Source organism: Actinopolyspora sabaoui (assembly GCF_051225635.1).
Classification (GTDB): Bacteria; Actinomycetota; Actinomycetes; order Mycobacteriales; family Pseudonocardiaceae; genus Actinopolyspora.
In genome coordinates, this window is the sequence record NZ_JBMIHH010000016.1 from 1 (window position 1) to 57,671 (window position 57,671).

The 57,671-nt window shown below is 68.2% G+C and carries 47 protein-coding genes and 1 tRNA gene (1 of these 48 running past the window's edge); 4 read left to right on the top strand and 44 right to left on the bottom strand.

Going from position 1 to position 57,671, the window contains the following annotated elements:
• Nucleotides 1-309: 309 nt before the first annotated feature.
• The 8 genes from ACOQFL_RS22235 to ACOQFL_RS22270 all read right to left on the bottom strand — a co-directional run bounded on the left by ACOQFL_RS22235 (nucleotide 310) and on the right by ACOQFL_RS22270 (nucleotide 11,373).
• Entirely contained in the window at nucleotides 310-1,203 is an 894-nt protein-coding gene (locus ACOQFL_RS22235) for a DUF4328 domain-containing protein (RefSeq protein ID WP_435546154.1), read from the bottom strand.
• A 131-nt stretch (nucleotides 1,204-1,334) separates the two neighbouring features.
• Nucleotides 1,335-1,712 (bottom strand): hypothetical protein, encoded by a 378-nt coding sequence (locus ACOQFL_RS22240; protein ID WP_435546155.1) that lies wholly within the window; start codon nucleotides 1,710-1,712, stop codon nucleotides 1,335-1,337.
• Nucleotides 1,709-4,600 carry an AfsR/SARP family transcriptional regulator gene (locus ACOQFL_RS22245; RefSeq protein WP_435546156.1) on the bottom strand — a complete coding sequence of 964 codons (2,892 nt, stop codon included), beginning with the start codon at nucleotides 4,598-4,600 and terminating at the stop codon, nucleotides 1,709-1,711. Before ACOQFL_RS22245 ends, ACOQFL_RS22240 begins: the two co-directional genes overlap by 4 nt.
• 73 nt (nucleotides 4,601-4,673) lie before the next feature.
• Nucleotides 4,674-5,294, bottom strand: a complete 621-nt coding sequence (locus ACOQFL_RS22250; protein ID WP_435546157.1) for a hypothetical protein — start codon at nucleotides 5,292-5,294, stop codon at nucleotides 4,674-4,676.
• Nucleotides 5,295-5,404: 110 nt separating this feature from the next.
• On the bottom strand, nucleotides 5,405-7,990 hold the full coding sequence (locus ACOQFL_RS22255; RefSeq protein WP_435546158.1) for an ATP-dependent Clp protease ATP-binding subunit: 2,586 nt from the start codon (nucleotides 7,988-7,990) through the stop codon (nucleotides 5,405-5,407).
• A 325-nt stretch (nucleotides 7,991-8,315) separates the two neighbouring features.
• On the bottom strand, nucleotides 8,316-9,239 hold the full coding sequence (locus ACOQFL_RS22260; RefSeq protein ID WP_435546159.1) for an ABC transporter ATP-binding protein: 924 nt from the start codon (nucleotides 9,237-9,239) through the stop codon (nucleotides 8,316-8,318).
• Entirely contained in the window at nucleotides 9,236-10,339 is a 1,104-nt protein-coding gene (locus ACOQFL_RS22265; RefSeq protein WP_435546160.1) for a FecCD family ABC transporter permease, read from the bottom strand. Before ACOQFL_RS22265 ends, ACOQFL_RS22260 begins: the two co-directional genes overlap by 4 nt.
• Nucleotides 10,336-11,373 (bottom strand): FecCD family ABC transporter permease, encoded by a 1,038-nt coding sequence (locus ACOQFL_RS22270; protein ID WP_435546223.1) that lies wholly within the window; start codon nucleotides 11,371-11,373, stop codon nucleotides 10,336-10,338. The genes ACOQFL_RS22265 and ACOQFL_RS22270 overlap by 4 nt, the downstream gene beginning before the upstream one ends.
• Before the next feature lie 310 nt (nucleotides 11,374-11,683).
• On the opposite strand from ACOQFL_RS22270, the gene ACOQFL_RS22275 reads away from it, so the two are divergent.
• Nucleotides 11,684-12,676, top strand: a complete 993-nt coding sequence (locus tag ACOQFL_RS22275) for an ABC transporter substrate-binding protein (RefSeq protein WP_435546161.1) — start codon at nucleotides 11,684-11,686, stop codon at nucleotides 12,674-12,676.
• A gap of 442 nt (nucleotides 12,677-13,118) precedes the next feature.
• On the opposite strand, the gene ACOQFL_RS22280 is transcribed toward ACOQFL_RS22275, so the two are convergent.
• The 18 genes from ACOQFL_RS22280 to dacB form a co-directional block, all read right to left on the bottom strand.
• Complete coding sequence (locus tag ACOQFL_RS22280; RefSeq protein ID WP_092628285.1) at nucleotides 13,119-13,481, bottom strand: histone-like nucleoid-structuring protein Lsr2; 363 nt, start codon at nucleotides 13,479-13,481, stop codon at nucleotides 13,119-13,121.
• 246 nt (nucleotides 13,482-13,727) lie between these two features.
• Nucleotides 13,728-15,242: a lysine--tRNA ligase gene (gene lysS / locus ACOQFL_RS22285; protein ID WP_435546162.1), complete on the bottom strand. Its 1,515-nt coding sequence runs from the start codon at nucleotides 15,240-15,242 to the stop codon at nucleotides 13,728-13,730.
• A 207-nt stretch (nucleotides 15,243-15,449) separates the two neighbouring features.
• The gene (locus tag ACOQFL_RS22290; RefSeq protein WP_435546163.1) at nucleotides 15,450-16,277 is read right to left on the bottom strand and encodes a type III pantothenate kinase; all 828 of its coding nucleotides are present in this window, start codon (nucleotides 16,275-16,277) and stop codon (nucleotides 15,450-15,452) included.
• 326 nt (nucleotides 16,278-16,603) lie between these two features.
• Nucleotides 16,604-17,035, bottom strand: a complete 432-nt coding sequence (gene panD / locus ACOQFL_RS22295) for an aspartate 1-decarboxylase (RefSeq protein ID WP_435546164.1) — start codon at nucleotides 17,033-17,035, stop codon at nucleotides 16,604-16,606.
• A 35-nt stretch (nucleotides 17,036-17,070) separates the two neighbouring features.
• Complete coding sequence (panC, locus tag ACOQFL_RS22300) at nucleotides 17,071-18,000, bottom strand: pantoate--beta-alanine ligase (RefSeq protein ID WP_435546165.1); 930 nt, start codon at nucleotides 17,998-18,000, stop codon at nucleotides 17,071-17,073.
• Entirely contained in the window at nucleotides 18,000-18,956 is a 957-nt protein-coding gene (locus tag ACOQFL_RS22305) for a Rossmann-like and DUF2520 domain-containing protein (RefSeq protein ID WP_435546166.1), read from the bottom strand. The genes panC and ACOQFL_RS22305 overlap by 1 nt, the downstream gene beginning before the upstream one ends.
• A 202-nt stretch (nucleotides 18,957-19,158) precedes the next feature.
• A complete protein-coding gene (locus ACOQFL_RS22310) occupies nucleotides 19,159-20,382 on the bottom strand; it encodes a PrsW family intramembrane metalloprotease (protein WP_435546167.1) in 1,224 nt (407 codons plus the stop codon).
• A gap of 70 nt (nucleotides 20,383-20,452) precedes the next feature.
• A complete protein-coding gene (locus ACOQFL_RS22315) occupies nucleotides 20,453-22,231 on the bottom strand; it encodes a DUF6779 domain-containing protein (protein WP_435546168.1) in 1,779 nt (592 codons plus the stop codon).
• A gap of 320 nt (nucleotides 22,232-22,551) precedes the next feature.
• A complete protein-coding gene (locus tag ACOQFL_RS22320) occupies nucleotides 22,552-23,007 on the bottom strand; it encodes a DUF3180 domain-containing protein (RefSeq protein WP_435546169.1) in 456 nt (151 codons plus the stop codon).
• 147 nt (nucleotides 23,008-23,154) lie between these two features.
• Nucleotides 23,155-23,649 carry a 2-amino-4-hydroxy-6-hydroxymethyldihydropteridine diphosphokinase gene (gene folK, locus ACOQFL_RS22325; protein ID WP_435546170.1) on the bottom strand — a complete coding sequence of 165 codons (495 nt, stop codon included), beginning with the start codon at nucleotides 23,647-23,649 and terminating at the stop codon, nucleotides 23,155-23,157.
• Nucleotides 23,646-24,038 carry a dihydroneopterin aldolase gene (gene folB, locus ACOQFL_RS22330; RefSeq protein WP_435546171.1) on the bottom strand — a complete coding sequence of 131 codons (393 nt, stop codon included), beginning with the start codon at nucleotides 24,036-24,038 and terminating at the stop codon, nucleotides 23,646-23,648. Before folB ends, folK begins: the two co-directional genes overlap by 4 nt.
• Nucleotides 24,031-24,879 carry a dihydropteroate synthase gene (folP, locus tag ACOQFL_RS22335; RefSeq protein WP_435546172.1) on the bottom strand — a complete coding sequence of 283 codons (849 nt, stop codon included), beginning with the start codon at nucleotides 24,877-24,879 and terminating at the stop codon, nucleotides 24,031-24,033. The genes folB and folP overlap by 8 nt, the downstream gene beginning before the upstream one ends.
• Nucleotides 24,879-25,502, bottom strand: a complete 624-nt coding sequence (gene folE, locus ACOQFL_RS22340) for a GTP cyclohydrolase I FolE (RefSeq protein ID WP_435546224.1) — start codon at nucleotides 25,500-25,502, stop codon at nucleotides 24,879-24,881. The genes folP and folE overlap by 1 nt, the downstream gene beginning before the upstream one ends.
• A gap of 87 nt (nucleotides 25,503-25,589) precedes the next feature.
• Nucleotides 25,590-28,199 carry an ATP-dependent zinc metalloprotease FtsH gene (gene ftsH, locus ACOQFL_RS22345; protein ID WP_435546173.1) on the bottom strand — a complete coding sequence of 870 codons (2,610 nt, stop codon included), beginning with the start codon at nucleotides 28,197-28,199 and terminating at the stop codon, nucleotides 25,590-25,592.
• Between the two features lie 383 nt (nucleotides 28,200-28,582).
• On the bottom strand, nucleotides 28,583-29,140 hold the full coding sequence (gene hpt, locus ACOQFL_RS22350; RefSeq protein ID WP_435546174.1) for a hypoxanthine phosphoribosyltransferase: 558 nt from the start codon (nucleotides 29,138-29,140) through the stop codon (nucleotides 28,583-28,585).
• A 32-nt stretch (nucleotides 29,141-29,172) separates the two neighbouring features.
• Nucleotides 29,173-30,174 (bottom strand): tRNA lysidine(34) synthetase TilS, encoded by a 1,002-nt coding sequence (gene tilS / locus ACOQFL_RS22355; protein ID WP_435546175.1) that lies wholly within the window; start codon nucleotides 30,172-30,174, stop codon nucleotides 29,173-29,175.
• A 131-nt stretch (nucleotides 30,175-30,305) separates the two neighbouring features.
• Nucleotides 30,306-31,490, bottom strand: a complete 1,185-nt coding sequence (locus tag ACOQFL_RS22360; protein WP_435546176.1) for an Rv3626c family coenzyme F420 biosynthesis-associated protein — start codon at nucleotides 31,488-31,490, stop codon at nucleotides 30,306-30,308.
• A gap of 173 nt (nucleotides 31,491-31,663) precedes the next feature.
• Complete coding sequence (gene dacB / locus ACOQFL_RS22365; RefSeq protein WP_435546177.1) at nucleotides 31,664-34,519, bottom strand: D-alanyl-D-alanine carboxypeptidase/D-alanyl-D-alanine endopeptidase; 2,856 nt, start codon at nucleotides 34,517-34,519, stop codon at nucleotides 31,664-31,666.
• A gap of 462 nt (nucleotides 34,520-34,981) precedes the next feature.
• On the opposite strand from dacB, the gene ACOQFL_RS22370 reads away from it, so the two are divergent.
• The gene (locus ACOQFL_RS22370; RefSeq protein WP_092628268.1) at nucleotides 34,982-35,470 is read left to right on the top strand and encodes an inorganic diphosphatase; all 489 of its coding nucleotides are present in this window, start codon (nucleotides 34,982-34,984) and stop codon (nucleotides 35,468-35,470) included.
• A 293-nt stretch (nucleotides 35,471-35,763) separates the two neighbouring features.
• Here the strand turns inward: ACOQFL_RS22370 and ACOQFL_RS22375 are convergent, their stop codons facing one another.
• The 7 genes from ACOQFL_RS22375 to ACOQFL_RS22405 form a co-directional block, all read right to left on the bottom strand.
• Entirely contained in the window at nucleotides 35,764-36,234 is a 471-nt protein-coding gene (locus ACOQFL_RS22375; protein WP_435546178.1) for a hypothetical protein, read from the bottom strand.
• Nucleotides 36,235-36,515: 281 nt separating this feature from the next.
• Nucleotides 36,516-37,349 carry a DUF4231 domain-containing protein gene (locus ACOQFL_RS22380; protein WP_435546179.1) on the bottom strand — a complete coding sequence of 278 codons (834 nt, stop codon included), beginning with the start codon at nucleotides 37,347-37,349 and terminating at the stop codon, nucleotides 36,516-36,518.
• 892 nt (nucleotides 37,350-38,241) lie between these two features.
• Nucleotides 38,242-38,922 carry a VOC family protein gene (locus tag ACOQFL_RS22385; RefSeq protein WP_435546180.1) on the bottom strand — a complete coding sequence of 227 codons (681 nt, stop codon included), beginning with the start codon at nucleotides 38,920-38,922 and terminating at the stop codon, nucleotides 38,242-38,244.
• A gap of 64 nt (nucleotides 38,923-38,986) precedes the next feature.
• The gene (locus ACOQFL_RS22390) at nucleotides 38,987-39,403 is read right to left on the bottom strand and encodes a PPOX class F420-dependent oxidoreductase (RefSeq protein ID WP_435546181.1); all 417 of its coding nucleotides are present in this window, start codon (nucleotides 39,401-39,403) and stop codon (nucleotides 38,987-38,989) included.
• Between the two features lie 163 nt (nucleotides 39,404-39,566).
• On the bottom strand, nucleotides 39,567-40,031 hold the full coding sequence (locus ACOQFL_RS22395; RefSeq protein ID WP_435546182.1) for an NUDIX domain-containing protein: 465 nt from the start codon (nucleotides 40,029-40,031) through the stop codon (nucleotides 39,567-39,569).
• A 147-nt stretch (nucleotides 40,032-40,178) separates the two neighbouring features.
• The gene (locus tag ACOQFL_RS22400) at nucleotides 40,179-40,574 is read right to left on the bottom strand and encodes a DUF3224 domain-containing protein (protein ID WP_435546183.1); all 396 of its coding nucleotides are present in this window, start codon (nucleotides 40,572-40,574) and stop codon (nucleotides 40,179-40,181) included.
• Nucleotides 40,575-40,743: 169 nt separating this feature from the next.
• Nucleotides 40,744-40,820 (bottom strand) — tRNA-Thr (locus ACOQFL_RS22405).
• 103 nt (nucleotides 40,821-40,923) lie between these two features.
• On the opposite strand from ACOQFL_RS22405, the gene ACOQFL_RS22410 reads away from it, so the two are divergent.
• A complete protein-coding gene (locus ACOQFL_RS22410) occupies nucleotides 40,924-42,474 on the top strand; it encodes a hypothetical protein (RefSeq protein ID WP_435546184.1) in 1,551 nt (516 codons plus the stop codon).
• Nucleotides 42,475-42,484: 10 nt separating this feature from the next.
• Here the strand turns inward: ACOQFL_RS22410 and ACOQFL_RS22415 are convergent, their stop codons facing one another.
• The 4 genes from ACOQFL_RS22415 to ACOQFL_RS22430 all read right to left on the bottom strand — a co-directional run bounded on the left by ACOQFL_RS22415 (nucleotide 42,485) and on the right by ACOQFL_RS22430 (nucleotide 50,428).
• Complete coding sequence (locus ACOQFL_RS22415; protein WP_435546185.1) at nucleotides 42,485-43,750, bottom strand: DNA polymerase III subunit delta'; 1,266 nt, start codon at nucleotides 43,748-43,750, stop codon at nucleotides 42,485-42,487.
• A 21-nt stretch (nucleotides 43,751-43,771) separates the two neighbouring features.
• Nucleotides 43,772-46,903, bottom strand: coding sequence for a type I DNA topoisomerase (gene topA / locus ACOQFL_RS22420; protein ID WP_435546186.1), 3,132 nt, complete (start codon nucleotides 46,901-46,903; stop codon nucleotides 43,772-43,774).
• 185 nt (nucleotides 46,904-47,088) lie between these two features.
• Entirely contained in the window at nucleotides 47,089-47,673 is a 585-nt protein-coding gene (locus ACOQFL_RS22425) for a hypothetical protein (RefSeq protein WP_435546187.1), read from the bottom strand.
• 331 nt (nucleotides 47,674-48,004) lie between these two features.
• The gene (locus ACOQFL_RS22430) at nucleotides 48,005-50,428 is read right to left on the bottom strand and encodes a sodium-translocating pyrophosphatase (RefSeq protein WP_435546188.1); all 2,424 of its coding nucleotides are present in this window, start codon (nucleotides 50,426-50,428) and stop codon (nucleotides 48,005-48,007) included.
• A 424-nt stretch (nucleotides 50,429-50,852) separates the two neighbouring features.
• On the opposite strand from ACOQFL_RS22430, the gene ACOQFL_RS22435 reads away from it, so the two are divergent.
• Nucleotides 50,853-53,216, top strand: a complete 2,364-nt coding sequence (locus tag ACOQFL_RS22435; RefSeq protein WP_435546189.1) for a DEAD/DEAH box helicase — start codon at nucleotides 50,853-50,855, stop codon at nucleotides 53,214-53,216.
• 140 nt (nucleotides 53,217-53,356) lie between these two features.
• On the opposite strand, the gene ACOQFL_RS22440 is transcribed toward ACOQFL_RS22435, so the two are convergent.
• The 7 genes from ACOQFL_RS22440 to ACOQFL_RS22470 all read right to left on the bottom strand — a co-directional run.
• Nucleotides 53,357-53,980, bottom strand: coding sequence for a bifunctional DNA primase/polymerase (locus tag ACOQFL_RS22440; protein ID WP_435546190.1), 624 nt, complete (start codon nucleotides 53,978-53,980; stop codon nucleotides 53,357-53,359).
• 234 nt (nucleotides 53,981-54,214) lie between these two features.
• Complete coding sequence (locus tag ACOQFL_RS22445; protein WP_435546191.1) at nucleotides 54,215-54,625, bottom strand: Rv3654c family TadE-like protein; 411 nt, start codon at nucleotides 54,623-54,625, stop codon at nucleotides 54,215-54,217.
• Nucleotides 54,622-55,002, bottom strand: coding sequence for a TadE family type IV pilus minor pilin (locus ACOQFL_RS22450; protein ID WP_435546192.1), 381 nt, complete (start codon nucleotides 55,000-55,002; stop codon nucleotides 54,622-54,624). Before ACOQFL_RS22450 ends, ACOQFL_RS22445 begins: the two co-directional genes overlap by 4 nt.
• Nucleotides 55,003-55,025: 23 nt before the next feature.
• On the bottom strand, nucleotides 55,026-55,274 hold the full coding sequence (locus ACOQFL_RS22455) for a DUF4244 domain-containing protein (RefSeq protein ID WP_435546193.1): 249 nt from the start codon (nucleotides 55,272-55,274) through the stop codon (nucleotides 55,026-55,028).
• A gap of 233 nt (nucleotides 55,275-55,507) precedes the next feature.
• Nucleotides 55,508-56,347 carry a type II secretion system F family protein gene (locus ACOQFL_RS22460; RefSeq protein ID WP_435546194.1) on the bottom strand — a complete coding sequence of 280 codons (840 nt, stop codon included), beginning with the start codon at nucleotides 56,345-56,347 and terminating at the stop codon, nucleotides 55,508-55,510.
• Nucleotides 56,344-57,216, bottom strand: coding sequence for a type II secretion system F family protein (locus tag ACOQFL_RS22465; protein WP_435546195.1), 873 nt, complete (start codon nucleotides 57,214-57,216; stop codon nucleotides 56,344-56,346). The genes ACOQFL_RS22460 and ACOQFL_RS22465 overlap by 4 nt, the downstream gene beginning before the upstream one ends.
• Nucleotides 57,210-57,671: the final stretch of a TadA family conjugal transfer-associated ATPase gene (locus ACOQFL_RS22470; RefSeq protein ID WP_435546196.1), read on the bottom strand. The gene runs 768 nt beyond the window's last position; the window shows 462 of its 1,230 coding nt (coding positions 769-1,230); the start codon falls outside the window, past its right edge — the gene reads right to left on this strand; it ends in the stop codon at nucleotides 57,210-57,212. Before ACOQFL_RS22470 ends, ACOQFL_RS22465 begins: the two co-directional genes overlap by 7 nt.

A 57,671-nucleotide genomic window follows, 5' to 3' on the forward strand; every position in this document is an offset into this window, starting at 1 on the left:
ACAACGCAACCCCGACCAGCAAGCACCGGGCACCACATGCAGTTCTTCAAACAACCAGCCACCACCACGAACCGAAACCAGAAACCACCCGACAAACCAGAACCCAGTCCCGACTCACCGTTTCCCGCGATTCCCAGCCCGGCCCCGCCGTGCTGACAACAACCACTCTAAACCCCCACCACACCACCCCACACACCCACCCCCCGTTAATTCACGAAATCCCAGGACAACCCCGGTAAATACCCCGAAAACCATTCGGATAACCGCCGTACGTCCGTAGTTCACCGGGGCCGTCCCCCATGGGCCTCCCTAGTGGGGAGCGACCACACCCACCGAATCGGACTGTCCACGACGACCTTCACGCGGTTCGTGCTGCCAGTTGGTGATTCGGCGGACGACGAATACAGCCAGTATCGCCGCGACCACTTGTACGGGTGCCACGAGAAACCCTGCCAACGCCAGATCCTGATAGAACGCGAGCGCTTCCCGGCCGTTGAGGTCGAGCGGATTTCCACTCACCCCGATGTGTGCGTAAGTGATAACACGTGCGTGGCGGTCCGTGCAGAGCATCGCGAGATAGCACAACCACCAGGCCCAGAGCAGCCCGCCCTTGTAATCGACACTCGCCGCCATACCGCCCCGCTCGTGGCCGGGACGACTCGCTCGCCAGATGTCGGTGAGGATCTGCTTCGGGAACCAGAAATTGACGACCGGGACGATCCAACCGAGGATCAACCAGGGTTTCTTCCGCCGGTGTATCCCGGGATCCAGTACTTCGGCGTTGCCGCGCACCCGGAACAACCAGACCAGAAAGAGCACCATCGTCGGCAGCAGCACGAGTGCGCTGAACACCCCGACAACCAGCTCCAGGCCCTCCATCGGCAGGAACTCCATGTTCCAGTAGGAGCGCGACCGCTCGATCGCCTCGCTGTACACCACGAACAGTCGGAGCTGCACGAGAAAGTACAGCGTTTGGAGCACGGCGAAGCACAGCAGCAGCACGATGGTGGCGATCCCCAGGCCCCGCGTCGGCCGCAGGGCCCCCCGTGCGTCGATCGGTGGGGCCGCCCCGGCTGTACCGGGTTCGACAGGCGGCACGGTCCCGAGGTCACGCAACTGCTCGGCGGGCAGTGCCCTGCCACCGCACACCGCGCAGTACTCCTGGTCAGCAGGAACGTGCCCACCACACACGGCACAGTTCACTCGTCACTTCCAATCTCGCCGAACGACAAAAGCGGCGCGGACACTACCGGCGCTACCACTCGGCGAGCACACGAATTTCGAAACCTTGGAGTGCCGGTGTCCGGATCGTGATCGCCCCGTGACGGTGCCGCTCACCGACCGAGCACGCGCCGGAGTTCCGCTCTGGCAGCGGGACCCGAGGAGTCGAGACGGCTCGCGTAGAGCCCGTCGAATTCCTCGGTTCCCAGTTCCGCGCGCAACCGAGCGCACATCTCACGCACGTCGGGATCGCCCCTGTCCAACACTCCCTGCAGTGCCGCCGCGACGCCGAGCAGTCGCGCTGCTTCTCGTGGAGCTTCCTCGGCGAGTACCAACCGGGCCAGCTGCTCGCACAGCACCGCGCTCATCGGTCTGTCCGCCACGGTCCGTTCGGAATCCAGGGCTTCCCCCAACAGTTCACGAGCACTCGCCGGGTCGCCCTCGTCCAGCGACAACCGAACCCGGAACGAGAGCAACAGATCGCGCATCATCGGCTGCGGGGTGATCCGAGTGCCACGAGATCCGCCTCGGCGTCCCGTACCAGCCGGTGAGCCGATTCGATCTCGCCCTCGGCACGGGCCAGCTCCATCCACCCGTAGATGACGGTGACGCGGTGGCTGGAGGGAGTGGTGCCCGCCAGTCGGGAAGCCTCGTCCAGTTCGGCCCGCGCTCCGGAGAGGTCTCCCATCCGAACTCGGTGCATCCCGACGCGTGCCAGCTGTGGCACCAGTTCGGCGGGGGAACGCAACTCGCGCAGCACGCGCACTGATTCAGTCAGTCGCTCGACAGCGCTTTCGTGATCTCCCCGCAGCGAGTGGAAATCGGCCGTGCTGCCGATGGCCTGGGCCATCCCCCACCGATCACCGATCGTCTGGAAAGCGGCCACGGCACGTTCGGCGTGCTCCTCCCCCTCGCTCGTCTCACCACGGCGCCCGGCCAACATCGCTCGTGTGTAGTGGGCCGCGGCATTGGGCCAGGGATCGGGGTGTTCTGCCGCGCGCCGCAACGATTCCGCCATTTCGTCCAGCCGCTCCGTCAGCAACCAGACCATCGGTTCCAGCAGTCCGAGATAGACGTACCTCGACATCGCGCCCGTGTCGCGCAGTTTCTCCACCGCCGCGCCCAGCCGTTCCGACCAACCGTAGGAGTCCTCGTAGAGCCTGCTCACCAACTCCACCACCGCGCGGCTCTCCGCCGGGGCCGGTCCGGAGAGCGCGGCCACGCCACGCATCCGCTCGGTGAGTTCGGTGTGGCGCATGCTCATCGACCAGTACCAGTTGAGCGCGGCGGCGAGCCTGATGCCGACATCGGCGTCGGAGTTCGCCAACGCCCAGTGCAACGCTCGCGTGGTGTTGTCGTGCTCGACATCCAGGCATGCCAACCACGTCAGTTGTTCCCGGGAGTGGATGCGTGGGGCCGCCGCCTCCGCGAAGGCCAGAAAGTGCTCGGCGTGACGGCGCCCCAGGGTCTCGGCCTCGTCGGCCACAGCCAGCTGCTCGGAGCAGAAGACCCGCACGGTTTCCAACATCCGGTAGCGCATCACCGTGCCCTGCTCCACGGCCTCCACTAGGGACTTGTCCACCAGATCGGCGAGCAGCTCGTCCGTGTCCACGGCGACCGATTCGGTGTCGGAACACACTTCGGAAACGGATTCGGGACGCGCGGAGCCCACGAAAACCGACATCCTGCGCGCCAGTATCCGCTCGGGTTCGGTCAGCAGCTCCCAGCTCCACTCCACCACCGCTCGCAACGTGCGGTGGCGGGACATGGCGGCCCGGTTTCCCCTGCTGAGCAGTCGGAACCGGTCGTCCAGCCGTTCCGCGAGCATGCGGGGACTCATGGAGCGGACCCGGGCGGCGGCCAGTTCGATGGCCAGTGGCATACCGTCGAGTTCACGGCAGATCTCCATCACGTCCGCCGTGTTGGACACGGTGAGCTCGAAGTCGTGTCGCGCGGCGGTGGCACGCTGCACGAACAGCCGGACGGCGGGGCTGGCAGCGGCCGCCTCGACGTTGTCGGGGACTTCCAACGGCCCCACGGGAAGTAGTTTCTCGCCCGGCAGTGCGAGCGGTTCCTTGCTGGTGGTCAGCATCCGCAGTTCAGGGGCGAGGGTGAGCAGCCGCTCGGTCAGCTCTGCGGCTCTCGTGACGAGGTGTTCGCAGTTGTCCAGGATCAACAAGGTCGGTTCGGAGCCGAGCGCCTCCACCAGTCTGGAGAGCGGATCGGCCGGGTGACCGTGATTCAGTCGTGGTGCCTGTCGGACTCCCATGCCCGTCGACACCGCCGTGGCGAGCTCCTGGTCGTCGCGCACCGACGCGAGTTCCACGAACAGCACGCGAAGATCGGCGATCCGGGAAGCACCCTCGACCGAAAGCCTGGTCTTTCCGGAGCCGCCGGGGCCGAACAGCGTCACGAGACGCGCGTCGCGCAGTGCGCTGTCCAGTCGTTCCAGTTCCGCCTCCCGCCCCACGAAATTGCTCAACCGCCTCGGCAGCGCCGCACCGCTCGGAACTGTCCCGCCACCGGCGCCGGGATCGGCACCCGGTGGCTCTCGTTCGACGCCGCCCGCAGTTCCGGGGGTGGTGGGCGCTGTTCCCGGGCTGGTGGGCGCTGTTCCCGGGCTGGTGGCCGCGCCGCCGCTCCCCTCCCGAAGCAGGGCGAGGTGCATCTCACGTAGTCGCTCACCGGGTTCGGTCCCGAGACGTTCGGCCAGCTCTTCACGCAGCTGCTCGTAGGCGTTCACGGCCTCCGCGCGCCTGCCTGCGGCGCGCAGCGCGCGGAGGCGCAGTTCGGCGAGGGGCTCGTCCAGCGGATGCCTGTCGGTAAGCAGCGCGAGCTCCTCGACGAGCCCGGCACGGTCGCCGAGTAGCAGTTCGGCCTCGATCCGCTCGGTGAGCGCGGCACGGCCGAGTCGTTCCAGTCGGGGCACGGTTGCTTCGGCGAACGGGAGATCGCGGAAATCGATCAAGGGATCACCGCGCCACAGCTTCAGCGCGGCCCGCAGGTCCTCGACCGCCTCCGCCGGAAGATTCCGGCGAAGTGCCCCGCGCCCACTGGTGACTAACCGTTCGAAGCGGTGCAGATCGACCTGTTCCGGATCCGCCCGCAGCGCGTAACCGAGCCCTTCGGAGCTCAGCCGCAGACCGGTCGTGGCACGCAGCGCCCGCCTGGTGCGGGCGATCAGCGTGTGCAGCGCGTTGGTGGCGTCACCGGGAACCGCGTCGGTCCAGAGGTCGTCGATCAGCGTCCGCGCCGGCACGCCGTGGTTGAGGTCCAGCGCCAGCCGCGCCAGCAGGGTGCGTACCCGGTTACCACCGAGCTCGACCTGGTCGCCCCCGTCGTCGTACACCCGGAACGGGCCGAGCATCACCAGCAGCACGCGGCACCTCACCAGTTCCCGTCGCGTCCTCGCGAGTCGCGCCGCACCGAGGACGCCCCGGCGTGAGGACGCATCACCGACCGCACTCCGACCGCTCGTCATGACACCGTCGCAGCCAGGTGACGAGTCCACCGATCGCCGCGGCGCACAGCACGACGGCACCGAGCAGCACGGGCCAACCCCAGTGGCTCGATACCACGTCCAGCGTACGTCGAGTGGGGGTCTCCTCATCGGCCAGCACAACACCGAGCAACACCGCGGCAGCCAGCAGAACCACTCCGAGCAGGGCGTACCTCGGCCTGCCCAGTACTCGGGCGCGCCGGTGCAGCACCCGGGCGACCTTGACGAGACGGACCACTCGGACGAGCTGGACAGCGGCGACCACCCGGACCAGCCGCAGCACCTGGGCAGGGGCGAACGCGAACACCACCGCGGGGATGGTCAGCACGGTGACCAGTGCCATCCACCAGTGCTCCCGCAACCAACGCGGTCGATCCCGGCTGAACCAGAACAGCAGCACCGACTCGGCGGTGAGCACCAGCATCGACGACCAGTTGAGCACGCTGCCAACCAGCGAGACCGGACCGTCGAGCCGGGTGAGAAACACCGCGGGAACCGAGACGGCGGCGGCGGTGAGCACCGGAACGTGCAGCGCACTCCGAATCCGGTCCTCACTGCTCCGCCGGGAAGCCATGTGAATCGGACCTTACCGACCGTTCCGGGGGGCCACGGTCCTGGTACCGGGCAATCGACGAAACGATCCCGCCCCCGGAGGGACGGGATCGATCGTTTCGGCTCGGTGGGTCACTCGGAGGAGCCGGAACCCTCGGACTGGTCGTCCTGGTTGGAGCCGGAGCCCTCCGAGGAGGAGCCACCGGAGGAACCGGCCAGGTCCACCGGCGGCGTGTCCGGCACGGTGGAAGGCTTGAGCTCACCCCGGAAGGTGAACTGGGCCTGGTCCTCGGTGCCTTCCTCGTCCCAACCGTCGACGTCGACGATGACGATCTGACCCGCCTCGACCTCGCCGAACAGGATCTTCTCGGAAAGCTTGTCCTCGATCTCGTGCTGGATCGTGCGGCGCAGCGGCCGAGCACCCAGCACCGGGTCGAAGCCCCGCTTGGCCACCAGCTTCTTGGCCTTCGAGGTCAGCTCGATGGACATGTCCTTGCTCCTGAGGGCGGTCTCCACCCTGCCGATGAGCAGGTCGACCATCCGGATGATCTCTTCCTCTGTGAGCTGGTGGAAGACGATCACATCGTCGATCCGGTTGAGGAACTCCGGACGGAAGTGCTTCTTCATCTCCTCGTTGACCTTGGACTTCATCCGCTCGTAGTTGGTCTCCTGCTCGTTACCAGCGGTGAAGCCCAGGCCGACCGCCTTGGAGATGTCGGCCGTGCCCAGGTTGGAGGTGAAGATCAGCACCGTGTTCTTGAAGTCGACCACACGGCCCTGACCGTCCGTGAGCCTGCCGTCCTCCAGGACCTGCAACAGCGTGTTGTAGATCTCGTGGTGGGCCTTCTCGATCTCGTCGAACAGCACCACGGAGAACGGCTTGCGGCGGACCTTCTCGGTGAGCTGGCCGCCCTCCTCGTAACCGACGTAGCCCGGAGGGGCACCGAACAGCCGGGAAGCCGTGTAGCGGTCGTGGTACTCACCCATGTCGATCTGGACCAGGGCGTCGTCGTCGCCGAACAGGAACTCCGCCAGCGACTTGGACAGCTCGGTCTTACCGACACCGGAGGGACCGGCGAAGATGAAGGAGCCGGAGGGACGCTGCGGATCCTTCAGACCGGCACGGGTGCGGCGGATCGCCTGGGAGACCGCCTTGACCGCGTCCTCCTGGCCGATGATCCGCTTGTGCAGCTCGTCCTCCATGCGCAGCAGCCTGGAGGTCTCCTCCTCGGTGAGGCGGAACACCGGAATACCGGTCCAGTTGGCCAGCACCTCGGCGATCTGCTCGTCGTCGACCTCGGCCACGACGTCGAGATCACCGGCCTTCCACTGGGTCTCGCGCTCCTCCTTCTGCGTGATGAGCTGCTTCTCCTCGTCACGCAGCCTGGCGGCGCGCTCGAAGTCCTGCCCGTCGATGGAGGACTCCTTGTCCCTGCGGACCTCGGCGATCTTCTCGTCGAACTCGCGCAGGTCCGGCGGTGCGGTCATCCGGCGGATGCGCATCCGCGCCCCGGCCTCGTCCAGCAGGTCGATCGCCTTGTCCGGCAGGTACCGGTCGTTGATGTAGCGATCCGCCAGGCTCGCCGCGGCCGACAGCGCGGAGTCGGTGATGGAGACGCGGTGGTGCGCCTCGTACCGGTCCCGCAGTCCCTTGAGGATCTCCACGGCGTGGTCCAGCGAGGGCTCGCCCACCTGGATCGGCTGGAAACGACGTTCCAGGGCCGCGTCCTTCTCGACGTTCTTGCGGTACTCCTCCAGCGTGGTGGCACCGATGGTCTGCAGCTCACCGCGCGCCAGCATCGGCTTGAGGATGCTCGCCGCGTCGATGGCCCCCTCGGCGGCACCCGCACCGACCAGCGTGTGGATCTCGTCGATGAACAGGATGATGTCGCCGCGGGTCTTGATCTCCTTGAGGACCTTCTTCAGGCGCTCCTCGAAGTCACCGCGGTAGCGGGAACCGGCGACCAGCGAACCGAGGTCGAGCGTGTAGAGCTGCTTCTCCTTCAGCGTCTCCGGAACCTCGCCCTTGACGATCTTCTGGGCCAGCCCCTCGACCACGGCGGTCTTGCCGACACCGGCCTCGCCGATGAGGACGGGGTTGTTCTTGGTACGGCGGGACAGCACCTGCATGATGCGCTCGATCTCGGTGTCGCGGCCGATCACCGGGTCGAGCTTCGACTCGCGAGCGCTCTGGGTGAGGTTGCGGCCGAACTGGTCCAGCACCAGCGAGGAGGACGGGGTGCCCTCGCTGCGGCCACCGGCCTCGGCCGGTTCCTTGCCCTGGTAGCCGGACAGCAGCTGCAACACCTGCTGGCGGACCCGGTTGAGATCGGCGCCGAGCTTGACCAGCACCTGCGCGGCCACGCCCTCGCCCTCGCGGATCAGCCCGAGCAGGATGTGCTCGGTGCCGATGTAGTTGTGCCCGAGTTGGAGTGCCTCCCGCAGCGACAACTCCAGAACCTTCTTGGCCCTCGGGGTGAAGGGGATGTGGCCACTGGGCGCCTGCTGGCCCTGGCCGATGATTTCCTCGACCTGCTGGCGCACGCCCTCAAGGGCGATACCCAGCGATTCCAGCGCCTTGGCGGCGACACCCTCACCCTCGTGGATCAGACCCAGGAGAATGTGCTCGGTGCCGATGTAGTTGTGGTTGAGCATCCTGGCCTCTTCCTGGGCCAGGACAACCACCCGCCTCGCGCGGTCGGTGAACCTCTCGAACATTCGCACTCCCTGACTGCTGCGCCGGCGGTCTCGTACCGGGCACCGCTCCTGCTCACGCCGATGCCCGCGATGGGTTCAGCACTCTGAACTCCACTCTAGTAGCCACGGCGTACTCAGGGCTGTTCCGGCTCGCAGCCCACTTCTCGACAACGTTGCGTTCAGTCAGCCCAACAGGGCGTTGAGCTGCGAAATTCCATTCAAAAACCAGGTCGCCCACAGTGTCCGCCGAGCGCGAACACCGCCTCCGACGGACCGAATCTCACTCATCCGGCCCAGTGTGGTGCCTATCCGATCCAGCGTGATGCCGAGTCACGGTGGCCGCGGGTCAGGAATCGTGGGTCCCGGGAGCGCCGTCCTCCGGCTTCCGGCCCCGGGCCTGCCTGCCACCCGCCGGAACCACCATGGGTGTACCCGTAACCGGGTCCGGAATCACCCGCGCCCGGAGATCGAACACCTCGTGCAGCAGTCGCTCCGTGAGCACCTCTCCCGGAGGGCCCTGTGCGGCGATCCCGCCCTCGGACATCGCCACCAGTCGGTCCGCGTAGCGGGCGGCCAGGTTGAGGTCGTGCAGCACCATCACCACGGTGCGCCCGCTCTCGGTGTGCAGCCTGCCGATCAGATCCAACACGTCCACCTGGTGCGACAGGTCCAGGTAGGTGGTCGGTTCGTCCAGCAGGAGCAGATCGGTTCCCTGTGCCAGGGCCATGGACAACCAGGCACGCTGCCGCTGCCCACCGGACAGCTCGTCCACGGACCGATCGGCGAGGTCACCGATGCCGGTGAGCGCCAATGCCTCGGCCACCGCCGACTCGTCGTCCCCGGACCACTGGCGATACCAGGCCTGGTGCGGATGCCTGCCTCTGGCGACCAGGTCGGCGACGCGGAGCCCTTCCGGGGCGACCGGCGACTGCGGCAACAACCCCAGCTTACGCGCGACTTCCTTGGTGGACATCCGGTGAATGGGTGCGCCGTCCAGCAACACACTGCCGCGCTTGGGCCGCAGCAACCTGCCCAGCGCCCGCAGCAGTGTGGACTTGCCGCAGCCGTTGGGACCGATCACGCCGGTGATGGTGCCGTCGACGACGTCCAGGTCCAGCCCGTCGACAACCACCCGCTCGCCGTAGCCCAACGACAGGTCCCGGGCGCACAACCGGTTCCTCGCCCCTTCGGCGGAACCGCTGCCCGGTAAGGACTCGGTGTCCGCGGCCGTTCCGGTGACCGTGTCGTGCGCGATGTGCGAGGCGGTCATGTCTGAACCTCCCGATACCGGTGGACGAGCAGATAGATCAGGTACGGGGCACCGAGCGCCGCGGTGACGATTCCGACCGGTAGTTGCAGCGGACCGAACAGCGTGCGCGAGACGAGATCGGCACCGACCACGAGAAGCGCTCCGAACACCATCGACACGACCAGCGGGGGTCGCGGGGTGCCTGCCGTGCGGAGGGCGATCTGCGGGGTGGCGAGCGCGACGAAGGCGATCGGCCCGGCCGCGGCGGTGGCCAGCGAGGCGAGCACGGCGGCTCCCAGCAGCAGCGCGCCCCGGGCGATGTTGACGGGAACCCCGAGCTCGCGAACCGTGTCGTCGTCGAACTGCAACGCGCCCAAGGCGTGCGAACCGAGCAAAGTCACCGGCACGAGCACCAGCAGTGCCAGCCCGACCGGCACCACGTTGTCCCAGTCGCGCGCGTTGAGGCTGCCGGTGAGCCACACCATGGCACGCCCGGCGTCCTGGGTCTCACCGACGGTCAGCAGCCACAGGGTCGCGTTGACCGTCAGCGCGTTCATGCCGATACCGACCAGCACCAGCCGGAACGAGTCCACCCCACCTCGGTAGGCCAGTAGCCCGACCAGCACGGCGGTGACGATGCCGCCCACCAACGCGACCAGGGGCAGGCCGAGACTCGCGACGATGCCGCTGATCCCGCCCAGCGTGCCGGAGGTGACGATGACGAGGGTCGCGGCCGCACCGGCACCCGTTGTCACGCCCAGCAGATCCGGGCTGGCCAGCGGATTGCGCACCACCGCCTGCGTGATCGCGCCGGACAGCCCGAGCGCCGCCCCGACCAGCAGCCCGGTCAGCGCACGCGGCAGTCGCAGCTGCAGCACCACCAGCCTTTCCCCGGCGTCGCCACCTCCGAACAGGGTGCGCAGCACCCCCAGCGGGGAGATCGGGTAGTCGCCGAGCGCCAGATCGCAGGCGAACATCAGAAGCAGCACCGCGAGGCCGCCCAGCAGCGCCAGCAGCGGTCGGAGGCGCAGCACCGTGGACACGGGGCCGACGCGCAGCGGGACACGGCCACGTACCCGCGGGGCCGGGCCGTCGACGGGGGTTCGCACCGATTCCGTCACAGCCGCATCAGCCTCCTGCGCCGTACGAGAGCGATGAAGAAGGGGGCGCCGATCATGGCCAGCGTCACGCCGACCTGGATCTCCGAGGGGCGCGCCATGACCCGGCCGACCAGATCGGCCAGCAGCACCAGGCAGGCACCTCCCAGCGCGGCGAACGGCAGCAACCAGCGGTGGTCGGGGCCCGCGAAGTATCTGGCTATGTGGGGGACGACGAGGCCGACGAAACTGATCGGCCCGCACATTGCCACCGCGCTGCCGACGAGCATCGCGATGGCGGTGATCCCGATCGCTCTTGACCTGGCGACGTTGTGGCCCAGCGCCGCGGCCATGTCGTCCCCGAGGGAGAGCGCGTTGAGCCCGGGGGCGCTGGCGAGTCCCAGCACCAGCCCCAACAGCAGGAACGGCAGCACCCGTTGGATGAGCCCCATGTCGGAGACGGCGATGGAGCCGACCTTCCAGAAGCGGTAGGTGTCCAGACTCTGCCGGTCCAGCAGCACCAGGGCGGAGGTGAGTGCCTGCAGCAGCGCGCTGATCGCCGCCCCGGCCAGTGCCAGCGCGACCGGTGTCGCGCCTCCCTTGCCGATCGAACCGATCAGGAATACCGCCAGCGCGCTGAGCAAAGCCCCCGCGAAGCTGAACCAGATGAAGCCGAGCATGCCGGTGATGCCCATGGTGAACACGGCCAGCACCACCGCGAGCCCCGCGCCCTGGGTGATTCCGAGCACACTCGGGGCCGCTATGGGGTTGCGGGTGTAGCCCTGCATGAGCGCTCCGGCCAGCCCCAGCGCGGAACCGGCGAGCACCCCGGCGATGGTGCGCGGCACGCGCAACTCGTAGATGATCACGTTGTTCTCGGTCCGCGAGCTCGCGAACAGCGCGTCGACCACCGCGCCGGGCGGTATGAGCTTGGCGCCGATGAGGATACTCAGCGCACAGCTGAGCAGCAGCAGACAGCACAGCACGAGCACACCCAGCAGTCGGCCGCGTCGTCGCGAGTTCGGCCGGTTGGAGCGCGTCGCACGGTCGGCCCGCACAGCCCGCTCGGGCCCCTGGTCCCGACCGGTCACCCCCTGTTCCCGAGCGGACAACTGGGCCGCCTCGGATGGTGTGGCGCTGCCGTGCTCGCTCGGCGGGGACGGTGCTTCCTGCCACGAGTCCCCCGCCGCGGGGGACTCGTCATCGGGAGCGGGAGAGGTCGAAGAAACGGGGCCCGAACCGGACGGGTCGCCTGTGGCCGAACTGCGACTCAAATCCCACTCCCTTGGCTGTCCGCTTCGATTCGCTTAGGTTGCCCACACTTAGGTTAGGCCCACCTAAGAGTAACCGAAACAGGAAGGTGAACCGATGTCGGAAGTCACACGCACCAGACGTGAGTTGCTGCGAACCGCGTTGACCGCCGCGAGCGCGTTGCCCGTACTCGGGCTGACGGCGTGCGGTGGCGAGTCGGGCTCGACGGAGCAGAGCGGTGGGGCGAACCCCCGCACCGTCAAGCACGCGATGGGTGAAACCGAGATCACCGGAACACCGAAACGGGTGGTCGCGCTGGACGCCACCTTCACCAGCGCCGCGATGGCGCTGGGGACCAACGTCGTGGGCTACACCACCTTCGGTGGTCGGGAGAAACTGCCCGAATACCTCGGTGGGGACCGCGCCGAATACGGCGCCCAGGCACAGCGCGTGGGCAGCCTGACCAGTCCGGACGCGGAACGGATCGTCCAGCGCGACCCCGACCTGATCCTGTCCGCGAAGGTCCGGCACGAGGACATGTACGACCAGCTTTCAGAGATCGCTCCCACCGTGTTCAGCCGCACGACCGGGGCGACCTGGAAGGAGAACCTGCTGCTGACCGGGCGGGCACTGGGCAAGGAGAAAACGGCCCGGAACAAGCTGGACGAGTACGAGCGACGGGCGAAAACGGTCGGTGACAGCATCCGTTCGAAGGTGGGGCACAACCCGACGATGTCGATCGTGCGCTTCGCGGGCGAACCGACCGTGCGGCTCTACAGCGCCGACTCGTTCCCCGGGACCGTGCGGCAGGACACCGGGCTGGCCAGTCCGAAGGGGCAACCCGAGGGTCAGGGGATCGCGGTCAATCTCAGCCAGGAGCGGATCCCGGAACTGGACGCGGACCACATCTTCGTGACGGTCTATCCCGATGAGGCGGGCGACGCGGCCGAGACCAGGAAAACCTTCGAATCGAACCCGCTGTGGAACAAACTCACCGGGAAGCAACACCTGGTCGACGACATCACCTGGATGACCTCGGTGGGAATCCACGGTGCACACGCGATTCTCGACGACCTGGCGAACGCGTTCGGCGTCGACGCGGCGCGATAACGGGCCGCGATAACAGGCCAAGTGTGCGGGGTGCGCTCCGACATTGTCCAATGCGACATTGTCCGCCCGGGGCGCACCCGGCCCCACTCCGGCCCGGTGGTGTCCGTGTGGGCACCTGCGTCACGTCTGTCCTCGTCCGTACGAGTGCCGTGGCGGTACGAGTGGCGTGCGGGCGTTTCGGCGCCGACGCGCCGGAACACCACCGGATGCCACGACCGACGGGCACTTCCGGATACGACAAAGCACTACTGGCCACCGCTGCCGAAACAGCGGTCGGTACTCCCGAAACAACGGCAGGAGTATCGAGACATTCCCCCTGCCGCATTCCGAATCGGTCTCCAATATCGGCCGGGCGGATATCGAGGGAGCACGGCACGAGCCGCGTTCCGGTTCGACGGGTGTCCGGCGGGACAAACCGAGCCGACGTCGACCGTTGCGAACTTCAGTGCGCCTTGTGGTACTCGGCGACGATATCGGCGGGTATACGACCACGGTCCGAAACCTTCATACCCCGCTTGCGGGCCCATTCCCGAATCGCTTGGTTCTGCTCACGATCCGCGCTCGTGGAACCACCGGACGAAGCCGACGACGAACGCGCGGAACCAGCCTTCGGCCCCGGCTTCTTACGTCCCCCGGCGCGACGCGCACTGGCCAGAAAGCCGCTCAGTGCCTCCCGGAGCTCGGTCGCATTGTCATTGGAAAGGTCGATGGTGTACGAGACGCCGTCCAGGGCGAACTCGACCGTTTCATCGGCCTCTCCACCGTCCAGGTCGTCCACCAACTGGACAGTTACCTTCTGCGCCATCTTCCGCGGTCCTCCCCGGTATTCCTTACAGCGAGACGGTGACGATCCGAGCCCGAACGAGTATCGCCGGTGTTCTCTCGAACCACATCATCCTCGAACCCGTATCGCGACCGATCACGTATCGAGCCACTAATACATCGTCACCGTTTCATTCTCGCCAGCAAGGTTAGCGCAGCAGTGCCGGATTCGCACTCACCCCACCGAAGAAATTTTCGCTCCGTCATCGATCAGGGGAGTGCGATCACGTCATTCCGGACGCACGAGCGGGAACAGGATGGTCTCCCTGATACCCAGACCCGTCAACGCCATCAACAACCGGTCGATCCCCATTCCCACCCCGCCGGTGGGAGGCATTCCGTACTCCAGTGCCCGGAGAAAGTCCTCGTCCACGGGCATGGCTTCCTCGTCCCCCTCGGAAGCCAACCGCGCCTGCTCTTCCAGCCGCGCACGTTCGACGACGGGATCGACGAGCTCGGAGTAACCGGTCGCGAGTTCAAAACCCTTCACGTAGAGATCCCATTTCTCCGCCATACCCGAATGCTCTCGGTGTTGCCGGGTCAACGGAGCGGTATCCAGCGGAAAGTCCCGCACGAATGTGGGAGCGTGGAGATGGTTGCCGACCATGTGCTCCCAGAGTTCCTCGACCAACTTCCCGTGCCCGAACGACGGATCGAGCTCGGACAAACCGGCACTCTCGGCGTGCTTACGGAGGGTTTCGACAGAGGTTTCGGGGGTTACTTCCGAACCAAGGGCCTCGGAAAGCGATCCGTACATCGTAATGTTCGCCCATTGCCCGGAAAGATCGTACTCGGAACCGTCGGCCCAAGTGACGGTCTGAGTGCCGAACAGGGACTGGGCCGCTTCCTGGATCAGCGCGCGGGTGAGTTCGGCCATCGCGTTGTAATCCGAGTAGGCTTCATAGAACTCGAGCATGGCGAACTCAGGAGAGTGGGAAGAGTCACTCCCCTCATTGCGAAAGTTCCTATTGATCTCGAAGACCTTCTCGATACCGCCCACGACGCACCGCTTGAGGAACAGCTCCGGGGCGATGCGCAAGTAAAGATCCATGTCCAAGGCGTTCGAGTGAGTCACGAACGGCCTGGCGGCGGCCCCACCTTGCAAAGTCTGCAACATGGGCGTCTCCACTTCGAGGTATCCGCGCCGTTCGAACGAATCCCGCAGCGAACGCAGTGTCGCGGCCCGGGTGCGAACCGTTTCTGCCGCCTGGCTACGGACCAACAAATCCACGTAGCGCTGCCGTACGCGGTTCTCCTCGCTGAGTTCCTTGTGGGCCACGGGCAACGGCCGCAACGACTTGGCCGCCATCCGCCACTCGTCCGCCAGCACCGAGAGCTCACCACGCCGAGAAGTGATGACCTCGCCCGCCACGAAAACGTGGTCCCCCAGATCCACGTCGGATTTCCACTCGGACAAGGCCTGTTCGCCGATCTCGTTCCGGCTGAGCATGGCCTGCAGCTCGCTGCCGTCCCCACCCCGCAACGTGGCGAAGCACAGTTTGCCGGTGTTGCGCATGAACATCACTCGGCCCGCGACACCGACCCGCTGTCCGCTGGAAGCGTCCACGGGCAGGTCCGAATGCGCCGCCCGCACCTCGGACAGCTCGTGGGTCACGGGCAGCGAGACCGGATAGGGGTCCTGCCCCTCGGAAAACAGACGTTCCCGCTTCTCCCGACGCACCCGCAGCTGCTCCGGCAGGTCCTCGGCTCCGTCGACACGACTCGATTGATCCTGGTCATTCACGGTTTACAAGGGTACGGACCCGCCAGGGGCGACATTCCGGCAGGATGGGAGAGCCCCTCCCCCGGTGGCGCACCCGACGCGGGAAGGGTGGGCGGGCCGCGGAACCGACCGAACAGGCTCGACCGAACCGGACACCGAACGAGTGAGGAAATATCACCGGTTTCCCTCGGCCGGGGAGCGGCACGAATTACCGGCCGCCCGGTTGGGTCACTCCAGGTTCCGGTCGAAGACCAAACGCAGCCCGAGCAGGGTGAGCTCGGGAACATGGTGCGAGATCGTGCGGGACTCGCTGATCACCAGTGGGGCCAGGCCACCGGTCGCCAGCACCGTCGTGGGACCGCCGTGGGTTTCCTCCAACTCGGAGACGATGCTGTGCACCAGGCCGTCCACCTGCCCGGCGAAACCGTAGAGCAGTCCGGACTGCAGGCACTCGACCGTGTTCTTGCCGATCACCGAACGCGGCCTGACCAGCTCGACCTTGCGCAGCTGGGCGGCCCGGGAAGCCAGCGCGTCGAGTGAGATCTCCACCCCCGGGGCGAACGCTCCCCCCAGGAACTCGCCCTTGGCCGAGATGGCGTCGATGTTCGTCGAGGTACCGAAATCGACCACGACACAGTTCGTGGAGTACAGGTGGTGGGCGGCCAGCGTGTTGATCACCCGATCCGCGCCGACCTCCTTGGGATTATCGACCAGTAGGGGGACACCCGTTCGGACACCTGGCTCCACGACGACCCTCGGAACGTCGCTCCAGTTGCGGCCGAGCATGACCCGCAGCTCGCGCAGCAGGGTGGGAACGGTGGACAGGGCCGAGATACCGGTGATCTTGTCGACGTAGTCGCCCAGCAGACCACGCATGGTGAACGCGAGCTCGTCGGCGGTCATCCTGGGTTCGGTCCGCATCCGCCAGTCCCGCACCAGCCGAGCCTGTGCCTTCGGCTTCCGGCCGGAACCGGATCGCTGCTCTGGACCATCGGGATCGTCCTCGTAGAGCCCCAACACGATGTTGGTGTTGCCGACGTCGATAGCGAGCAGCACCGTGGATTTCCCTTCCTGTCGAAACGCTGGCACAGCGGTGGATGCATCCCGCGGAACACCCACCGGAAACGAGCCGGACGAGGGTGTCACCTCCCCGACCCGCGACGGGGCCGCCCCCCTCTCCTCCCTGCCCATTTCCTGTCGTGCTGACCGGTCCGCGTGGGCCTTTCCAGCTCCGGAAGCGTCGAAGCCACCAGCGCGACCCCACGAGTTCGCCGCGTCGCCCCCGTGAGAACTCCCCCTTGTCGACTCGCTACCCGATGACGCGGGCTCCGGAGCGAGAGCCGGGGTTCCGTCGAGCGGGCGACCCGAGCGGAAAACCTCAATCAGTCGGGAGGAACACTCTCGACTCCCACCGCGGAGGTGGCCAGCCCCGACCGCTCGGGAGCGTGCCCCGGATCGCCACCACGTTCGACCACTCGGTTCTCCCCATCGACGAAGAGCACGCTCGGTCGGAACGACCTGGCCTCGGCCTCGTCCATGACGCCGTAGGCGATCAGGATCACCACGTCACCCGGATGGACCAGATGGGCAGCGGCACCGTTGATACCGAGCACCCCGGAACCTCGTTCACCGGTGATGGCATAGGTCTCCAGCCGCGCTCCGTTGGTCACGTCCACGATCGTGACCTGCTCACCGTCCAACAGATCGGCGGCCTCCATCAGGGCGGCGTCTATGGTCACCGAACCCACGTAGTGCAGATCGGCCTGGGTGACCGTGGCACGGTGGATCTTGGATTTGAGCATGGTCCGGAACATGCCTGCTCCTTAGGCTTCGAGCTACCGGGTACGGACTACCGCTCCGATGCCGCGTCGGACGGTCCGAGTTCCACCAGCGCGTTGTCCAACAGTCGGGTACCGCCCACCTTCGCGGCGACCAGCAGACGTGCCTCTCCCGCGGTCGGGGTGGGCCCCAGTTCGGGGTCACACAGCCGCAGGTAGTCGAGTTCGACCATCGGTTCCGTGTCCAGCACCTCGCGCGCGGCCGAGAGCACGGCGTCCGGACCACGCGAACCGGCGTGGACCCCTGCCGCCAGCGCCGCCGACAACGTCAACGCGGCGGCGCGCTCGCGCTCACCGAGATAACGATTGCGGGAGGACAGTGCCAACCCGTCGTGCTCACGCACGATCGGGATGCCCTGCACATCGGTCGGAAAGTTCAGTTCGCGGGCCATCCTGCGCAGCAGCACCAACTGCTGGTAGTCCTTCTCACCGAACAGAGCCAGATCCGGGGCCACGATGTTGAACAACTTCGCGACCACGGTGAGCACACCATTGAAGTGGCCCGGCCTGCTGGCGCCCTCGAGTTCCCGACCGAGCTCTCCCGCCTCGATCGTCGTCCCCGGATCGTCGCCGTAGAGATCCCGGCTGCTCGGCGCGAACACCAGCTCGGCACCCTCCCGTCCGCAGACCCGCAGGTCCTCGTCGAAGGTGCGCGGGTAGCTGTCGAAGTCCTCCCCGGGACCGAACTGGAGCGGATTCACGAAGATCGAGACCACGGTAACGCTGTTCGGGACGCGCCGAGCGGCTCGAATCAGCTCCAGATGCCCCTCGTGCAACGCCCCCATGGTGGGAACCAGCACGATCTTGCGGCCGGTGCTGCGCAGCGCACGCGTCACCTTGCCCAGTTCCGCCGGAAGGCGGTGAACGGTGACCTCGTCGGGGGTGAACCCCGGTCCGGCACCGACACTCTCCGAACCGCCCCGCTCGTCCGTAACGCTCATCAGTGCCCCCCGTCGAGTACTTCGTCGACGCCAACGGCGTCGTCGGCACGCAGCATTCCCGAGCTCACCGCCCGCGCCGCGGTCCGTTTCGCGAGCTGTACGTAGCCGGACAGCACGTCCGGCGCGGATTCACCCAACACGTCGAGGTGGTCCCGCACGGTTCCCGCGTCACCCCGCGATACCGGCCCGGTGATGGCCCGGTCCCCGTACCGCAGCGAGTTGTCCAACGCGGCCGACAGGATCGGGGCGAGCACCCGGTCCGGGGACTCGACACCGGCCGCGCGCAGCAGCTGCGCGCTCTCGTTGACGAGGGTGATCAGATGATTGGATCCGTGGGTCAGCGCCGCGTGGTAAAGCTTTCGGGACTCCTCGGCGATCCGCACCGGCTCGGCTCCGAGTTCCACGGCCAGCGCCGCACCGACACTGAAGCCCGCCTCGTCGTCCTGCCGAGCCGTCACGGCCACGGTGGCCGCGGTCAACCGTTCCAGGTCCTCCGGCCTTCCGGTGAAAGTCATCGCCGGATGCAGCGCCACCGGCAGCGCACCGGCGCTCACGGCGGGTTCGAGTACCTCCACGCCGTGTGCCCCGGAGGTGTGCACCACGATCTGGCCGGAACGCAGTGCCTCCGCGCTCACCAGTCCGCGCACCAGCCCACCGAGCGCGTCGTCGGGCACGGCCAGCAGCACCAGATCCGCCTGTCGTGCGACCTCGTCGGGAGGGCGAACCGGGACTTCGGGCAGCAGCGACGACACGCGGTTCAACGCCGCGTCGGATACGGCGGCCACCGCCCCGATCTCGTGGCCCGCTCGATGCAGTGCGGCTCCCAGCACGCTTCCGACCCGTCCCGCGGAAATCACACCGACCCGAAGGCGGGGACGCGGACGCGTCTCAGCGGCCGATCGCGGGGAATCCGGGGCCGTTCCCGGGCCGCGGACACCGTGTCTGTCAGTGGACACGTCGACCAATCCTCCTACCGTTCCAGTCCCGTACCGGGTACCGGACAGCGTCGTGAGAGTAACCGGAAAACACTTCCGGTGGGATCCCATGGTGGCGAGAGCCACGCCCCCGCAACCGTGAAAACTTGTCCGAAAGTGGCGAGCACCACAACATTCGGGGCACGCCGGAGCGAAACCGGCGCCGACACGAGGGGAAGTCGCGTCAGCGCTTCTTCGGACGCTTGACGTTCATGCTGGTCAGTTCGTCCATCCTGATCCGCTCGGTGTAGATCGCCTCCTGGGAGCCGCTGGCGGAACGACGGGCCGTCTTCAGGTCCTCGATCAGCTTCTCGCGGCGTTGCCTGCGCACGACGCTCGTGGTGTTTCCGGTGCTCGCCCGATGCTGCAGAAAGGCCAATTCGGTGACCGCGATCTGGTAGTCGCGGACCGACCTGGCCGCTTCCTGCCCCGAGTTCCGTCGCACCCTGCGCTTCCAGTCGCGTCGCGCGGAAAGGCTGGCCAGTTTTTCGAGTTCGCTGGACACGATCAGCCCCGCGCGTTGCAACGCGGGCAGTTGTGCGGCGACGATGCGCTGTTCGCGTTTGCGGTGCCAGACCACCAGCCAACCGGTTCCCAGGAAGATGGGAACCATGATCACGAAGTAGATGTCCAGGAAGCGCACCCCGCCCAGAGTGGTCGAGGCGTTCCAGAAGGCGTGCAGCAGCACCGCGGCCAGAAACCCCAGAACCGGCCACAGTCCCCGCGTTCGCGGACCGCGGGCACGCGTCGCGAGACCTATTCCGATCCCGACCATCGCGGTGAACAGTGGGTGGGAGAACGGGGCCAGCACACCGCGCAGTACGAACACGGCCACGACACCTCCGCTCATGTCCCCCAGCCCCGCCTGCGCGAACGCCTTGCCGAAGTAGAAGATGTTCTCGATGAAGGCGAAACCGGCCGCGGTCAACGACGCGTAGACGATGCCGTCGACCATGCCGTTGAACTCGGAACGCCGGCGGAACCACAGCGCGACCACGAAAAGCGACTTCGCGGCCTCCTCGACCAGCGGTGCGGTGATCACCAGGGCGAAATGCTGCTGCAGGGTGCCGTTGAACAGGATCTCGCCGAAACCGGTCATTGCGTCGTTGAGCAGGAAGGCGCATGCCGTGGCACCACCGGCCCCCCACAGGAACGCACCGAGCAGCAACATCGGCGGCTCGGGCTCCCAACGATCGATCCACACGATCGCGGCGAACACCACGCCGACCGGCAGCAGGGCGACCAGCGCACCCACCACGGCCGCGAGGTATCCCACACGTGCGGTCGCGATGCCGAGCATCGTCAAGCCGCACATACCGAGCAGGATCAGACCGGCGATGGGCCAGCCGACTACGCTGTGCTTATAGGTCTGGTTCCTGCGGGCGCCCGACAGATCAGGATTGGACACGCCAGAAACGATAAAGCCCGCGTGCCACCGGCCGACAGCGCAGGCCGATACCGAAAATCAGCTCGCGATCTCACTCGTCGCGGCGTCGTCGTCTGCGCGTCTCACCGGAATTGCCGTAGGCGGCCAGCAGATCATTGACGGATGTTCCCTGCGTATGAGCGCCGGAAGCCCCCACGGGAGGGGACTGCTGCGCCGAGGAGGTTGGCGCGTCGGCTGGGGGGTGCGCCTCCCCCGTGGGGGATGTCACTCCAGGGGGCGGACCTGATGTCTCACTCGATCGTGCGGATCCGTTGTCGGATCGATTCGTACCGCCTGCCGCGGCGCCCTCCCGGGAGGCTCGTGCCGCCGGGCCGGTCGGCACGGCAGCGGGCGGAGCCTGTTGCGGGCGTTCAACCGGTCCGGCGTCGTTCGGCGGCCCACTGGGCGGACCGTGGCCCCCCTGTGCACCTCCCACCTCGCCACCGGGCGGGCGTGTGCCGGGGGCTTCCTCACCGGCTGGGGCGCCACCGGAGCCACGCGCCCGAGGACGTCCCGGTGGTCGGGCGGGGCCGGTTCTTCGTCCCGGCGTACGGGCCGGTGCGTCCTGGTTGGCCGGGGCCGGTGGCGGTGGTTGCGCACCGGCGGTGGGGGGAGGTGGTGCCTGCGGTGGTTGCGCACCGACCTGATCGGGGGGTGGGTCCGAACCGGGTCCGCCCTGGGCAGCGGGGCGTCCGACCGGGCCACCCGCTGCCGCGTGCGAAGCGGATCCGCTCGAGGCACTTCCCCGGGGTGGGCCCGCGGGGGGTACGGCTGCCGGAGGAGCGGCTGCCGGAGGAGCCACAGGTGGAGGAACCGCGGCCTGGGAAGCTGACCCGCGGGACGCGGCTTCCCGCTGTCCTGCTTCGCCCTCGCCCGAAAACGCCAGGGGGGCAGCACCGACCTCGGCACCGGGGCCGGGAGAACCGGGTTCCCGCGCGCCGGGAGAAGCCTGTTGTCGGCCGGGTGCCACGGAACGGTCGGGGCCGGGAGCAGCGGGAGGTTTCGGTCCCGAAGCGGGCGGACCATCGCTGCGAGGACGTCCACCGGGACGCCCGGGCTGGCGCCGAGGCGGAACGCCGCCACCCGCGGAAGCATCGCCCTCCGCCTGCTCCTCGGGCGCCGACGAAGCACCGTTCCCCGGGGGAACACCGGAATCCGCCGCGCCGGGGGGAACCGGAGAAGCCGCTGTTCCGGGAGCACCTCCCCAGCCGGGAACATCGGCCCGTGCGGTCCCTCCCGAGGGGGGTGACCCCGGTGCGGCGGGCGCCGGAGAAGCCTGCCGAGGCGCTTCGGTGGATTCGGAATTCGGTTGGGCGGGAGGTCGCGGCGGGGAGTCAGGACGTCCGTGCGTGTGCTCGGCGGAACCGGCCCCGTCCCGGCGGGCGGAATCCGAAACGGACGTCGCAGCCGAGGAGGGGGCCCCAACGGGAGTCGAACGATTCAGCAGCCGACGCAGCTCGTACAGTTCCGAACGCAGCTCGGCGACCTCGTTCTCGGTTTCCTCCCGAACCCGACGCAGCGCCTCGTTGTCGGCTTCGGTCTCGTACTCCTCACGAGCGTCGATCTCGCGTTCGAGTTCCAGTTCGTAGCAGCGCTGCCGCTCGGCCAACAGCTCGTCCTGCTCCAGCGAGCGGGTACGTATCCGGCCTGCCCACAAACTCGACAACAGCGCCGCCCACAGCGCGGCGAGGATTCCCAGCCGCAGCATCCGGACGTCGTCACCGAGAATCAGCACGACCGTCGCGGCCAGGGCCAGACCCGACGTACCGAGCCACAGCAGCACCGCTCGATCTCCTCGCGATCGAGACTCGGAATCGCTCGGGTCAGCCATGCGGCCAACCGTACCCGGAGTTTATCGCTTCGAAATCCGGTGGGACGCTCCGAAACCGGGGCGGTCACGCAGCGAAGCCGTGGGCAGTACTGGAGAAAAACAGCCCCACCGAGTCGTGCGATAAACCAAGCACCGAACGTATTCAGGCGTCGGAAACAGCACTAGCCGGAGCCCTCCGCTCTCGGCGTCAATTTCCCACGAAATCGCCGCGCCAGTAGGCAGTGCGACTCCCTGCGGTGTCAATTTCTCGCGAAATATCCGCGCCGCTTCGACGCAGGCCGCACTCCGACCACCCTGACCACCGGCACCGAGCTCAATTCCTACTCTTGATCGTCGTCGTCTTCCTGCGGCTCGTCGGGGTTGCGCATGGCCCACTCCAACCACAACCCACCGCCGACCAGCGCGGCGGCGCTGAGGAGCCCGACCACGGAGGCGATGGTGTCCGAGCCGAACAGCCGCACCTCGGCCAACAGGTACAACAGCATCGAGGCCCACGCACCCCCCATGAGTGCGCCCGCCAACGAGGATGCTTTCGCCAGTGCCACGATCCGGGTCGCCATCATCGGATCGAGTGGTTCGGAGCCGCTCCGGTGTTTGGCCCTGGGACGCAGCACGATCGCCAGTACGGCGTCCACGATGGCCACCACCAGCAGTACGCCACCGGCCGCCACCGGCAACGGCGGCAGTGATCCGTACGACAGCTGCACGACACCGTAGAGCAGCACCGCGGCGAGCAGTGCCGCGCCGAGGAGCTCGCGGGGCCTGGTGTAGCTCATCCGTCCTCCGTCCGTATCGCGAAGCGGGCCCGTCAACGTACGGCGCCACGCAGTGCTCTCCCGTTCGGGGCTTTCCCGTTCGTGCGGGAAGTTCCTCCCGCTCCGACAACCACCCGCACTCCGAGCGCGAGGAAACGAAGACGTGGCCTAACGCAACGCCAGATCGGGGCGTAGCCGAACACCCGCGGTTTCCGTATCCGGCAGTGCGGCCAACAGCTCGGACACCGCTCCGTGGCCGGGAAGCGTGGCTTCCGGTTGGATCTCCAACCACGGAATCAGCACCGTAGCTCTTTCGGGAGTGCCGGGATGCGGCAGCAGCAGCTCAGGGTCCCGGCTGTACACCTCGTCCACGGTGACCACGTCGACATCCAGGGTACGGGGACCCCAACGCCGCTCCCTGCGACGTTCTGCCTCCCGTTCCAGGCGCTGCGCCCGGCGCAGCCAGTCCCACTCGTCGGCAGCGGCGGACTCGACCAGCAGGACGGCGTTGAGGAAGTCGGGCTGATCCGTGACTCCCCACGGAGCGGTTTCGTAGACCGAGGAGCTCGCGAGCAGCACCTCGCGCAGTCCTCGAACGGCCAGCCGGAGGTGTTCCAGTCTGTCCCCGAGGTTGGCTCCGAGGGACAACACCGCCCTGCTCATGTCGAAGCGGCCTTAGCGCCTCTGCCGCCGCGGCTGGAACGGCGGATGGTTACCGACACGTCCTCGAAGGTCACCGGGATGGGCGCGTCTGGTTTGTGGATCGTGACCTCGGCGGCGTGCGGCCTGCCGTCGCTCATGATGTCGTCGGCGATCTCGGCCGCCACCGTCTCGATCAGGTCCCGCGCGGGACCCGCGACCACGGCCGCGGCGCGTTCGGCGAGCACCCCGTAGTGCAACGTGCGCTCGACGTCGTCGGAGGCGGCTGCCTCGCCGAGGTCGACCCACACCGTGATGTCGACGAGGAACTCCTGGCCTTCCCGTTTCTCCCGGTCGAAGACGCCGTGGTAACCGAAAACCCGCAGTCCGGTCAGTCCTACCCGGTCAGCCACGGATCTCACCTCCGTTGCGCCAGGCAGCGGCCACCTTCACCGCATCGGTGGATCCGCTGACGTCGTGCACCCGTACTCCCCAGGCACCGCGGTCGGCGGCCAGGGTGGAGATCGCCGCGGTGGCCACGTCGCGACCAGCGGCGGGACGGGGAGTTCCGTCCGAGTCGGACAGTACACTGCCGAGGAAACGCTTGCGGGAGGCTCCGACCAGCACCGGGAATCCCATTCCCAGGAAGGTGTCCAGCCGTCGCAACAGCAGCCAGTCGTGCTCGGCCTTCTTCGCGAAGCCCAGCCCCGGGTCGAGCAGGATGGACTCCTCCGGAACCCCGGCGGCCAGTGCCGCCGTCACGCGTTCGGACAGTTCCGCACGGACCTCACTCACCACGTCCTCGTAGACGGCGAGCGAGTTCATGTCCCTGCTGTGTCCTCGCCAGTGCATGAGTATCCAGGGCAGCCCCGAATCAGCGACCGCACCGGCCATCTCCGGATCGGCCAGACCTCCGGAAACGTCGTTGATCATCGCCGCACCCACTCGCGCGGTCGCGGCGGCCACCTCGGCACGTGTGGTGTCCACACTGACGGGAACCCCGGCCTCGACGAGTTCCCGCACGACGGGAAGCACCCGCTCGGTCTCGGTGGCGGCGTCGACCCGTTCCGAACCCGGCCTGGTGGACTCGCCGCCCACGTCGACGATGTCGGCGCCCTGCTCCCGCAGTCGCAGCCCGTGCGCCACGGCGGCCGCGTGATCCAGGTACCGACCGCCGTCGGAGAACGAGTCGGGGGTCACGTTCAGGACCCCCATCACGCGGCAGCGCGAGGATTCCGGCAGCTGAACGGACATCACTTCTCCCGAATCAACGACAACGCCTCGGCCCTGGAGGACGAGGAGGAACGGAATATGCCGCGCACCGCGGAGGTGGTGGTGGTCGAACCGGCCTTGCGAATACCGCGCATCCCCATGCAGAGGTGTTCCGCGTCGACCACGACGATCACTCCCCGCGGTTCCAACTTGCGGGTGAGCGCGTCGGCGATCTGCGAGGTCAACCGTTCCTGAACCTGCGGTCGCTTGGCGTAGAGATCGACGAGCCGCGCGAGCTTGGACAGTCCCGTGACCCTGCCCTGTTCGTTGGGGATGTAACCGATGTGGGCCATCCCGTGGAACGGAAGCAGATGGTGCTCGCACTGCGAGTACATCGGAATGTCCCGAACCAGCACCAGCTCCTCGTGGGCCTCGTCGAACGTCCGGTCCAGCACTTCGTCCGGATCGGTGTAGAGCCCGGTGAACAACTCTTCGTAGGCGCGGGCCACCCGTGCTGGAGTTTCCCGCAACCCGTCGCGTTCGGGATCCTCACCCGCCGCCAGCAGCAGCTCCCGGATGGCGGCTTCGGCGCGGGGCCTGTCGAAATGCTCCTCGACGAATTCGGCGGGATCGGCGCCGAACTCAGCGTCCGGCCCGGTTGGCACGCCCTGACCTGTCACGTGTCTTCCCCTCCACAGCGGTGAGGCACCCGGCTCGGTGAGCCGGGTGCCTCGTTCCACTGCAGTCCGCGGTTACCGGCCGCTGTTGGGGCCGGTCCCGTTCTCGTTGCCGGAATCCGGGTCACCCTCGGAATTCCGTTCGGAGTTCTGCTGGTTACCCGCGTCCGGCTGTTCCGTGCCGGAAGCGGGCGTCTCCGCGTCGGCGGAACCCGAGCGATGTTGGTGCCCGTTCTGATCCTGGTTCTGCTGGATCTGCTCGGTCCACTGCTCGGCAGCACCGGGTTGCTCCGCCGGGCGCTGTCCCTGCGGGGCAACGCCCTGCTCCCATCCGGGAGAACCGTTGTACCGGGGCTGGCCCTGCTGTGGCTGGCCCTGCTGTGGCTGGCCCTGTGGCGACTGGCCCTGTGGCGACTGGCCCTGCTGTGGCTGGTAGCCGGACTGGCCGCCGGGGGAGGTCGCGGGAGTCCAGCCGGGAGGGGCCCCGTAGTTGGGCGGCACCCCCTGGGGAACCTGACCACCCTGCGGGGCTTGTCCCTGCGGGACAGATCCCTGCGGGCCCGCTCCCTGCGGTGGCTGCCCACCCTGCGGTGGATAGGGCTGCCCCGGTGCGGGCTGCGCCGGGTAGCCGTAGGGCTGCCCCTGCTGGGTGTCGGGACCGTACTGCCCGGCGGGCTGCTGCGGTCCGTACCCGTTGGATCCGGAGACGGCTCCGACCGGTGCCGGGGCGGGCTGTTCGTTGACCGGCGGCGGCCAGGGTTCGCCACGTTCCATGGCGAGCTCGCCCGGCGTCTTGATCGGCGGCTTGTCCGAGGGAGTCCGCCCACCGAAGTCGTTGAACGCGGTGATCCGGGGGCGTTTCTCCACATCCGCGAAGATGCGCTCCAGATCGGTGCGGTTCAGCGTCTCCTTCTCGATCACCTCGAGCACCAGGTTGTCGAGCACGTCCCGGTAGGTGTTGAGGATCTCCCACGCCTCGGTGTGCGCAGCCTCGATCAGCTTGCGCACTTCCTCGTCGATCTCGTGGGCGACCTCGAGCGAGTAGTTCGGCTGCTGGCCCGCCGAACGGCCGAGGAAGGGATCGCCCTCCTCCTTGCCGTACTTGACGGCGCCGAGCCGGGCCGTCATGCCGTACTCGGTGACCATGGCACGCGCGATCTTGGTGGCCTGCTCGATGTCACTGGAGGCACCGGTGGTCGGCTCGTGGAAGACGAGTTCCTCGGAGGAACGCCCACCGAGGGCGAACACCAGACGACCGATCATCTCCGAGCGGGTCATCATGTCCTTGTCGTCCTCGGGGACGACGAGCGCGTGCCCTCCGGTCTTGCCTCGCGGCAGGATCGTGAGCTTGTAGACCGGCTCCAGATCCGGCATCGCCCAGGCGGCCAGCGCGTGACCGCCCTCGTGATACGCGGTGATCTTCTTGTCCCGCTCGGAAATGATCTTGCTCTTCCGGCGCGGTCCACCGATCACTCGGTCCACGGACTCCTCGAGGGCCGCACCGGTGATCAGTTGCGCGTTCTCCCGTGCGGTCAGCAGGGCGGCCTCGTTGACCACGTTCTCCAGATCGGCACCGGAGAAACCGACGGTGCGCTTGGCCAGACCGTCGAGATCGGCGTCCTGGGCCAGTGGCTTGCCCTGGGTGTGCACGTTCAGGATCGCGCGCCTGCCACGCAGGTCGGGCGGAGCGATGGGGATCTGCCGGTCGAACCGGCCGGGACGCAGCAGCGCCGGGTCCAGGATGTCCGAACGGTTCGTGGCCGCGATCAAAATGATCCCGCCCCTGGAGTCGAAACCGTCCATCTCGACGAGCAGCTGGTTCAGCGTCTGTTCCCGCTCGTCGTGGCCACCACCGAGACCGGCACCGCGCTGCCTGCCGACCGCGTCGATCTCGTCGACGAAGACGATGCAGGGCGCGTTCTGCTTGGCCTGCTCGAACAGGTCACGGACACGGGAGGCGCCGACACCGACGAACATCTCCACGAAATCCGAGCCGGAGATCGAGTAGAACGGTACGCCCGCCTCACCCGCGACGGCGCGGGCCAGCAGGGTCTTACCGGTACCGGGAGGCCCGTAGAGCAGCACGCCCTTCGGGATCTTCGCCCCCAGCGCCTGGTACCTGGTCGGGTGCTGCAGGAAATCCTTGATCTCGTGCAGTTCTTCGACGGCCTCGTTGGCACCGGCGACGTCACCGAACAGGGTCTTGGGCATGTCCTTGGTGAACTGCTTGGCCTTGGACTTGCCGAAGTTCAGCACCTTGCTGCCGCCGCCCTGGGCGTTGTTCATCATCCACATCACGAGCAGGACCAGCAGGCCCAGCGGGATGAGATAGATGAGCAACTGGCTCCAGATGGAGCTCTGGGACACCTCGGTGTCCCAGTTGGAGATGCCGGACTGCTCGATCCGATTGACGATGTCCTCTTGGGACCCGGTCGGATACTTGGAGATGATCCGGTTGCTGCCCTGAACCTGGACGCCATCGTTCAGAGTCAGCCTGACCCGCTGTTCTTTGTCCTCGATCGTGGCTTCGGCTACGTTGCCCTGCGAGATCTGCTGCAGCGCCTTCGAGGTCGACACGTCCGTGTAGCCACGCGTGTCGTCGAAGAGCACACTGAAGGCATAAATCAGCAGCAACCCCGCCAACAGCCACAGCAGCGGGTTGCGGAGCAGGCGCTTTCGGTCCATTCACTTGCGGCCGCCGAGCGGCCTCGACCCTCCCTGACTGTCACGTCGGGTGGTGGCGGGCGTCCATTCAACGTCCACCCCCGGTTCAGCCCAGCGTACCGCTCGCGGCAGTGTCGAACTGCGCGAGCCGTTTCACCGGCAACCCAGGGTACCCGCCCCTGGCGTTCCAACGGCCCATGCACCGGATTAGTTCCAGCGCTCCCCTCCCTCGGTGACACAACGCACGGACGATGGTCGACCGTACGCCGTGAGCCCCCTCGATTCCAGCGATCACGGTGATCTCGGATCCCCGTCTCTCGCGGCCACCGCTCTCGCGGCCACGGGGAGCGGCGCACCGTCCTCTCCCGGTTGTACCCGTGGTACGGCGCTCGCGGAAAACCGGATCACGTTCCGGAGGTGTAAACCTTCGGATCGAGACTTCCGATGTACGGAAGATCACGGTAGCGTTCGGCGAAGTCCAGCCCGTAGCCGACGACGAACTCGTTGGGAATGTCGAATCCGATGTAGCGCACCGGCACCTCGACCCTTACCGCATCGGGTTTGCGCAGCAACGTACAGACCTCGACCGAGGCCGGGTCCCGGGCGGCGAGGTTGCGCAACAGCCAGGACAGCGTCAGTCCGGAGTCGATGATGTCCTCGACCACGAGCACGTGCTTGCCCGCGATGTCCCGGTCGAGATCCTTCAGGATGCGCACCACGCCCGAGGACGAGGTCGAGGAGCCGTAGGAACTGACCGCCATGAACTCCAGCTGCGCGGGCCGGGGCAGTGCGCGGGCGAGATCGGTCATCACCATGACGGCGCCCTTGAGGACACCGACAAGCACCAAGTCGCCCCCCGCGAGGTCCCCGTAGTCCTCGTCGATCTGTTTGGCCAGCTCCCCGACCTTGTCGTTGATCTGCTGCTCGGTGATGAGCACGGAGGCAATGTCGCCGTCGTACACGGCCCGGCTTCCCCTCTCGATTGGGTCGTTGTTCACCCGTCGCTCGACCGTTGCTCGGTTCCGCGACCCCCGCATTCCACCAGAAGGGTCCCACGCCGACGAACCAGCGCAAAGTTTCCTGGCAGAGCGTGACCACCCTGCCCTCGCCAGTCACCTACCAGGGCATCCGCGGCGCGCAGATGGGCGTCGCTGAGTTCCGGGACGCCCCGTCCGGAGAGCCAGTCCCGCAGCACCCGTCTGCGGAGCGCGGGAGGGTGCTCGGCAAGACTACGCGCGTCGAGCCCCCACGAGTCGGCCACCCGCTCACGGACCCCCGCGGCGACCGCGTCCAACGCGTCGGCGTCCTCCCGCAGTTGGACAGCGGTGCGGGAAAGCGCCTCGGCGACCCCGCCCTGCAGCACCTCCTCCAGCAACGGCAGCACCTCGCGGCGGAGCCGGACGCGAGTGAAGGCGGGGTCCGTGTTGTGTGGGTCGTGCCAGGGCCGCAGCCCCAGCTCCTCACAGGCGCGTTCGGTGGTTCGACGACTCACCCCCAGGAAGGGGCGCACCCACGGTCCGTCCAGCGGGCGCATACCGGCCAACGAACGCGCCCCGGAACCACGCCCCAGTCCCAGCAGCACCGTCTCCGCCTGATCGTCGAGGGTGTGCCCGAGCAGCACCGGGGCCCCTTCGGGCCGCCGGAGCCGCAGCGCCTCGTAGCGGGCGCGCCGCGCCGCGGCTTCCGTACCACCCACCCCGTCCGGTTCGACGCGCGCGATGTCCACCTCGGCGCAGCCGAGCCGGATGAGCTGGGTCGCGGCGTCGGAGGCGACCCGATCCGAACCGGGCTGCAGCCCGTGATCCACGACGAGCCCGTGGACCGGTACGTTCCGGTGCCGCGCGAAATGGGTGGTGGCCGCGGCCAGGGCCAACGAGTCCGGGCCACCGGAACAGGCCACCACCAAGGGAAAACCGCGATAACGGGCGGCCTGTTCGGAGTCGAGCAGTCGTCGCACGGCGAGCCGGACGGCGCTGACGCTGGGAGCTGGCGGCACGGGCCGATTATCGCGCCACCGGACAGCAGGCGAACTCACCGGTGGTGGTGCGTGGCCGGCGAGTTCTCGGGCCACCGGGGAAGCGACTCGGGCGAGCGGATCCGGCCCGCGATCGCGGCAGGAGAGCCCGGTCAGCCGTGCACCCGCCGCAGCCAGGCCGGGGGGTCCGAGAGCTCGGAGCGGGTGGGAAGGTTGTCCGGTTCCTGCCAAACAGCGTTGAACCCCGTCATGCCCACGGCATCCACCACCCTGCGGGTGAACTCGGCCCCTTTGGCGTACTGCTTGATCTTCGCGTCCACCCCGAGCAGGCTGCGCAGCACCCGGTCGAACAGACCTCCGCCCGCCCGGCGCTGGGTGAACCGCTCCCGGATGACGTGCACACTGGGCACCACCCGGGGCCCCACAGCGTCCATGACGTGATCCGCGTGCCCCTCCAGCAGCGTGGAGATGGCCAGAATCCGGTCCAGCGCCGCACGCTGCCGCGGGCTCTGCAGCAGCTCGACCACGCCGAGCATGCCGGGGCTGGTGTCGCTTCGACCCATCCGCGCCGCCCGAAGCTCGCGAACCGCCGCGGGCAACCGGCCGAACAGCTCACCGGTGGAACCCTCCATCTCGGTGAACAGTTCGCCGATACTGCGGGAGAAGTGCTCGCGCAACCAGGGAACGGCGTTGAACTGGAGCCGGTGGGTGGACTCGTGCAGACAGACCCACATCCGGAAGTCGTCCTCGGGAACACCGAGCGCACGCTGTGCGGCGACGATGTTGGGAGCGACCAGCAACAGCCTGCCCGGATCGCCCGAACCCGACTCGGTGGGGGCGAACGGATCGTACTGTCCGAGAACCTTGGTGCCCAGGTAGGCGAGCACGAGACCGGCCTGCATCCCGGCGCCACGGCTGTTGACGGCGGCCAGCACCGGGTTGACCCCCTCCCGGTCCTCGCCCCCGGCTCCCGCGAGCGCGGTGTCGGTCAACTCGGCCAGGCCACGAGTGGCACCCCGTAACCAACCCGGCCGGTCCACCACATCGCCGGGAGCCACCGGAAGGTCGGCGCCCAGCCCGGTCAGTTCCCGAACATGCGTCTCGGCGCTCACGCTGAACTCGCGGAGCTCGGCAACGACACCGTCGGCCTCGGAACGCGAGATCTCCGGACCGGGGCCGAGCAGCCTGCTCGCGGTGGCTACGGCGGTGTTCCAGTCGACGACGTCGCCGCTGCCGTGGCCGGAGACGTGTCCCTCCCGGCGGTGCTGACTCGGTCGGGCATGCCTGGCCGAGTCCCGACGTAGCGGCGCTGACAGCGCGGACGCACGAACAGTCACGTTTCCGACAGTACCCGTGCGGGCAGCACACGGCGAATCTCCGGCTCGCGCCCCACGCCCTCCCCTGCTACGGCCTCCCTGCTACGCCCCCCGCCGCAGTGGCTTACCTCCGGCACACCTTTCCGCCGCCACGACTTACCTCCGTCACGAGCGAACGGCGGGAGCCGACCCGATCACCGGCAGCCGCAGGTACGCAACGCGGCCGCGAGTTCGTCGATCACCGGGCGTACGGCGACAGGGCTCCGTCCGTTGGACAGGAACGCGAACGCCAACAGCCGGCCGTCCCGGGTGAGGACGGTCCCCGCCAGGGCATTGGTCCCGGTGAGTGTTCCGGTCTTGGCACGAACCCATCCGTTGCCCTCGGAGGCGTCGCCGTCGTAACGCCCGGCCAGACCACCGGTGCCGCCGGCCACGGGGACGGAAGTCAACAACGGCCGCAGTCTGGCGGAACGTCCCGACGGGCTCTCGACGGGAGCGCTCGCGGTGCGCATTATCGCGCCCAGGATTCGGGCGGGCAGTTCGTCGGAGGCGGAAAGCCCGCTGCCGTCGACGATGTCGACCCCGGTCAGATCGAAACCGTTCTCGCTCAGCACGGTGCGAACCGCACGAACGGAGCCGGCGAACGAGGGCTCGTTGCCGGTGGTGATCGCGACCTGCCGTGCGAGGGCCTCGGCGAGCACGTTGTCCGAATCCCGCAGTGTTTTGCGCACCAGATCCCGCAGCGGCGGCGACTCGACCTCCGCGAGGGTGGAAGCCTCCGAGTCGACGGTGGTCCTGCTGACCGAGCTGGTGGGAGCTCCCAGCCTGGAGGCGAGTTCACGGGCCGCGTCCAGTGCCGGTTCGTCGCTGCGTGGGCTGACCCTGCTCGTGGGGTCCTGCCGCCCACCGTCGAGCATCACCGGCTGGATCGGGGCGACATATCCCCTGGACACATCCGCCGGATCCCAGCTGGAGGCCAGCTCGGGGCCGCTGTAACGGCTGACGTCGACCTTGACCGACTCGATGTCACCGGAAGTGCTCGCCCGGATCCGCTCCACCAGTTCGTCCAGCCTGGCCGCCCCCGGATAGACCGAACTCTCGTTCTCCGGCAGTGCGGACAGCGTCGGATCGCCGCCACCGACGAGCACTATGCTGCCTGGTTCGCTGCCGCGCACGACCTTCGTGCGGAACCGGAAACCGTGATCGATCGCCAGCAGGGCCGCGGACGCGGTGAGCAGCTTGTTGGTGGAAGCGGGAACCAGCCCCTTCCCGGGGTTCCGCTCCCAGAGGGTCCTGCCGGATCTGGCGTCACGGACCACGCCCCCGAAGTCGCCGAGCACGGGGTCCGAGGCGATCTCCTTCAACTTGGCCTCGACCCCCTGGCTGGTCGGGAGGGGTGCCGAGTTGCTCAACCCCCTGACATCGGGGCGCAACGAGGCAAGGGCGGGTGGGTCGGCACGAGGATTCAGCATGTCGCCGAATGGGCCGGAACCACGAAACACCAGCACTGCGGCGAGTGCGAGGACGCCGAGCAGCGCCGCCGCGACGAGCACGTTCCTTTTGCGGCGGCCGCGGCGCGGGTGGGTACCGGACGTCACGGGAGCGGCCTCGCCGGATTCGGGACTGTCGTCGTAGCGCTCCTCGGGGGCCTCGTGTTCGTCGCGATCCTCGTGGGAGCCGTGCTCGTCGGCGTGGTCGAGGGGTGCCGCGGTGCCGGCGGTGGGATTCTCCTCGGCTCCCCGGGCGACCGGTCCGACGGTGCCATCGGGTGGGGCCGCGTCCACCTGGGGTACGGGGTCGGCAGGCCGGGAGGTATCGCCGGGAGAAGCGGTACCCGCCCGATGCGGAACGGCCTCCTGCGCGGCCTGCTCCTCCCGACGGGGCAGCAGCTCTTGTTCGACGGTTCCGGCCTCCTCGTACTCCCCGTCGCGGGGAAATTCCCCGCCCGGCAGAGAACGCGGAGCCGCACCCGGGCCACCCGGCGTCGCTCGGCCCCGGGCATGGCCGGGATCCCCCCGAGGGGGCTGGGCGGGAGCCGTTTCCGACCCCAGCGGCATACCGAAGTCGGCGGGAGCGGCAGGACGCTCCGGACCGGGATGCTGGTTCCCCGGTGGAGGGCCCTGGCTACCCGAGGGCGGGCCCTGCGGGCTACCGGAGGAGTTCCCCGGCTGGTGGTACCGCTGCTGTGTGGTGAACCGCTCGGTTCGCTGCTCCAACCGCTCGCGGTGTTCTGCCGGGGCAGGTTCGGCGTGCGGCCACCCGGGGTCCGCGGCGGGGATCCGCGGCATGCGAATGGTGGGGGGATCGGCGGTGGGAGCGGGCCCGGAGGACGGGGCCGCTTTCGGGGTCTCTCCGGCCTCCCGGTCACGCTGTCCCGAAGCCTCCCCCTGCTGGCCCGAAGCCTGCCCGCGCTGGTCCGGGTCCTGCCCACCTTCGCCCGGCTCCCGCTCGGTGGGACGGATCGCGCTGAAACGCTGGGTGCGCTCGACCGCGGCAGGGTCCTGCTCCGGCCACTCCGGTTCCGAATCGGAGGTTTCCGACAGCTGCTCGGTGTTCTCCCGCTGGATGACCCCCTGCTGAACGGTCTCCTGCTGAACGGTCTCCTGCTGAACGGTCTCCTGCTGAACGGTCTCCTGCTGAACGGTCTCCTGCTGAACGGTCTCCTGCTGTTCCGAGAAGGTGACGGGAGTTTCCGAGGCGGCTGGGGACTCCTCGGAGTCCAGCGGTTGCCGATCGGATTCCTGCTGGGATTCTTCCGGCGACTGGGACTCTTCCGACGGCTGGGCATCCCCCGGCGGCTGGGCATCCTCCGGCGGCTGGGACTCCTCTAGCGAGTGGGATTCCTCCGACGGGTGGGCATCCTGCGACTGGGTGGAATGCTGCTCGGGATCCGCCGCGGGCCATTCGAACGAGTCACTCGGCTCCGAGTCCGGGTCGGCCTCCGGAAAACCGTCGGAGAAGTCCGTGGGGAAGCCGCCGGTGGATTCGGCGGACGATGCCGCGTCCTCACGACCGCCCGTCCCACCCCGTGATTCCTGGGGTTCGGGCAAGTGCTCCTCCTAACGACTCTCACCGGCTCGCGAATGCGATCTCGCACACTGTGTGCGGCTGGAACGGCTGACTTGTCCCACACTAGTTGCGTCCGTGGGAGTGACGGATCAGGCCACACCGGAACCGGTGCGGACCGCTCGCCGAAAACCGCAGCGGACTGTCGTCGTGTGCGCCCGTCAGGCCGGAACGGCCGGGCGGCGAACACGGCGCCGGAGACTCCGGCCGGAGCATGCACCCGCTGCGAGCTGGAGTTTTCCGACCCCGCGAGCGGTTTTCAAAGCCGGTTCCTAGGCTGTAGTCACCACTCCACCGGTGGTGGTAACGGTTCGGACACGATCCACTCCGATCCGACTCCACGCCGGATGGTCCGCCCCAGGGCGGGCGATCGGGGGACTCCCCGAGCAACGGCCGGGAACGGCACCATCGCCGTCCGAAACATCACTAGGACGAATGAGGAACGCGTGGACTTCGACGTCACGATCGAGATCCCCAAAGGGGAGCGCAACAAGTACGAAGTGGACCACAAGACGGGCCGTATCCGTCTCGACCGGACGCTGTTCACCGCCACCCAGTATCCGGCCGACTACGGGTTCATCGAGGAGACCCTCGGCGAGGACGGGGATCCGCTGGACGCGCTCGTGCTCATCCAGGAGCCGACCTTCCCCGGTTGCCTGATCAGCGCCCGCGCCATCGGCATGTTCCGGATGCGCGACGAGAAGGGTGGCGACGACAAGATCATCTGTGTGCCCGCCGACGACCCGCGGCAGGAGCACATGCGCGACATCCATCACGTGCCGGAGTTCCACCGCCTGGAGATCCAGCACTTCTTCGAGGTCTACAAGGATCTGGAGCCCGCCAAGAGCGTCGAGGGCGCCACCTGGGTCGGCCGGGACGAGGCCGAGGCGGAGATCAAGAAATCGTACGAGCGGGCCAAGGAGGAGGGCCACTGAGCCTTCGAACTTTCCGTTCGGCTCCTCGGGATGTTCCCCGCGGCGGCGGACTCGCCACCCGGTCGTGAGCGGCCGGCCCGACTTCGAGCGATCACCCGCCCCACCCTGGAGACTCACCGGGAGTTCGGCCGTGGCGGAAGCCACGGGCTGGGCCACGCGGGTGGGCGTCCGGCGCGAGAAGCGCCGAGGGAACGCCCCGAGACAGCGAGACGGCAGGAAGGTCCCCGCCAAACGAGAACGGGGACCTTCCTGCCGTGTCGTCTCTGTGGTGTCGTCCTCGCGACGGGCACCGTTCAGCCGGCGAGGCCGCTGATCACGTCGCCTACTGGCAGGCCGGCGAGGTTACTGCTCGAAGTCGGCGCGGGACGGGTCGAGGGCTGCTGGTTCTGCTGAGCCTGCTGGTTCTGCTGAGCCTGCTGGGGCAGGTCCTGCAGCATCTCGCCCGGAGCACCGTTCAGCTGCTCCTCGTTGAGCAGTTCACCGGAGATGTGACCGTTCTGCACGGCTTCCGCGAGCGGGTCACCATCGGAGGCCTCGGCGGAGCGGGCCGCAGCCGGGATTCCCCGGGAGGGCACGATCTCGCCGATCGTCTGCTGCGCGGAATGCAGTGTCGCGGCGGTGTGGTAGGTGGTCTTGGCCACGTTGTTGTCCACCGGCAGCTCGGCGGGCAGCTTCGGGGCGTCCGCGGCGGCGGTTCCCGCGAAGCCGATAGCGCCGACACTTCCCGCCACCAGGGCGGTCACCGTGGTAAGAGTGCGTTTCATCGCCTTGGTTCCTCTCTGCACAGGTAACTGTCCCCCACGCGGAGCAAAAGACTACGGAAACTATTCTCAACACGATTCAGCGAACCCTAGTAGCGGTATTCTCATACGGCGAGTAACGAAAATTGCTGCTCGAACTCGAAAACATGCGAGCACTCACCCAATCGGGCTACACATTTTCATCGCACACCGTATGAGAACATCTCGACCTCCCAGGCCGGAAACAACACCGTAGCGAACATGATGCCGGGTCACGGAGCGTTCGGCGGTCCGCGACCCCACACCTACACGAGGGCGTCCGGCAGCATCGCGGGGCCGACCTGCTGCTGACGTTTGGCGTGTTCGTCCAGCAGCGTTTCCGCCTCGTGGGCGAATTCCGCGTAAGCGGCCTGCTCGCTGTCGAACCGGCGATACTTGCCCACCCGAAGCTCTACCGAATGGTACTCACGTTCCAGCGCGTCCGCGGTCCGCTGCAGGTTGACCCCCCGCTCACGGTACTTGGCAAAGCCCGACAACGCGGCGGTCAACGCGACCAACAGGCTCGCCCCCACCACGGCCCAACGGACGTCGGCCATCGTGACCGAGACCGCCGCGATCACCGACGTCACGATCGCGCCGGAAATGATCACGACTTGCAAAGCGTTGTGCGCACGACGAAGACGCTGGGCCTGCCTGCGATAGGCACGAATCGCGTCGGGCAGGTAGGCGCGGTAGCGCTTGTGCGCCGCCAGCAGGTCGCCGCCGGAGCCGACGTCGTCGAGCGACTGCTCACGTCGGGCCTGGTTCAGTTCGCGCAGTTCGATCGCCATACCGCGTACCTTGAAGTACTGCCGGTAGAACAGGAAGGCCGACCCCACCACGGAGATCATCGGAATCACCGAAACGAGTGTCGACAGCTTCCATCCCGGACTCCAGCTCACCACGAACCAGCTCACGGTCAGCGCGACCAGCGCCACGTTGCCGGGAAGCGCCCACACCGCCAACAGGCGTCGTAACAGCAGCGCCCGGTGCACCTGTTCGGAGAGGTCCGCGATGCGTCGGGCGACGTCATCGGGGTCTGATTCGGCGGAGAGCACACCTCCCCCGACAATCCCCGTGCTGACCTCGGTACTGCTCATCACACGATCCCTTCACGGCGTCACTGTGATCGAAATAGCTCAACAGCGTTACTGCAATCGGCCGACGGAGTGACACCCAGAGTGGTCGAATAACGCTACGCATTCAGTCCCCCCGCAGGGCGGTATCGACACCGTTCACCGGCAGTCACCGACCCGTCACATCATCCACGAGACGCCAGCCGCGCGGTCGGGCGCGTCACGGACACGTCCCCCGGCACATGGCGAAGTTCGCACGGACACGGGAAAATATACAATAAGTCCACAATGGACAAATAATCCACGTCCGGATCGCCACGACGGCGCACCTCCGCCCGGCTACATCTCCCTCGCGCCCCGCCGCCCCCATACGGCCGGACCATCACGCGTTACCCACCCGGAGCGAGAGCAACGACGTTTCCCGAAAAAGGCATCACTCAATCGCTTTACCACACGAACAGCGGGCACATTCGCCCCCCGGAATGAATACCAGACAAAAGAAAGCACTCGTCGCGCCCACACAGGATCGCGACAATTCCACCTCCGTTCGAGCCACCCGCAAGACGTGCCATCCGAAACCGTCGAACCGAAAGATGCCATATTACCTGTACAGCGAAAACACAGCCAAGCACCCCCAAACCGGAAGCAATCCCCGAACGAACCGACAGCCGAAAACGAAACATTCCGATCCCCGAATTCATCCCGAAGAAGTATCAAGTGGAACGCCACGAAGCCTCGACCACACCGAACGAGCATCGTTGGGAATATTTTTCGCGTTTTCTGGCACGATGCTCTGTGCAAATTATTCACATTCTCCGAGTGGCCCCGGCCGAGGTACCCGAGCGAGGGCACGAAGCCCATGGGGCGGCTCCAGCTCCAGGGACCCGCTCACGGAGAACACCGCCGCCACGGCCGATCAGCCAATGATCACCGTGCGGGTGTCACTCGGACTAAATTCCCCGGAGATCCCGACATCCGCCAACCACACCGCGAGCGGCAGCGGCCCACTGTGCTTCACCTGATCGGGTGCCATTGCCCGCCCGGTCCGCACCAGGACCAGCAATCCCGCCTCGTCACCCACCGAATCGAAGTTTTCAGAACTCGGCCCGAACGAGGTGAGGCCGAAGCGACGCTCCAGCTCGGCAACGGCCGCGGGCACGTCGTCCACCGCGATGGCAACCTCGCTGATGGAGGCGATGTGGCCGGGCCCGAAAACCTCCGGCGCCGCGCGATGGCGCACCCGCCTCCGGGCGATCAACTCCAGCACCTCACCGTCTGGCCCCTCGAAGTAGGTCGAACGCGAGTTCCAGCCGGCGGGGCCCTCGATCTCGTGTTCGCCGGTATCGGCGGAACGCAGCAGCGGCACGCGTTCCGCCAACCACGAAACCGCGGCGTCGAAGCTCTCCGCGGGGACGTCGAAGGCAAGGTGGTGTGCCGCCGCGGTCGCGGGTCCGGGAGTCAACCACAACTCGCTCGAACCGAGCGTGACGCGGGCGGAACCGTCGTCGTGCGAGACCGGCAGTCCCAGAAGATCGCGGTAGAAGGCCACCGCCGCCGCGAGGTCACTCACGCGGTGTTCGACCGTCGAGATCCGCATCTCGTCTCCTCCTTTGATTCGCGGGAGGCGGCATCGACCGCGCGAATGTCCCGCTGATCGCCGCTCACACGTTCCTGGCGTAACCGCTGGGATTCTCCGGATCGATGTGCCAGCTGATGATCCGCTTCGGATGGATTCGGATGATGTCCGATCCCGCCATCGGTGGTTCACCCGGCGGGTCAGCCACCCGCAACGTCCGTGCCACTCCCCGGATCTCCACGCCACGCCCCATCCCCGGCCTGACACTTCCCGGCTCCTCAGGTGTCATGTCGTCCACCACGAACCCGACACGAGGTCTTTCCGACACATTCCGGTACCGCTTGGTGGAAGCGACTCTCGGACCCCCCAGGTCAATGGTTCCGTCCTCGTTGAGCCGGAAACCGAGCGGTCGGACCTGCGGCGTGCCGTCGTCTCCCACCGTGGCGAGTCTGCCCAGCAGCTGCCCCCGCAGATACGCGCGTTCGACCTCGATGAAGCTCATCCGTTTACTCCCCTTCGGTGACGTGGCGAACCTAGATCTTCGAGTGCACTCGAAGTCAATGCCGCGGTTCCGGGGGGTGGATTCAAGTGGGGTGGATTTCGGTGGGGACAGGGGGAAACACGCGACGGAGGCGCGTACGGCGCCTTACATCGGAGCACGGGGACTAGCCGAACACGGGCTCGCCGTGTTCGAGGTAGACGGTCCCGCCCAGCTCACGGGCCGTGAGGGCGCCGCGCAGCCTGCGGGCCAGCCGCGGGATCAGGTACTCGTCGAGTTCGGCGACCGCCACCCACTCCCAGTGGTCCAGCTCGTCGAAGTCGAGCCGGATGCGCTGCTCGTCCTCGGCCAGCTCACCGCAGTCGAAGACCCAGAGCAGCTTGTCGGGCTCGCCGGCGGTGGGTGCCCAGTCCACGACCAGTATCCGACTCGGATACCGCCGTATCCCCAATTCCTCGGCCAGTTCCCTGACACAGGCTCGTGCCGGTGACTCACCCGGCTCGACGTATCCACCGGGGATGTCCCACCGGTTGCCGTAGGTCTTGCGGACGAGCAGTACCTCTCCATCGGGAGCGACGAACAACGCGCCTGCCGCCATCCTCGAAACGGTCATCCCCTGCTCGTCCGCCATGGGCAAACCCTAGGTGCCGGGGTGGCACGATGTCGGTGCCGACACCCCGGCGATCCCGTCCTCGGCTCGGTGCGCCCGGTGCCGCTCTTCGGTCGGCTCGACGAGACGGGACGGCTGGTCGGGCAACTCGACAGCGGAGACGCTCGATCAGAGCGTGTACTCCAATCGGAGCAGTCCGTGTTCGAACTCGACGGAGCTACTCGCCACGCCGGTGAGTTCCCCAGTCCCGGACGTGGGGACGATGGTGCCGTAGGTGCGCTGCTCCGTCCCGTCCGCGAGCCCGCCGTGCTGCAGCACGAAGGTGCCCTGCCGACCGTCGAGGGTGCCCTCGAAGCGTTCGGAGATCACGTAGCCGCCGCCGGAGGCTCCTCCGGCGGTGAGCACTACACCGGTGCCCATGCCGTCGAGCGCGCCCCGGTACCGCTTCCGGATCGAGATTCGGGAGAGCTTGGGACCTTCCGCCGGTTCGTCGTAGACGGACTCGTCCCACTCCAGGACCTCGAACGGGACCTCGATTGCGTGGCTCTGCTGTTGCTCGGTCATGGGCCGAAGCTATCGGTCGGCACCGACATCACGAGACGCGCGAGAGCCGCACGGTTACGGCGGGTGTCAATTTCTCGCGAAATCGCCGGGCGGACGGCGGGGAGGCGACGAAACCGAGACCAACGAGAACCAGCCGTCTCCCGCATCGCGGAAAACGGCCGGTTACCGGTGGAGCCGCCTAGGGGAGTCGAACCCCTGACCTACGCATTACGAGTGCGTCGCTCTGACCTACTGAGCTAAGGCGGCGAAACCGTGTACGAGTGTAGCGGGTCCGCGAACGTCACCCGCAGCCCCCCGGCTCGTTGAAGGGTGGAGTGATGACGATCACGGGAATACCGGAAGGTGCTGGATGCGCATACCCCCTGTCCACCGGATCGCGATCTGTTCCGCCGTCTCGTTCGCCGTCGCGTGTCTGAGCCTTCCCGCCGCGACCGCGCAGAGCACGCCCCCGGAAACCCCCACGCCATCCCCTGAGATCCCGGGACAGCCCCCAGGGAAGGGCGAACCGGAGACCCCGGTTCCCGGACCGGTGGTGGCCGAGGCGGGCACCGGTATCGGTCTGCTGCGGGTGCTGCCGAACGCGGTGCCGGGCGAGTCGATCCTGGACGCGCCCGAGTTCGACGAAAAGTTGCCCAGACAGGCGCTGGTGGAAACCGGGATGGGGCTGGCAACGGCCAAGGCCAACTCAAAGGCGTACCTCGCCCAGGAACACGCGATCGCCGAGTCCGCGCCGTTCGGATTCGCGGTGGGTGGCAACGCGCCCGCCCTACCCGGCTCGCTGGCACAGACCGCGGTGCCCGATCACGCCGAGCCCCGGACCAGCGGACTGGAACCACCGTCCACCCCGTTGGACAAGTTGGTCGACTTCGGTCTGCTCAAGGGCAACGTGCACGCCCGCTGGGACGAGAAACTCGGCCCCTGTGTGGAACCGATCGCCGATGCCGAGACCACGCTGGCGAGCATCTCGGCACTGAACGTGCTGCCCTCACTGAAGAGTCGGGAGGACGAGCTCGCCGAGAAGGCATCCAGCGGGATGAGCGAACTCGCCGCGGCCGACACCGGGGAGCTGCGCGACGGGTTAGACCGGCTGGCCGGGCCACTCGAACGGTTGGGGGGCCTGTTGGGAGGTGCCGGCGGCTCCGAGGCGTCCGGTTCGCTGCTGCGGGTTCCCGAGATCATGCACGCGCGCTCCAACGTGCGGTTGGTGGACGTGCCGGGGCAGGACAACAAGGCGGTCCGCTCCACCTCGCGGTTCGACGTCGCCAGCATCCGACTGTTCGCGGGGACCTCCCAGGAACTGCGCATCGACATCGTCAGTCAGCCCACCCTCACCGCGACGGCGACCGGCGACCCGAAGACATCCACGGTGGACTACAGTGCGCCGGTACTGCGGATCAGCCGCGGCGGCGAGGAACTGTTCACATTGGATGCCGCGAACCCCGAGTTCGAACTTCCGATCGGTATCCCGCTGCCCACCTCGGGACTCGACTCCGACGTTCCGTTGGTGGGGCACCCGGACAAGTCCAACGTGCTGGACATCGGCGTGCTGCGGCTCAGTCTCGGTGAACTGACCAAGCAGCGGGACGGTACCGCGGTACGCGCGGGGGCACGGCTGCTGGACCTGAAGATCCTGCCCAACGAGCTACTCGGCTTCTCCAGCGCACTCGCCCAGATCTCGTTCGGCGAACAGTTCGCCAGGGCGAACGCGCCGGAGGGCGGTGTCGACTGCTCGACCTCGACCCAGCCCCCGAACACCACCCCACCGGCGAGCGGGGGCGACTCCCCGCCACTGGCGAAGACCTCGGGGGCCTACCACGCGGTGCCGCTGTTCTGGACCGGAACGGCCCTGTTGCTGCTGGGTGCGGTGCTGGTGGCGGCACTGCCGCGCCGCCGGGGGTAAGTGTGGCGGATCATCGGTGGAGTTCGGCGGCCAACGCCTCCACGGCGATGATCGGTTTGACGTTGCGGTCCAGCGCGGTCCGGCAGCGCAGCACCGCTTCCAACCGGCGCAGGGCGGTCTCGGAGGTCCACTCCGCGGCTGCCCTGCGTGCCTGGTTCGCGAAGTCGGGGTGGTTCAGCGGCACCTCCGCCCCGAAACCGAGGGCCAGCACGTCCCGGTAGAACCCGGCGAGATCCACCAGCGCCAGATCCAGCGCGTCCCGCTGTGACCGGGTAGCGCGGGCCTTCTGCTTCTTCTCCAGTTCCTTCAGCGCCGCGTTGGCACCCTTGGTGGCCGAGGAGGTCCCCTTGCCGGTACCTCCTGCCCCCATCGCGGTACGCAGCTCCTCCTTCTCGGCCTCGTCGCGCGACTGGTTGGCCTCCCCGGCCTCGGTCTCGGCGGCACGGACCAGCCCGCTCGCCTCGCTGAAAACCTCGGAGAGCCCGCGCAAGCCGAGCGGAATGCGCAACACGGCCTCGCGGCGTTCCCTGGCCTGCTGGTCGGTGGCCAGGCGACGAGCGCGATCGACGTGTCCGCCGCACACCGAGGCCGCCCAGTCGGCCATGGACCGCTCCACGCCTTCCCGGTGGTGCAGCACCTCGGCGATCGCCTCCGTGAGCGGGGTTCGCAGCTGCACGCCACGGCACCGGGAACGGATGGTCACCGGCACGTCGGCGGGGTGGTCCGAGGGGGAACACAGCAGAAAAACGGTGCGCGCGGGAGGTTCCTCGACCGCTTTGAGCAGTGCGTTCGCCGCGCCCTCCGTGAGCCGGTCGGCGTCCTCGATGAGCACGACCCGCCAGTGGCCGGTGTTGGGGCGTCGAGCCGCCGCCTGCACCAGCGAACGCATCTCGGCAACCGAGATCGAGAGGCCTTCCGGGACCACCGTGGTGACATCGGCGTGCGTGCCCGCCAGGGCCGTCTCACAGGCGACGCAGCCGCCACAGCCGACCGTTTCCGGGTCGGTGCACTGCAACGCTCCCGCGAACGCGCGGGCCATGATGGGGTGTCCCGATCCCGGCGGGCCGGTGAACAGCCAGGCGTGGGTCATGGCTCCCGTGGCGGTGTCGCGCCCCGCCAACCGGTCACGCGCCGCCCGCGCGGCCTCGCGCAGGGTGCGCACCGCTTCGGGCTGGCCGACGACCTCGGCCCAGATGCCTTCGGGCTCCCGATCGGCGCGCACGGAGTCCCCATCGGCGACAGCCCCGACTTCCGGGGCCGCTGTCTCGCTTGCCATCGCCGGTACCTCGAAACCCGATCACGTGTTGGAACGGTCCGCGGCTCGCTGCCCCTCCGAGCTCGCGGACGCGGAACTCCTGGTTCTGGAGCCGCTGCTCTTGGTGCCCGAGCTCTTGGTGCCCGAGCTCTTGGTGCCCGAGCTCTTGGTCGTCGAACTCTTGCTCGCCGAGCTCTTCCCGCTCGTGCCGCCGGTGGAACCCTTGCTCGTGGAGCTCTTGGTTCCGGATCCGCTCGCCTTACCGGTGGCGGCCTTCTTGGCGGTGCTCTTGCCGCCCGAACCGCCGGTACCGCTCTTGGTGCCGCTGCCCGAGGTGTCGGAGCCCGAGGACCCGTTTCCACCGGACTTGGTACCGCTCTTGCTGCCGTTGGAGCCACTCTTGCTGCCGCTGGAGCCACTCTTGCTGCCGCTGGAGCCGGAGCTGCCGGACTTCTTGCCGCCCTTCTTGGCGGGGGCCTTGGCACGCCGTTCGGCGACCAGCTCGATGGCGCGTTCCTTGGTCAGCTCCTCGACGCTGTCGCCCTTGCGCAGCGAGGCGTTCGTCTCGCCGTCGGTGACGTACGGGCCGAACCGCCCGTCCTTGACCACCAGGTTCCGGCCGGTGTCCGGTTCCTCGCCGAGCTCACGCAGCGGAGGCGCCGCGGCCCTGCGGCCCCGCTGTTTCGGCTGCGCGTAGATGGCGCGGGCCTCCTCCAGCGTGATCGCGAAGATCTGTTCCTCGTTGTCCAACGAACGCGAGTCGCTGCCCCGTTTCAGGTAAGGCCCGTAACGACCGTTCTGCGCGGTGATCTCCTCCCCCGTGTCGGGGTCGGTTCCCACGGTGCGGGGCAGTGAGAGCAGCCGCAGCGCCTCCTGCAACGTCACCGTGTCCAGCGACATCGACTTGAACAGGCTGGCCGTGCGCGGTTTGGTCTTGGTGCCCTCCGGCAGGATCTCGGTGACGTACGGCCCGAACCTCCCGTCTTTGGCGACGACCTCGTGGCCGGTCTCCGGGTCGGTACCGAGGGTGTTCCCCTCCATCGGGGTGGCGAACAGCTTCTCGGCCACCTGGGGAGTCAGCTCGTCCGGCGGCAACGCGTCCGGCAGGTTCGCGCGCTGTGACTCGCCGTTGCCCTCGTTCGACGTGGCGGCGCTGCGTTCGAGGTAGGGCCCGTAGCGGCCGACCCGGACGTAGACCGTGCGTCCGTCGTCGTCGGTGAACATCGGGATGGAGTTGACCTGCCGGGCGTCGATCTCCTCCACACCGGAGCCGACGAGTTTCTTCAACCCTCCGGCACGACCGATGGAGTCCTTCGGGCCGATGTCCCCACCGAAGTAGAACCCGTTGAGCCACTTGGTGCGCTGCTGGGCACCCTCGGCTATCCGGTCGAGTTCGTCCTCCAGCGCGGCGGTGAAGTCGTAGTCCACCAGCCTGGAGAAGTGCTGCTCCAGCAGCCCCACCACGGCGAACGCGATCCAGGAGGGAACCAGCGCCGAACCCTTGCGCCAGACGTAGCCGCGTTCCTGGATGGTGCTGATGATGGAAGCGTAGGTGGAGGGCCGCCCGATTCCCAGCTCCTCCAGGGCCTTCACCAGGCTGGCCTCGGTGTATCGGGCGGGCGGACTGGTGGTGTGCCCGTCCGGGTCGAGCTCGCCCGCCGAAACCCGTTGCCCCTCGACGAGGCGGGGCAGTCGCGACTCCGCGTCGTCGGCGACCCCACCGGCCTCGGAGTCCACCGACTCGACGTAGGCCTTGAGGAAACCGGCGAAGGTGATGGTGCGACCGGAGGCGGCGAAGGTGCACTCCTCCCCGCTCGTGGCGGTGCCGGTGACCCGCACCGACATGGTCGTTCCCTTGGCGTCGGCCATCTGGGAGGCGATGGTGCGCTGCCAGATCAGTTCGTAGAGCTTGGAGCCGTCGGTGTCCAGCTCCGAGGCGACCTGGCGCGGGGTGCGGAAGTTCTCCCCCGCGGGGCGGATGGCCTCGTGGGCCTCCTGCGCGTTCTTGACCTTGCGGGTGTACTGCCTGGCCTGCGCGGACAGGTAGTCGTTGCCGTACAGCTCCCCGGCCTGCTGCCGCGCCGCCGCGATCGCGGTGTCCGACAGCGTGGTGGAGTCCGTACGCATGTAGGTGATGTAGCCGTTCTCGTAGAGCCGCTGCGCGGTCCGCATGGTGCGGTCGGCCGAGAACCGGAGCTTGCGTCCCGCCTCCTGTTGCAGCGTGGAGGTCATGAACGGCGCGTAGGGCTTGCGCGTGTAGGGCTTCTCCTCGACGGCGGAGACGCTCAGCTCGGTGTCGGCCAGCCCCTCGGCGAGCGCACGGGCGCGCGGTTCGTCCAGCACCAGGGCGTCGCCGGTGAGCTCGCCGTCCGGGCCGAAGTCGCGTCCGGTCGCCAGCCTGGAGCCATCGACGTTGACCAGCCGCGCGCCGAAGCCGCCCTGCCGGTCGGATCGCTCCTCGTCGGCGGCGTGCAACGTGGCGGCGATGTCCCAGTAGGAGGCGGGCACGAAGCGGATGCGCTCCCGCTCCCGCTGCACGACGATGCGGGTCGCCACCGACTGCACCCGCCCCGCCGAGAGCTTCGGCATGACCTTCTTCCACAGCACGGGGCTGACCTCGTAGCCGTAGAGCCGGTCCAGGATGCGCCGGGTCTCCTGTGCGTCCACCAGGTCGTTGTCGAGCTCGCGGGGGTTGGCCGCAGCGGCCCGGATGGCGGATTCGGTGATCTCGTGGAACACCATCCGGTAGACCGGGACGGCGGGCTGCAACGTCTCCTGCAGGTGCCAGGCGATCGCCTCGCCCTCCCGGTCACCATCGGTGGCGAGGTAGAGCTCCTCGGCGTCGGACAGCGCCTCCCGGAGTTCCTCGACCGTGCCCTGCTTGTCGTCGGTCACCAGGTACAACGGTTCGAAGTCGTTGTCCACGTTCACGCCGAAGCGTGCCCAGGACTGCCCCTTGTAGTCGGCGGGAACGTCGCCCGCACCACGCGGAAGATCACGGATGTGCCCGCGCGACGACTCGACCTGGTAGTCCGAGCCGAGGAAGGAAGCGATCTTGCGCGCCTTGGCCGGGGACTCGACGATCACCAACCGCCGACCGCCGGAGCTCCCGGTGGATGCCTTAGAAGCGCGCCCCTTGGCGCCGTCCTTCTTCGTCCGTGTCGAGCCAGCCACGCCTACCTGCTCTCGTCTGGAGGTGTCCGATCCGTCAGTGTGCACCGTGTCCGGTCCTGTTCGCCGTCCCGGGGAACGCACAGCGTGACACACGCCGCCCCGGGTCCGCGCGCTTCACCAGGCCGAACGCCCCCGACCTCGGCAGTGTTCCGCCATGACGCCCACGAGGAGGTGTGTCGAACGACTCACGGCGACAGCGGCCATGCTCCCCCAGGAGCGCCGTTCGGCGCGGGTCCGACGAGCTCGGCCAACCGAGTCAGGCGACGCCGGCCCACGATCCGCAACACGGGCTCCGCACCCGGCGAACCGACCCTCCTGGCTGGTAGGCCCGCACGGCCGAGTGACGAAGCAAGCGGCTCGTGAGTCTCCGGCACGCTCGGATCCAGCCCGAGTAGATACCCCCCAGCGGTGGGGGCGCCCGCGATGAGCGTCCAGACGCGCAGCGCCGAACCATCCGGGTTGAATCCGTTCGGCACCGACTTTACCGCGCCGTGTAACCAATTCGCCGCCAGCTGGGTCAGATCGGCCCGGAACGAGGTCCGCAGCAGTGATTCACCGCACTCGGTGCTGGAGACCTCCAAGGGGACTCCCCGCGCCCGGAACGTCTCGTACAGTGCGCGGGCCCGCCAAGTCTCGGCGAGCACGACGGACAGGCGCGCGGCGGTGCCGCGCCCGAAACCGGTCACCTGGCCGTGGCCGCAGAGCAGGCCGGCCAGATCGGCGATACGAGCGGGCCGCGCCTCGGCCGAGAAGAACGAAAGCTGGCCCACTCCGGTGATCGTAGAGTCCCGCGCACGCCGGGCGCCAGAGCTCACGATCACCGGAGCCGGGGCGGGAACCGGGACGCACCCCGGTGACGACGTCGATTTCCCGCGAAATCGCCGCGGCCGTGGCGCAGGGCGAACTCCCACCACCCCCGCAGGCCGCACCCCGACCACCCCGGCAGCCAGCCCCGCCGCGGGTTCTCCGGTGCGGCTCTCGCGAGGACGGCCCCGACGTTGTGTAGGTCGCTACCCGATGTCGGGGCACCCGCAGCGAGAGCCGTGCCGGAGGTTCCGCCAAGCGACCACCGCGCCAACCGGACCAGCGGGCGCAGCCACATCACTTGGCGCCGTTGACGACCTCGTCTCCGGAGCTCTCGGCGATGGCGGTACTCCTTCGCTTGGAGGAGATCACCGCCGCGGCTATCACGAGGACGCAGACCACCGCGATGGTGATCCGCAGCCCGAGCGAGGCGTCGACCCCCACCGTCACGGTGACCACGGCGGGTGCCACCAGCACCGAGACAAGGTTCATCACCTTCAGCAACGGGTTGATGGCGGGGCCGGCGGTGTCCTTGAACGGGTCGCCGACCGTGTCACCGATAACGGTGGCCTCGTGGGCGGGCGATCCCTTGCCGCCGTGGTAGCCGTCCTCGACCAGTTTCTTGGAGTTGTCCCAGGCACCACCCGAGTTCGCCAGGAAGATCGCCATGAGGGTTCCCACCGCGATCGCACCGGCGAGGTAGCCGGCAAGCGGCCCGACCCCGAGCCCGAAGCCGACCGCTATGGGCGCGAGAACCGCCAGCAGCCCGGGGGTGGCCAGCTCCCGCAGCGAGTCCCTGGTGCAGATGTCGACCACCCGGCCGTACTCGGGACGCTCCGAGCCGTCCATGATTCCCGGCTTGGCGGAGAACTGCCTGCGCACCTCGTGCACAACCGCTCCCGCCGCCCGGGAGACCGCGTTGATGGCCAGGCCGGCGAACAGGAAAACCACGGCGGCACCGATGGCGACCCCGACGAGCACGTTCGGGGCGTAGACCAGGAACTCGCCGACCGTGAGTCGCGCACCGATGTCGACCAGCGCGCTTCCTATCGCGTCGCGGTACGAGCCGAACAGCGCCGTCGCCGCCAGCACGGCGGTGGCGATGGCGATGCCCTTCGTGATGGCCTTGGTGGTGTTGCCGACTGCGTCCAGCTCGGTGAGCACGGCCGCCCCCTCGCCCTCGAACTCGCCGGACATCTCCGCGATGCCCTGCGCGTTGTCGGCCACGGGGCCGAAGGTGTCCATCGCGACGATCACGCCGACGGTGGTCAGCAGTCCGCAGCCCGCCAGCGCGACCGCGAACAGCGCCACGGATATGGAGCCGGACAGCAGGAAGGCCCCGAACACCGCCGCCGCGATGACCAGCGCGGTGTAGACGGCCGACTCGAAACCGACCGAGAAACCGGTGAGTATCACCGTGGCGGGGCCGGTGGTGGAGGACCTGCCGACGTCGCGTACCGGCTTGCGCTCGGTGGCGGTGAAGTATCCGGTCAGTTTGAGGATGACGACGGCGAGCGCGATGCCGATGATCACGGAGACGAGCGCGACCACCGCGGGGTTGCCGCCGAGCTCGAGAATCCGGGGCGGAACTCCGGTCAGCCCGGCGTACGAACCGGGCAGGTAGAGCAACGCGGCGATCGCGCAGGCCACGGCGGATATCGCCGCCGAGATGTAGAAGGAGCGGTTGATGGCGACCAGCGCGCTCTCGCCGCTGCGCGCCCTGGTGATGTAGACACCGATCACGGCGGTGATCACGCCGATGGCGGGCACGATCAGCGGGAAGAGCAGCCCCTTGGTGCCGAACGCGGCCGTTCCCAGGATCAGCGAGGCCACCAGTGTCACCGCGTAGGACTCGAACAGATCGGCCGCCATCCCGGCGCAGTCGCCCACGTTGTCGCCCACGTTGTCCGCGATCGTGGCGGCGTTGCGCGGATCGTCCTCGGGGATGTTCTGTTCCACCTTGCCGACCAGATCGGCACCGACGTCGGCCGCCTTGGTGAAGATTCCGCCACCCACACGCATGAACATCGCCAGCAACGCGGCCCCGAATCCGAAGCCCTCCAGCACGCGTGGCGCCTGCCCCGCGTAGACCAGCACCACCAGCGCGGAGCCGAACAGTCCCAGGCCGATGGTGGTCATACCGACCACCCCACCGGTGCGGAACGCGACCCGCATCGCCTTGGTTCTGCCCGCGGTCGGGTCGTTGGCCGCTGCGGCGACACGCAGGTTGGCCCGGGTGGACAACCACATGCCCAGGTAGCCGATGGCAGCGGAGAACGCCGCGCCGAAGAGGAAGAACACCGATCTGCCGATCCGCTGTGCCGGTGTCTCCGCAGGGAGCGCGAACAGCAGTAGGAACACGATCACCGCGAAGAATGCCAGGGTGCGGAACTGACGGTTGAGATAGGCCGAGGCACCCTCCTGCACCGCTCTGGCGATCTCGCGCATCCGCTCGGAGCCCTCGGCTGCCGCCAGCACCTCCCGGATGAGCACGTAGCCGAAGACGAGAGCGGCCAGTGCGATAATCAGTACGATTCCTACGATCGTGTAATCGGCGGCGTCGAGCCGCAGCAGGGACGACGGTTCCTGAGCCAGGACGTGACCGCCGTGCGGCACGGCTCGCGGTTCCACCGACGTGCCCGCGAATTCACCGCCCGGTGGCGCGGGCCGCGGTCCGGTGCTCGCGGCCCACCCGGACCGGGCAACGTTGAGCAGGGACATTCGTCCTCCTCGGTTGTGCTCGGGTCACGTGCCGGAGAGCTTCGGATCCGGCTTCGGACACCGGCGTCACACCGAGGCGAGCGGTACCCACCCCGCCCCGTACGCGGCATCCGCGACCCTTTCCATGAAAAGTGCTTCAATTCACTTTGTGATCTTCCGCTCGTTCCGGACTGCGCATTCTTCCACCATGGATCGATCAAGGCATCCGGATGATCACCCGTTCAGGGGGACGGTGCGGCGACTGAAGCGATGGAGATCGGCACGAAAGTCGGCCCGGTGAACCGCACGGAGATCGCTCGGGATGGCCTTCCGGCCCCGGGACCCGAGTCGGAGCGCGAACCGATCGGTGGCACTGCCCGGCGGAGTCACCCCGGGGATTCGCACTGCGCGCACCATCGACGGTCGGTTGTGCGAGGCTCGGAACGTGAGTTCAACGGGACGCGACCGTGCGTACGGAGCGGCAGGCGGGAACCGGCTGCTCGACCGGGTGCTGGCGGGCACACCTCCCGAGCAGTCCCCGGTACGCCACGTCGAACATCTCGCCGCACGCCCCGCCCGGCACGGCGACTGGCCGGAATGGGCACCGGACCGGCTGGTGGCCGCGCTGCGCGCCCGAGGGACGGAACGTCCCTGGATCCATCAGCTACAAGCGGCGGAACTCGCGCACAGCGGGGAGAACGTCGTGGTCGCCACGGGCACGGCCTCCGGCAAGTCGTTGGCCTACCAGCTTCCGGTGCTGACCCGGTTGGAGCTCGACAGCCGTGCCACCGCGCTGTACATCTCGCCCACCAAGGCACTCGGAACCGACCAGCTGCGTTCGGTCGCGGGACTCGACCTACCGGGGGTACGACCGGCCACCTACGACGGTGACACCCCCGGCACGGAGCGGGACTGGGTACGGGCACACGCCAGATGGGTGTTCAGCAATCCGGACATGCTGCACCACGGGATACTGCCTCGGCACTCGCGCTGGTCTCGATTCTTCCGGAACCTGAGCTACGTCGTGGTCGACGAGTGCCACACCTACCGGGGTGTTTTCGGCTCCCACATCGCGTTGCTGCTGCGCAGGCTGCGCCGTGTGGCGGAGCACTACGGGGCCGCCCCCGTCTTCGTACTCGCCTCGGCCACTGTCGCCGGACCGGCCGAACTGGGCGCCACCCTGACCGGTCGGACCTGTCACGCGGTCACCGAAGACGGTTCCCCGCGCGGCGGGCGCACCATGGTGCTGTGGGAGCCACCGCTGTTGGAAGAGGTCACCGGGGAGAACGGGGCACCGGTTCGACGCTCCGCGGGGGCGGAGACGGCGCGGATCGTGAGCGACCTGGTGATCGAGTCGGCGCGTTGCCTGGCGTTCCTACGCTCCCGCACCGGGGCCGAGCTCGCGGCGCTGGGCGCGCAACGCTCCCTGCGGGAGGTGGCACCGGAGCTGGCGAACAGAGTCGCCGCCTACCGTGGCGGCTACCTGCCGGAACAACGCAGGGAACTGGAACGCGAACTTCATTCGGGCGAGTTACGTGCACTGGCGACCACCAACGCGCTGGAACTCGGGGTGGACATCTCCGGGTTGGACGCGGTGGTCATCGCGGGCTATCCGGGGACACTGGCCTCGCTGTGGCAGCAGGCGGGCCGCGCGGGTCGCGAGGGCGGCGGGGCGCTGGTCGTTTTCGTGGCCAGGGACGACCCGCTGGACACCTACCTCGCCCACAATCCGGGGGCCGTTTTCGACCGCCCGGTGGAGGCCACGGTGCTGGATCCGGGCAATCCCAACCTGCTGGAGCCGCACCTCGCCTGTGCCGCGGCCGAACTACCACTGGACGAGCGGGCGCTGGCGGAGTTCGGTGGTGAGACAGCGCGGGAGAGCATGGCTCGGCTGACCGAGGCCGGAGAACTCCGCGCTCGCCGGAACGGGTGGTACTGGACGGCACGGCAACCGCCACACCGCTCGGTGGAACTGCGCGGCTCCGGTGGGCAGCAGACGGCCGTGGTGGAGAGTGACTCCGGCAGGCTGCTGGGCACGGTTGATCCGGAATCGGCCCACGGCCTCGTGCACCCGGGAGCCGTCTACCTGCACCAGGGCGAATCGTTCGTGGTGGACGAACTGGACCTCGACGAGGGAATCGCGCTGGTCCACGCCGAGGATCCGGAGTGGAACACCTCACCCCGCGAGGAAACCGACATCGCGGTGCTGCGCACCCAGCGGCAGCGGCGAACCTCGAACGGTCTGTCGGTCAACCTCGGCGAGGTGGAGGTCACCTCCAGGGTGACGGGTTATCTGCGCAGGATGCCCAGCGGAGAAGTGCTGGATCAGTTGCCGCTCGACCTCCCCGAACGAACACTGACCACGCGGGCGGTGTGGTACAGCCTCGACGAGGAACTGCTGGTGGGCAGCGCACCGGGGGGCGCCGGGCTGGATCCGGCGCGCATCCCCGGCGCGCTGCACGCTGCCGAGCACGCGGCGATCGGCCTGCTACCGCTGTTCGCGACCTGTGACCGATGGGACATCGGCGGAGTGTCCACCGCGCTGCATCCGAACACCGGGGAGCCGACGGTGTTCGTCCACGACGGACATCCGGGGGGTGCCGGGTTCGCCGATCGCGGTTTCGCCGCGCTGTTCCCGTGGTTGGCCGCCACGCGGGAGGCGATCGTGGCCTGCGACTGCTCGGCCGGCTGCCCGTCCTGCGTCCAGTCACCGAAGTGCGGCAACGGCAACGAACCGCTGGACAAGGCGGGGGCAGTGGCGGTACTGGACGTGCTGTTGGCCGAACGGACAGATGTCGCACCGGCCTGACCTCCAGCACCGCCGGATTCTGTTTCGGAACCGCTGAGGCCGGGAGTGGGTGTCGGAAGTTGCCGCCTCCGGTTCACCCGGCCCACCGGGACGCCGAGTTCCGGGACAGCCCGTAACGAACCGGTCGATCCGAGAATTCGTCAGCCCGTGGCGGTGAGTACCCGATCACCGTGGAGCCGGTGCAGCCCGGTGAGCAGCGCGTCCTGGACGTGTGCCGGTTCGGGGAGCCGCCAGCCGCAGAGCTGCGGCTTGACCCGCCAGTGCAGCACCCCGTTCGGGAAGGTGGAGGGCGGCAACGGCAACCAACTGTCCGCCGCGTGCAGTCGCACGCCGTCCGCCTCGGCCAATTCCTCGGACAACCGCTGACCGGCTTCGGTGAAGAAGTACCACCGGCCGTGCGGAGTGGCGGCGATCGGTGTGGGGGTTGCCAGCGCGCGCAGCGCGATCGCGGCCCGACGCCCGAGCTCCGCGTCCACCTCGATCGCCTCGATTCCGTCCCCCGTGGCCAACAGCACGCTGTAGGGGTGCGTGGCCCACCAGCCCGCGACGTCGCCGGCGTCGGCGCGGAGCAGGTCCCGCCAGTCGCGGTGCACCGGAAGCGGCCCGTGCCCGGTCTCGTCGGTCGGGCTCTCGCCGCCGACCCACCCGGCGGCCGAGGGGTAGCTCCCCGGAAACACCGGCCAGCCGTGCGAAGCCAGTTCGAGAACCTGCACCCGCAGCTCGATCCGGAAGGCATTGCGCCAACCTTCCGTCGCCAAATCCATTTCGTCACGCCTCCTTGTTCCGCGCTGGTACCTCCAAATAACGGCAAGCGAAGGCGTTTCGTACACCCCCGCGTCGACGACCGGTCACCACAAGGCGACGAGCGTGATCCGGATAACAGAGCGACCGAACTCGAAGCGGCAACGAGCGCGCCCACCGCTACCGCTCCTCGTGTGACGAGCGGTCTTCCGCGAAGGCGGCGGTTTCCCGACGGACTGGACGGAGGAGGCTTCGGATCAGTCCCGCCGCTCGTCGACCGGTCCGGCCAATGCCCGCCCGGTCACGCGCCCGATTCCCGGTAGTGCCGCCGGGAGCTCCAGTTCGGTCCGAACCCGCGCCCGCCTGCCGTGTAGCAGGCACTCGTTCAGCGTGACGTTCATCCGCCGTGCCACCTCCTCCGCGTGGGAACAGGCGTCGTGCCGTCCCTCGTGGCTGTGCGCGGCCGCCGCCAGGGCTGCCAGGTCGGCCGCGCCACGAGCCCGATGTCCGGCGATGATCGCCGCGCCGAACTGGACCCCGATCCAACACGCCGCGAGTACCGCCAGGGTCAGCACGGCGGCCGGAACCGTGGCGCTGCCCCTGTCCTCCGAGTCACTGCCCCTGTCACCCGAGTCACCGCCGGACCGAGCGCGTCCCGCCGAACTCATCGCGGAGTTCCCGCCCCTGCCACGCCGGGTTCGAGCGCCGCGTGCGCACGAGCGCGCAGCCGGATCGGAAGGACCTCCCCGAGCGGCCGGACGCCGACGGTGACCGTCACGTATCCGTTCGCGACGGTGGTGTGCTGCCGCGCGTTCTCCGGAGCCACGCGTTCCACGGCTCGCTCCGCACGGGCAACGTCCCCGCGGGCACGCAGCCTGGCAGCCTCGACAGCGGCATCGGTGCAGCGGAGCTGGAGGAAAACGGCCGTGATCGCCCCCAGCACCAGCAGGAAAACGGCCACCACCGAACAGATTCCCAGTGCTGCTTCCACGGTCACGCTTCCGGTGTCGGAAGCGGAATCGGGTTCGGCGTCGCGGACGGACACCGCACCACCCGAGCCGGCGCCGGTCAACGCGACTGTCCCGACAGCGCCTGCCGTAGCAGCGAGGTCAGCGCTTCGGTGACGAAATCACTGGTCACCAGCATGTACAGCACCGAGGCGAAAGCCGCCGCGGTCAAAGTGCCGATCGCGTACTCAGCCGTGCTCATACCGGACTCCCCGCGCAGCACGAGCCGGAGACACCGGAGGAATCCGTCCGGGATCTTCCGAAACGGTGCCGCGTGGGGATGCCGGTACGCCCGTCGAATTGGTGTCATGCTCTCGCTCCGTTTCGTCGAACATCGGTGTTTTCCGGTAACCAAGGGTTTTCCGGTAATCAGGTGTTTTCCGGTAGTCGGGGTTCGATTCCGCCGGGTGCTCGATCCGCGCGGACCGAACGTCGCATTCGTGCGGGTTCCGTCGCGGGCTCCGAACTCGTCCTGCCGCCGGGTGAGACGCCCGCTCACCAGTGGACCCGCTCACCAGTGGACCCGCTCACCAGTGGACCCGCTCACCAGTGGACCTGGAGCCGTTGGACCATCCCCAGCACGATCGGCAGCACACCGAGGCAGAAGAACGAGGGCAGAAAGCACAGCCCCAGCGGTGCCGTCACCCGGACCGCCGCTCGCTCCGCATCAGCCATCGCCTTTTCCCGTGCGGCTGCCCGTTGCCGGGCGGCGATCTGCTCGGCGACTCGCGCGAGACCGCTGCCGCTGCCCGCGCTGCGCCGGGCCGCCCTGGCGAGTTCGGCGGTATCCGATCGCGCCATGGCGGCTTCCCAGGCGGTATCCGGATCGGCCCCGAGCGCCAGCGTTCGGGAAACCTCGCGAAGTCCGTCGGCGGCGGGGGTGTCGAACTCGGTTGCCATCTCGTGCAACAGGGCTGTCGGCGGCAACCCCGCCCGCAGTCCGGCGGCCAACAGTTCACACCCCGCCGCCACTCGGGTCGGCGGAGTCGAGCTCGGCTTCCGTCCACGAGCGAGCGCGAGGCGGTATCCCCGAGCCGCCACCGCGCCCGCGCCGAGTGCCACGGGCACGGCCACCGAAGGACCGGGCGAACCCAGCAGCACGACGAGTGCACCGATCCCGACCGCCGAGCCGAGTGCGACCGGGGGGAGCACCTGCCGCGACGCCGAGGTACGCGGCACACGGCCGACTTTCGCGCGTGCGGCACCCGGCGCGTGGGACGCGCCCCGCCAACCGGCCGCCCGGTGCGAGGGCAGCACGCCACGCAGCCTCCGGGCGGCGGGCCCGTTGCCCAGCAGCAACAGAGCCGCGCTCAACATCGCCAGTACCGGCGGGTCGAGCAGCGCCAGCACTGGCGGATCGAGCGTCGACAATGTCGGGCTCACTGCCGCCCTCCCCTGCCGGTCAGTCGCTGCACCCACAGCACGCCGCCACACAGCAAACCGGTCCCCGACAGCAGCAGCACGTGTCCGAGCGGGTCGGTCGTGAGTACGACCAGGGCGTCGGCTCCGCTCGCCTGCCCGAGCCCGAGTCCGAGCGCGGGTAGGGCGATCAACACCGCGGCGGTGGCACGTGCCCCGGCCAGCTTGGCTTCGACGTCCCGCTCGGCCCGGAGACGGTGTTCCAGATCCGTTCGCGCGGTTTCGAGCAACCGCGCCAGCGGAATGCCGTATCGCTCGGCGAGTCGCCAGCGACGCGCTATCCGGGCGGCGTCCCAATGCACCTCGGCGGGCAGCGAGCCGCTTCCGAACTCCTGGTCGGGAAAACCTCCCAGGCGCACCGAGTTCGCGAGTTCGGCGAAGAACCCGCTCACCTCGGGTGTGCTGTCAACAGCGGACCCCTCCGCGGCGGTCCTCTCGGCGGCGGCCCTCTCGGCGGCGGCGCACGGATGCGTTCCCACCTCCAGTTCACCCACCAGTACCCGCAGTCCCGTTACCAGCGCTTCCAACACCCGCAGCCGGTGTGCCGCATGCACACGCCACCTGCGGTGTCGCTCACCGAGCGAGGCCAGCAGTACGAGGACGAGGGTCACCACGAGGTCCACCGACGCCACGAGCAGCACCACGCCGCCGAGGCCGAGAACGGGCACGAGCGGGCGAGGCCACGAACGGGAAGCGGAACCGACCGAACCACGCAGCAGCGCCAGTCTGTTCGCGGCCACTCGATCGGGCCAACCGAGCAGCAACGCCGCCGAAGCGAGCACCACGGACATCGGGACCGCCGGTGTGTCCTGGGTTTGGGGCGGGGTCAGCATTCGACCCGCTCCGCTCCCGCCGCCAGCAGGTCCAGCAGTTGTCGACGTCCCGGTCCCCAACCGGACTCGATTTCCCACGCCGGCCGCACCCGGGTTTCCGAACCGGCCCGGTGCAGCACGCCTATCCCCGCGAGATGCCTGCCACGACGGGCGGTACGACGCATGTGCAGCACCACCCTGATCGCGGCGACGAGTTGGCTGTGCAGCGCTCGCCGCCCCATGCCGCCGTGTGCCGCGAGAGCCTCCAGTCGTGCCGGAACCTCCGCGGGCGAGTTGGCGTGGACCGTTCCGGCGCCACCCTCGTGACCGGTGTTGAGACAGTCGAGCAGCTCCCGGATCTCGGCACCGCGCGCTTCTCCCACCACGATTCGGTCCGGTCGCATGCGCAGTGCCTGCCGCACCAGTTCGTTCATCCGTATCTGCCCGCTGCCCTCGATGTTGGGCGGCCGTGCCAC

Bases quoted from the DNA above. Each gene is read 5' to 3' on its own strand.
- ACOQFL_RS22240 (WP_435546155.1), bottom strand. From the start codon at position 1,712: ATGATGCGCGATCTGTTGCTCTCGTTCCGGGTTCGGTTGTCGCTGGAC.
- ACOQFL_RS22250 (WP_435546157.1), bottom strand. From the start codon at position 5,294: ATGGCTTCCCGGCGGAGCAGTGAGGACCGGATTCGGAGTGCGCTGCAC.
- ACOQFL_RS22255 (WP_435546158.1), bottom strand. From the start codon at position 7,990: ATGTTCGAGAGGTTCACCGACCGCGCGAGGCGGGTGGTTGTCCTGGCC.
- ACOQFL_RS22260 (WP_435546159.1), bottom strand. From the start codon at position 9,239: ATGACCGCCTCGCACATCGCGCACGACACGGTCACCGGAACGGCCGCG.
- ACOQFL_RS22275 (WP_435546161.1), top strand. From the start codon at position 11,684: ATGTCGGAAGTCACACGCACCAGACGTGAGTTGCTGCGAACCGCGTTG.
- ACOQFL_RS22280 (WP_092628285.1), bottom strand. From the start codon at position 13,481: ATGGCGCAGAAGGTAACTGTCCAGTTGGTGGACGACCTGGACGGTGGA.
- panD (WP_435546164.1), bottom strand. From the start codon at position 17,035: ATGTTCCGGACCATGCTCAAATCCAAGATCCACCGTGCCACGGTCACC.
- panC (WP_435546165.1), bottom strand. From the start codon at position 18,000: ATGAGCGTTACGGACGAGCGGGGCGGTTCGGAGAGTGTCGGTGCCGGA.
- ACOQFL_RS22315 (WP_435546168.1), bottom strand. From the start codon at position 22,231: ATGGCTGACCCGAGCGATTCCGAGTCTCGATCGCGAGGAGATCGAGCG.
- ACOQFL_RS22320 (WP_435546169.1), bottom strand. From the start codon at position 23,007: ATGAGCTACACCAGGCCCCGCGAGCTCCTCGGCGCGGCACTGCTCGCC.
- folK (WP_435546170.1), bottom strand. From the start codon at position 23,649: ATGAGCAGGGCGGTGTTGTCCCTCGGAGCCAACCTCGGGGACAGACTG.
- folP (WP_435546172.1), bottom strand. From the start codon at position 24,879: ATGTCCGTTCAGCTGCCGGAATCCTCGCGCTGCCGCGTGATGGGGGTC.
- ftsH (WP_435546173.1), bottom strand. From the start codon at position 28,199: ATGGACCGAAAGCGCCTGCTCCGCAACCCGCTGCTGTGGCTGTTGGCG.
- ACOQFL_RS22375 (WP_435546178.1), bottom strand. From the start codon at position 36,234: ATGAAACGCACTCTTACCACGGTGACCGCCCTGGTGGCGGGAAGTGTC.
- ACOQFL_RS22380 (WP_435546179.1), bottom strand. From the start codon at position 37,349: ATGAGCAGTACCGAGGTCAGCACGGGGATTGTCGGGGGAGGTGTGCTC.
- ACOQFL_RS22385 (WP_435546180.1), bottom strand. From the start codon at position 38,922: ATGCGGATCTCGACGGTCGAACACCGCGTGAGTGACCTCGCGGCGGCG.
- ACOQFL_RS22390 (WP_435546181.1), bottom strand. From the start codon at position 39,403: ATGAGCTTCATCGAGGTCGAACGCGCGTATCTGCGGGGGCAGCTGCTG.
- ACOQFL_RS22395 (WP_435546182.1), bottom strand. From the start codon at position 40,031: ATGGCGGACGAGCAGGGGATGACCGTTTCGAGGATGGCGGCAGGCGCG.
- ACOQFL_RS22400 (WP_435546183.1), bottom strand. From the start codon at position 40,574: ATGACCGAGCAACAGCAGAGCCACGCAATCGAGGTCCCGTTCGAGGTC.
- ACOQFL_RS22410 (WP_435546184.1), top strand. From the start codon at position 40,924: ATGCGCATACCCCCTGTCCACCGGATCGCGATCTGTTCCGCCGTCTCG.
- ACOQFL_RS22415 (WP_435546185.1), bottom strand. From the start codon at position 43,750: ATGGCAAGCGAGACAGCGGCCCCGGAAGTCGGGGCTGTCGCCGATGGG.
- ACOQFL_RS22430 (WP_435546188.1), bottom strand. From the start codon at position 50,428: ATGTCCCTGCTCAACGTTGCCCGGTCCGGGTGGGCCGCGAGCACCGGA.
- ACOQFL_RS22440 (WP_435546190.1), bottom strand. From the start codon at position 53,980: ATGGATTTGGCGACGGAAGGTTGGCGCAATGCCTTCCGGATCGAGCTG.
- ACOQFL_RS22445 (WP_435546191.1), bottom strand. From the start codon at position 54,625: ATGAGTTCGGCGGGACGCGCTCGGTCCGGCGGTGACTCGGGTGACAGG.
- ACOQFL_RS22455 (WP_435546193.1), bottom strand. From the start codon at position 55,274: ATGACACCAATTCGACGGGCGTACCGGCATCCCCACGCGGCACCGTTT.
- ACOQFL_RS22465 (WP_435546195.1), bottom strand. From the start codon at position 57,216: ATGCTGACCCCGCCCCAAACCCAGGACACACCGGCGGTCCCGATGTCC.